General features: G+C 43.0%; 38 protein-coding genes (1 of these 38 running past the window's edge). 17 read left to right on the top strand and 21 right to left on the bottom strand.

From position 1 onward, the window contains the following. The 6 genes from KO473_RS22615 to KO473_RS22590 form a co-directional block, all read left to right on the top strand. Positions 1–417: the 3' portion of a redoxin domain-containing protein gene (locus KO473_RS22615; RefSeq protein ID WP_005822418.1), read on the top strand. The gene continues 819 nt to the left of window position 1, outside the view; the window shows 417 of its 1,236 coding nt (coding positions 820–1,236); its start codon lies beyond the left edge, outside the window; its stop codon occupies positions 415–417. A gap of 271 nt (positions 418–688) precedes the next feature. Next, on the top strand, positions 689–2,749 hold the full coding sequence (locus KO473_RS22610) for an acetate--CoA ligase family protein (protein ID WP_005822417.1): 2,061 nt from the start codon (positions 689–691) through the stop codon (positions 2,747–2,749). Between the two features lie 98 nt (positions 2,750–2,847). Beyond that, entirely contained in the window at positions 2,848–3,336 is a 489-nt protein-coding gene (locus KO473_RS22605; protein WP_005781724.1) for a radical SAM-associated putative lipoprotein, read from the top strand. Beyond that, positions 3,326–4,411, top strand: coding sequence for a TIGR04133 family radical SAM/SPASM protein (locus KO473_RS22600; RefSeq protein WP_005822416.1), 1,086 nt, complete (start codon positions 3,326–3,328; stop codon positions 4,409–4,411). Before KO473_RS22605 ends, KO473_RS22600 begins: the two co-directional genes overlap by 11 nt. A 128-nt stretch (positions 4,412–4,539) precedes the next feature. Then, the gene (locus KO473_RS22595; protein ID WP_232303471.1) at positions 4,540–6,252 is read left to right on the top strand and encodes a hypothetical protein; all 1,713 of its coding nucleotides are present in this window, start codon (positions 4,540–4,542) and stop codon (positions 6,250–6,252) included. 239 nt (positions 6,253–6,491) lie between these two features. After that, positions 6,492–6,875 carry a DUF3244 domain-containing protein gene (locus KO473_RS22590; protein ID WP_005822412.1) on the top strand — a complete coding sequence of 128 codons (384 nt, stop codon included), beginning with the start codon at positions 6,492–6,494 and terminating at the stop codon, positions 6,873–6,875. A 280-nt stretch (positions 6,876–7,155) separates the two neighbouring features. On the opposite strand, the gene KO473_RS22585 is transcribed toward KO473_RS22590, so the two are convergent. The 6 genes from KO473_RS22585 to xerD form a co-directional block, all read right to left on the bottom strand. Continuing rightward, positions 7,156–8,355, bottom strand: a complete 1,200-nt coding sequence (locus tag KO473_RS22585) for a 6-bladed beta-propeller (protein ID WP_005822411.1) — start codon at positions 8,353–8,355, stop codon at positions 7,156–7,158. Between the two features lie 176 nt (positions 8,356–8,531). Continuing rightward, positions 8,532–10,232 carry a hypothetical protein gene (locus tag KO473_RS22580; protein WP_005822410.1) on the bottom strand — a complete coding sequence of 567 codons (1,701 nt, stop codon included), beginning with the start codon at positions 10,230–10,232 and terminating at the stop codon, positions 8,532–8,534. A gap of 4 nt (positions 10,233–10,236) precedes the next feature. Then, positions 10,237–11,775 carry a YifB family Mg chelatase-like AAA ATPase gene (locus tag KO473_RS22575; protein WP_005781730.1) on the bottom strand — a complete coding sequence of 513 codons (1,539 nt, stop codon included), beginning with the start codon at positions 11,773–11,775 and terminating at the stop codon, positions 10,237–10,239. 35 nt (positions 11,776–11,810) lie between these two features. Beyond that, positions 11,811–12,881, bottom strand: a complete 1,071-nt coding sequence (locus KO473_RS22570; RefSeq protein WP_005822408.1) for a TlpA disulfide reductase family protein — start codon at positions 12,879–12,881, stop codon at positions 11,811–11,813. Positions 12,882–12,991: 110 nt separating this feature from the next. After that, on the bottom strand, positions 12,992–14,683 hold the full coding sequence (locus KO473_RS22565; protein WP_005811783.1) for a tetratricopeptide repeat protein: 1,692 nt from the start codon (positions 14,681–14,683) through the stop codon (positions 12,992–12,994). Between the two features lie 203 nt (positions 14,684–14,886). Next, positions 14,887–15,846 carry a site-specific tyrosine recombinase XerD gene (gene xerD / locus KO473_RS22560; RefSeq protein WP_005822405.1) on the bottom strand — a complete coding sequence of 320 codons (960 nt, stop codon included), beginning with the start codon at positions 15,844–15,846 and terminating at the stop codon, positions 14,887–14,889. Positions 15,847–15,919: 73 nt separating this feature from the next. On the opposite strand from xerD, the gene aroQ reads away from it, so the two are divergent. From aroQ to KO473_RS22535, 5 genes are all read left to right on the top strand, one after another. Next, positions 15,920–16,339, top strand: coding sequence for a type II 3-dehydroquinate dehydratase (gene aroQ, locus KO473_RS22555; RefSeq protein ID WP_005781735.1), 420 nt, complete (start codon positions 15,920–15,922; stop codon positions 16,337–16,339). 27 nt (positions 16,340–16,366) lie between these two features. After that, a complete protein-coding gene (pyk, locus tag KO473_RS22550; protein WP_005781737.1) occupies positions 16,367–17,824 on the top strand; it encodes a pyruvate kinase in 1,458 nt (485 codons plus the stop codon). A gap of 6 nt (positions 17,825–17,830) precedes the next feature. After that, positions 17,831–18,469: an O-methyltransferase gene (locus KO473_RS22545; RefSeq protein WP_005781739.1), complete on the top strand. Its 639-nt coding sequence runs from the start codon at positions 17,831–17,833 to the stop codon at positions 18,467–18,469. 164 nt (positions 18,470–18,633) lie between these two features. Then, entirely contained in the window at positions 18,634–18,966 is a 333-nt protein-coding gene (rbfA, locus tag KO473_RS22540) for a 30S ribosome-binding factor RbfA (protein ID WP_005781741.1), read from the top strand. Continuing rightward, positions 18,963–20,201, top strand: coding sequence for an FtsX-like permease family protein (locus KO473_RS22535; RefSeq protein WP_005781743.1), 1,239 nt, complete (start codon positions 18,963–18,965; stop codon positions 20,199–20,201). The genes rbfA and KO473_RS22535 overlap by 4 nt, the downstream gene beginning before the upstream one ends. Positions 20,202–20,444: 243 nt before the next feature. Here the strand turns inward: KO473_RS22535 and KO473_RS22530 are convergent, their stop codons facing one another. Further along, complete coding sequence (locus KO473_RS22530) at positions 20,445–20,996, bottom strand: RNA polymerase sigma-70 factor (protein WP_005781745.1); 552 nt, start codon at positions 20,994–20,996, stop codon at positions 20,445–20,447. Positions 20,997–21,125: 129 nt separating this feature from the next. On the opposite strand from KO473_RS22530, the gene KO473_RS22525 reads away from it, so the two are divergent. The 4 genes from KO473_RS22525 (at position 21,126) to KO473_RS22510 (ending at position 29,314) form a co-directional block, all read left to right on the top strand. After that, positions 21,126–22,106 (top strand): FecR family protein, encoded by a 981-nt coding sequence (locus tag KO473_RS22525; RefSeq protein WP_005822402.1) that lies wholly within the window; start codon positions 21,126–21,128, stop codon positions 22,104–22,106. A 51-nt stretch (positions 22,107–22,157) separates the two neighbouring features. Further along, positions 22,158–25,670 carry a TonB-dependent receptor gene (locus KO473_RS22520; protein WP_005811775.1) on the top strand — a complete coding sequence of 1,171 codons (3,513 nt, stop codon included), beginning with the start codon at positions 22,158–22,160 and terminating at the stop codon, positions 25,668–25,670. Positions 25,671–25,691: 21 nt separating this feature from the next. Continuing rightward, positions 25,692–27,641 carry a RagB/SusD family nutrient uptake outer membrane protein gene (locus tag KO473_RS22515; RefSeq protein WP_005781752.1) on the top strand — a complete coding sequence of 650 codons (1,950 nt, stop codon included), beginning with the start codon at positions 25,692–25,694 and terminating at the stop codon, positions 27,639–27,641. A gap of 131 nt (positions 27,642–27,772) precedes the next feature. Beyond that, positions 27,773–29,314, top strand: coding sequence for an arylsulfatase (locus KO473_RS22510; protein ID WP_005822399.1), 1,542 nt, complete (start codon positions 27,773–27,775; stop codon positions 29,312–29,314). 1,170 nt (positions 29,315–30,484) lie between these two features. Here KO473_RS22510 and KO473_RS22505 read toward each other — a convergent pair. Next, entirely contained in the window at positions 30,485–32,986 is a 2,502-nt protein-coding gene (locus tag KO473_RS22505; protein WP_005822397.1) for a YfhO family protein, read from the bottom strand. A gap of 104 nt (positions 32,987–33,090) precedes the next feature. Then, a complete protein-coding gene (gene ahcY, locus KO473_RS22500; RefSeq protein ID WP_005781763.1) occupies positions 33,091–34,509 on the bottom strand; it encodes an adenosylhomocysteinase in 1,419 nt (472 codons plus the stop codon). Between the two features lie 186 nt (positions 34,510–34,695). On the opposite strand from ahcY, the gene KO473_RS22495 reads away from it, so the two are divergent. Beyond that, on the top strand, positions 34,696–36,264 hold the full coding sequence (locus tag KO473_RS22495; protein ID WP_005822395.1) for a PAS domain-containing protein: 1,569 nt from the start codon (positions 34,696–34,698) through the stop codon (positions 36,262–36,264). Positions 36,265–36,321: 57 nt separating this feature from the next. Here KO473_RS22495 and KO473_RS22490 read toward each other — a convergent pair whose 3' ends face one another. The 3 genes from KO473_RS22490 to rpsO form a co-directional block, all read right to left on the bottom strand. After that, complete coding sequence (locus KO473_RS22490) at positions 36,322–37,971, bottom strand: AMP-binding protein (protein WP_032537620.1); 1,650 nt, start codon at positions 37,969–37,971, stop codon at positions 36,322–36,324. Positions 37,972–38,006: 35 nt separating this feature from the next. Continuing rightward, on the bottom strand, positions 38,007–38,582 hold the full coding sequence (locus KO473_RS22485) for a helix-turn-helix domain-containing protein (RefSeq protein WP_005781772.1): 576 nt from the start codon (positions 38,580–38,582) through the stop codon (positions 38,007–38,009). 158 nt (positions 38,583–38,740) lie between these two features. Beyond that, complete coding sequence (rpsO, locus tag KO473_RS22480) at positions 38,741–39,010, bottom strand: 30S ribosomal protein S15 (protein ID WP_005781774.1); 270 nt, start codon at positions 39,008–39,010, stop codon at positions 38,741–38,743. 155 nt (positions 39,011–39,165) lie between these two features. Here rpsO and typA point away from each other — a divergent pair, with 155 nt between their 5' ends. Next, positions 39,166–40,965: a translational GTPase TypA gene (gene typA / locus KO473_RS22475; protein WP_005811760.1), complete on the top strand. Its 1,800-nt coding sequence runs from the start codon at positions 39,166–39,168 to the stop codon at positions 40,963–40,965. 228 nt (positions 40,966–41,193) lie between these two features. On the opposite strand, the gene KO473_RS22470 is transcribed toward typA, so the two are convergent. The 9 genes from KO473_RS22470 to KO473_RS22430 form a co-directional block, all read right to left on the bottom strand. After that, positions 41,194–43,221, bottom strand: a complete 2,028-nt coding sequence (locus tag KO473_RS22470; protein ID WP_005822391.1) for a RagB/SusD family nutrient uptake outer membrane protein — start codon at positions 43,219–43,221, stop codon at positions 41,194–41,196. A 15-nt stretch (positions 43,222–43,236) separates the two neighbouring features. Then, positions 43,237–46,497, bottom strand: a complete 3,261-nt coding sequence (locus tag KO473_RS22465) for a TonB-dependent receptor (protein WP_032537618.1) — start codon at positions 46,495–46,497, stop codon at positions 43,237–43,239. 1,075 nt (positions 46,498–47,572) lie between these two features. Beyond that, positions 47,573–50,062, bottom strand: coding sequence for a glycoside hydrolase N-terminal domain-containing protein (locus tag KO473_RS22460; protein WP_005822386.1), 2,490 nt, complete (start codon positions 50,060–50,062; stop codon positions 47,573–47,575). 96 nt (positions 50,063–50,158) lie between these two features. Further along, on the bottom strand, positions 50,159–53,206 hold the full coding sequence (locus tag KO473_RS22455) for a glycoside hydrolase domain-containing protein (RefSeq protein ID WP_005822384.1): 3,048 nt from the start codon (positions 53,204–53,206) through the stop codon (positions 50,159–50,161). Positions 53,207–53,852: 646 nt separating this feature from the next. Beyond that, entirely contained in the window at positions 53,853–54,980 is a 1,128-nt protein-coding gene (locus tag KO473_RS22450) for an acyltransferase family protein (RefSeq protein WP_005822383.1), read from the bottom strand. 228 nt (positions 54,981–55,208) lie between these two features. Next, positions 55,209–56,321, bottom strand: coding sequence for a TlpA disulfide reductase family protein (locus KO473_RS22445; RefSeq protein WP_193684071.1), 1,113 nt, complete (start codon positions 56,319–56,321; stop codon positions 55,209–55,211). A gap of 144 nt (positions 56,322–56,465) precedes the next feature. Next, a complete protein-coding gene (locus tag KO473_RS22440) occupies positions 56,466–56,714 on the bottom strand; it encodes a hypothetical protein (RefSeq protein ID WP_122131003.1) in 249 nt (82 codons plus the stop codon). A gap of 82 nt (positions 56,715–56,796) precedes the next feature. Further along, entirely contained in the window at positions 56,797–57,033 is a 237-nt protein-coding gene (locus KO473_RS22435; protein WP_122131004.1) for a thioredoxin domain-containing protein, read from the bottom strand. A gap of 54 nt (positions 57,034–57,087) precedes the next feature. Further along, the coding region (locus tag KO473_RS22430) for a TlpA disulfide reductase family protein (protein ID WP_216035183.1) at positions 57,088–57,671 on the bottom strand (584 nt) is incomplete at its 5' end.

Here is a 57,671-nt window from a genome sequence, read left to right as displayed (position 1 = left end):
AGAATCACTTCTGACGATGCCAGAGGTAAATATCTTCTTCTTTATCATTGGGGGCTGTGTCCCGGTTCTATTTCCGTCGATAAGCGGGTCACTGCCTTCTATGAAAAATATAAGGATCATCTTTCCGTTATTGGAATAACGGATGATATGGAAACTATTTGTGAACTGAATAAAAATGTGGGAGAAGATGACGAGATATTGGGAATGAAACTGAAACCTGTTCTCGAAAATATGGTGGCACATCCATGGCCTGAAGTAGAAAGTAAGGGAGATAATCATAAGATTATAGAAGATTTTGCCTTTGCAGGTCTACCTTATTTTGTTTTTATTTCACCGGATGGGAAAATTATCTCTCGTGACTTTCATAAGGCTTTTGACAAAGCACAGGAGGTGATGAAATCGGAGTTTGGTGATTGAATTTATATTTTGAACTGATAATATATGGAATGAGTTTTATTTGGCGATGCGACTGGTGTCATTTTTACCGGAAGGACAACTTAAAACCGCATTGCAACAAATGACTCCTGAGGATAATCCCATTATTATCCGTTATAGTATTAATTTCCCTGAAACATGAGTGAGTCCGGTTCGGAGATCTTCTTGCTTTGTATCTTTTAGGTAAGATTTGTTTGTCGGTTGTTTCTAAAACGATATATTTGTGAATGAATAATCGTATAATATACAATCTATGATTACAACCCAGTTACTTCATCCCCAAAGCATTGTTGTGGTAGGGGCGTCGAACAATACACATAAGCCGGGCGGTGCTATCTTGAAGAATCTGATAAACGGTGGTTATCAGGGAGAGCTCCGGGCTGTCAACCCCAAAGAAACAGAAGTGCAGGGAGTGCCTTCTTTTGCCGATGCAAAGGAGTTACCCGATACAGATCTCGCTATTCTTGCTATTCCTGCGGCTCTTTGTCCGGAGGTGGTGGAAACACTGGCCGGAGAGAAGCAGACGCGGGCTTTCATAATTCTTTCGGCCGGATTTGGAGAAGAAACGCGGGAAGGCTCTTTATTGGAAGAGCGCATTCTTGAGACTGTTAATAAATACGGTGCTTCACTGATTGGTCCGAATTGTATCGGATTGCTCAATACGTGGCATCACAGTGTGTTTACTCAGCCCATTCCGAACCTGAACCCCCAAGGAGCAGACCTGATCTCCAGTTCCGGGGCTACCGCTGTTTTTATTTTGGAGTCCGCAGTAGCCAAAGGGCTTCAGTTCAATTCTGTTTGGTCAGTAGGAAACGCCAAACAAATTGGAGTAGAGGATGTCCTGCAATACATGGATGAAACTTTCGATCCACAAAAAGACTCAAAAATTAAACTTATCTATATTGAAAGCATTAAGAATCCCGACCGACTGTTGTTCCATGCTTCTTCGTTAATTCGGAAAGGATGTAAAATTGCAGCTATTAAAGCAGGCAGTTCGGAAAGCGGTAGTCGTGCGGCATCTTCACATACCGGAGCTATTGCCAGTTCCGATTCGGCAGTTGAGGCTTTATTTCGTAAAGCCGGCATTGTGCGATGTTATTCACGCGGAGAGTTGACAACGGTTGGTTGTATTTTTACCTTGCCTGAATTGAAGGGACGGAATTTTGCTATTGTTACTCATGCCGGGGGCCCCGGTGTGATGTTGACCGATGCTTTGTCGAAAGGAGGTCTGAACGTTCCGAAATTGGAGGGTCCCCTTGCCGATGAGTTGAAGAGTAAGCTGTTTCCCGGTGCTTCAGTAGGCAATCCAATTGATATTTTGGCAACGGGAACTCCTGAACATTTGGGGATCGCCATTGATTATTGTGAGGAAAAGTTTGAGAATATAGATGCAATTCTTGCTATATTCGGTACGCCGGGACTGGTGACAATGTTTGAGACCTATGAGGTGCTGCACCAGAAAATGCTGACTTGTAAGAAACCTCTTTTTCCGGTTCTTCCTTCAGTACGAACTGCCGGTGAGGAAGTAGCCTTTTTTTTGGAGAAAGGACATGTTAACTTTGCCGATGAGGTGATGTTGGGCACGGCTTTGTCGCGTATCATCAATGCTCCTAAACCGGCTGTGCCGGAGATTGAATTGTTTGGAGTAGATGTACCTCGCATTCGCCGGATTATTGATTCTATTCCGCAGAACGGTTATATTGAACCTCATTGTGTTCAGGCCTTGCTTCATTCTGCCGGTATTCCGGTAGTTGAGGAGTTTGTGTCCGGCAATAAAGATGAAGTTCTTGCTTTTGCCCGACGTTGTGGCTTTCCGGTGGTAGCTAAGGTTGTGGGACCTGTACACAAGTCGGATGTAGGAGGGGTGGTACTTAATATAAAAAGTGAGCAACATTTGGCACTTGAGTTCGACCGTATGATGCAGATATCTGAGGCGCGGGCCATCATGGTGCAACCTATGCTGAAAGGGACTGAGTTGTTTATCGGAGCTAAATACGAGGAGAAGTTCGGGCATGTAGTGCTTTGCGGTTTGGGTGGTATCTTTGTGGAAGTCTTGAAAGATGTCTCTTCCGGCTTGGCACCTTTGTCTTATGAGGAGGCCTATTCGATGATTCATTCGCTTCGGGCTTATAAGATTATCCAGGGAACTCGCGGACAGAAAGGGGTGAACGAAGATAAATTCGCGGAAATTATTGTACGTCTGTCCACGTTACTTCGCTTTGCTACAGAAATAAAAGAAATGGATATGAACCCTCTGCTGGCCACTGATAAGGAGGTTATTGCCGTAGACGCCCGTATCCGGATAGAAAAATAAATGCTGTTTTCAGAATAAAAAAGAAGGAAAGCAGATGCAGTATTACACTTATTCCTGCGTTTACTAAAAAGAGATGGACTTAAACGCGAATTCTATATATGAAAAAGAAAAACGAACAATGGCTGCGATATAGTAATCGGGCACTTTCTGGACTACTTGTGTTGCTTGGATTTATGTCTTGTGACAATGGAGGGGGCGATACGCCCCTCGAATATGGTATGCCTTCTGCCAAATATCGGGTGAAAGGTAAAGTTATCGACGCTGATACACAGGAACCTGTTCCGGGTATTGAAGTAGTTTCCGGAGCCGTACATGAAGGTGACGGCAGAGCATGGCTGAGTTATCCGGATACGTTGATCACTGATAAGGATGGGGCTTTTGCCACTGAAAGGGTAGAGTTTCCGTCTAAGAAATATCGTTTTATCGTCCGTGATGTGGATGGTGATTCCAATGGCAGTTACTCTAAAGATAGCGTAGATGTAGACGCTGGTGGGTTTACAGGTGGAAGCCATTGGTATCGGGGAGAAACAGTTATAGAGAAAACAATTCAAATCAAGAAGGAAACGGTAAAAGACGATGAAAAATAATCCGGGACGATTGTCACTTCGCAAACGCCTGGGATTGGAGATAGCCCTTAAAATGAGAAACAATCTCCGGGAATTGCATCCGTTGCGTCAACTTTTCTGGGAATGTACATTACGGTGTAACTTGGCATGTAAACATTGTGGAAGTGATTGCCGGAAAATGTCGGAACAGAAGGATATGCCTGCAGAGGATTTTCTTCGGGTTATAGATTCGATTACACCGCACGTCAATCCTAATGAGGTTAACATTATTATAACCGGAGGTGAACCGCTGATGCGGAATGACCTTGAGAAAGTGGGGTTAGCTCTTTATCGTAGGGGATATCCATGGGGAATTGTATCCAATGGGCTATATTTAACCCGTGAACGGCTCGATAGTCTGATGGCTGCCGGGCTGCATGCTGTTACAATTAGTCTGGATGGCTTTGCAGAGGAACATAACTGGTTGCGTGGTAATCCGGATAGTTATGAAAAGGCGTTGGAGGCCATTAAGATGTTGGTGCACGAACCCGAACTGACCTGGGATGTTGTTACTTGTGTCAATCGTAAGAATTACTCTCATTTGGGAGAGTTAAAAAGCTATTTGTATACTATAGGAGTGCGTAACTGGCGTATTTTTACTATTTTTCCGGTGGGGCGTGCGGCCAGTCATCCGGAATTTCAGTTGACAAATGAAGAATTTACCGGAGTCCTGGAATTTATCAAGCAGGTACGGAAGGAAGGGCGTGTCCATCTGAGCTATGGTTGTGAGGGCTTTCTTGGTAATTATGAGAGTGAAGTACGTGATCATTTCTATTCGTGTAATGCGGGTATCAGTGTGGCTTCTGTCTTAGCCGACGGCTCTATTTCAGCCTGTCCCAGCATACGCAGTAATTTTCATCAAGGCAATATTTATAAAGATAACTTTATGGAAGTATGGGAGAAGCGCTTTCAGATGTTCCGTGATCGTGAGTGGGCACGTAAGGGTGAATGTGCGGATTGTAGCTTCTTCCGTTATTGTGAAGGTAACGGTATGCATTTGCACAATGACGAAGGGGAGCTCCTCTTTTGTCATCAGAAGAGGATTGTAAAACTTTAGGAGATTATTTGGAGCTATTTTTATAGATTGGGATAATTAGGGACTGATTCATGCTTTATTTAGAGGCTATTATAGTATTTTGATCATATACATGAAGGACTTACCTTTGCAGATACCAAAATCAGACAATGATGAGTGAACACACAAAAAATATTCTATTACTATTATTCACTATGATACTTATAGGATGTGAAAAGCAACACCCATCATTGCCTTTATTACTTAATGCCGAAAGGTTAATCGAAACTTACCCTGACAGTGCCAATATAATTTTAGCTGGAATACCTTCTCCTGACGCTCTAAGTATAGCCGAATTCTCTTTGTGGTGTATGCTGAAAGGAAAAGTTGCTGATAAACTGAACAATAACAATCTGCCTTCTCCCTGTAATCTGGATCGTGCACTGGCATGGTACATGAAACATGGAAGCACCGAAGATCAAGCGAAGATGCAGCTTTATTTGGGACGTTCTTATTATGCCGACGGTGAATATGATAAGGCTATGAGTAACTATGTGGAAGCCTTGCATTCTGCCAAAAACAATGGGTTGTTTAATACTTCAGGCTATATCTGTACGTATATAGCTGATTTATATAACTTGAACGATATGCCACAAATGGCAATGAATCAATATGAAGACTCTAAGATATTGTTTGAGAAAGCGGGAAATAGAAAAAGCCACATCTATGCAATAAGGAATATTGCCCGACAATGGTGTGCTTTGGACTCTTTTGACCGAGCATTGTGTTGTATAAAAGAAGCTGATTCTCTTGCACAAGGTTTAAGTGATAAAAGGATTCAATCAATCATAGAAAATGCTTTTGGGAATATATATCGTGATTTGAAACGGTACGAAGAAGCAGAAGACTATTATATAAAATCGGTTTCCTACGATTCTATTAATACAACTTACAGCTATTTGGGGCTAATCAATCTATATTTAGAAACGGGATTCCCCCAAAAAGCGCGAATGGCATTGAACAAGGTCTCTTCTAAATTCCCTCCGGGAGAATTTTCAATTAGAAAGGCTTACTATAGGATTAATAAAGCAGAGGGTAATTACCAGTCTGCATTAGAGAATCTGGAAGAGTATCAACGTGCTGTTGATTCTATTACTATGGCTCAACATGCATCAAGAGTGTTGGAAATAGAGAAAAAGTATAGTAACTTTAAATTAAGAGAAAAAGTTAATGAGCTGACAATCCAGCAACAACGTTACATCATAATCCTCTGTATTTGCGTCTTCTTTCTGAGTGTTATAATTTTCATGTACTTTCTTTATAAACAAAAGATAAAAAACAAACTGGACAAACAAACGATAGAATTAGCTGCAAAGAAAATCGAATTATTGAATTCAACTATTGAATTGGAAGAAAAGAGGCAGCAGCTGTCCCAGTTAGTTGACCTGAAAGATAAAAATGAAGGTGCAATTAATGAATTGCAAGAAGAAATTGACAATTTAACACAAAAATATCATCAGTTGCAAAGAGTGAAAATTAATAGTTCCCCCATTTATAAAAAACTGTTGGAATTAACCAATCATAAAGCTCCCCGGGAAGAGGGTTTATTGACAGAAAAGCTATGGAACTCCATAGTGGAAGAGAGTATGGATACATTTCCAAATCTCAAATCTCATGTATATAGCCTGTGTCTGGAACTTACGGAACAGGAGTGGAAGTACTGTTGTCTGGTTATGTTTAATTTCGATTCTAATATTGAAGCTGACTTGCTGGGTATTTCTCCAAACTCTGTTTCTAAAAAAAGAGTAAGATTACGCCAACGTCTTGGATTAAACTCTTTACCTAAAACAACTCTTTACGAGCATTTACTTACTAACCTATAACTTAGGTACAGCATAAAATCGGTGTCGGATTTTACTTTTTTTCAATATACTTCCAATTATTCGGTATAAATACAATATTTGCTTGAGAAACAGATAGGCATTATTCCCTTTGTCCATCAAAAAATATATAAATTGCTGATATTCAATATGTGATTGTCCATGCCTAATTGCAGCAAAATGGATGTATTTATTAAATTTGCTATTAATTTTGCTGTGTCTAATCAAAAAAACAGCAAGTTATGAAAAAAGTAAAATTACTATTTATTCTATCATTATTATTTTGTTTGGTTCCAAGAGCCATAACAAAAAATACATCTTTGAACGCAGTACAGGAACGGAACATAAGTCTTTCAGAAAGCTGGGAAGTTGTAAGAGGCTTACCGTCTGTTGAAGCATCGATAAATTATGAAGAGGAGTTATTGTATATAAAATTTAATACAACTTTTGATAATGTAAATATTGAGATTAAGGATGCACATAACACTGTCCTTGTCCATGATCTCGTCCATCCAATCGAGAATATGACTTATACTATCTCGATGAAAGGTTTGCCGCTAAATAAAGGATATAAGTTACATATATATAATCAATACGGAGAAGCAACCGGACTATTTTTCTTATAATTAAGCATATAGAGAGATAATGTATTTATAAAAGGTCCTGCAAATCCAACTGTTTTATTTGTTATTTCGGGTTGTTGGGGCATAGCAGGGGTGATTGATAGATTATTACGTACATTTGGTAAATACAGTCTCGGGAAGAAACAGATTCTATATAGCAGAAATTTATTATAAGATTTTAGAAAATTATTCGCAATGGCTTGACAATAAGGGAGGTGCCGAAGGTTAATTCACCGGGGCACTTCCCTTAAGTTATCAATGGCTACTATTTACAATCACTCTTTTACTTTCTCAATTTGGCGAATAATACGATATTATTGTCGTTTTCATTGAGAGACTTAATTAAGTCTTGTACCTTTTTCTTTCTGTCAGCTGCCAGTCCTTTCTTATTGACTTCTTTCTCAAGCATTTCTTTCAATGCCAGTGGTTCCATATTAGTGACATAATACCCATTACTGAATGAAGGATAGATTGTCGAACTGGGAGTAGTAAGGAAGTCGTTGTAAAGACGCACATAATTGCCGTGCAAAGTTTTCTTGTTAACTATGTAATAAGCCGGTTTAGAACTGGAGAATGTGTTTTCGTCTACTTGTACTGGGAAAGATACATCGCCTATGAAATGATTGGGTATTTCATAATAACCGTGCCAAGGCAGATTATCGTTTGATGGATATTTTACAGTAAAACGCCCTTCCAGTTTGTTTTTTGCGGCATTATAGTGGTATAGAGTATCTACACTTGGTTTAGGCATAATTTTGAGTAGCATGACATCATAAGCAGAGGTATTATTTCCCATCAATACTTCGTTGCTGAAATCCTGTGGCATAGAAAGACTGCCCGGTGCTACAAAGTTTTTACGCTTACCCTTTAAATCTTGAGTCCATACTACTGCAGGCCAGTTGGGGAATGGCAAAACGGTGACTGTGACTTCTGATTTAGCAGTATCTACCCGGAATTTTCCTTTGGGAACTCGCAAACATAGGGGAATAGGGTCTAATGCATTGCCTTTTAAGTCAAATACCAATATCTTGTTGCTTTGCCAGGGTAAAATGTAGATGCGGTTATTTGCTTCGTCCAGTTGTTCGGCATATGTATTGAGGTATTCGTTTGGTCCCTGTCCATACGATCCGATAGTGGCAATAAACTTACCCGAACGATCGAATAGTTTGTAAGGGGTCTGTTTGTTATTGCTTACTAAAATATATTTCTCTCCGACGGTCGTCCGTACCCAGCCACCAATAAGCGCTTCATCCCGATTGTCGAGTTTTACAATTTGTAATTCTTCTGTCAACTGGCTCAATGGGAAATTTACGGTATCTTTCAGTGCTTTTAAGTCGCAACTGATCAACGGGCCATTGGGAGTGTTTGTAAGTTTGGCAACTGTGGGTGATTTTGCGAGTGGATCGTTGTCCCCTGTTGCAAAAGCAAAAGTTGGCAATAAACAGCAGATTGCCAAACTGTGATAAATCATTCTGGTTTTCATAAGCATAAATAATTAGATGAATAATCAAACACGTTTTGTAATAGCAAAATTAGCTATTAGTGGGAGGGAGGACAAAAAAACAGGCGGACAAAAATAGATATCTGTATGTTGTTTAATTTGTTGTTTTTCAGTGTGCTAGTTGTATGTCCCCCTTCTTGTCCGGCGGACAACTATTATCAGAAACTTTGGAGAATGGTGTCTAAACTGAGAGTTTCATCAGAAATATGCATCTTTTCTGTTTTAATTCGGTACTTGCGTTTAGTGATGGCTGCTTTACTGACACAATAAATATCCGATAGGTCTTGTATGTTCACATTGATCTTTACCAGGCAGCAAAAACAAATATCTTTCTCACTGAGTTGCGGATAATTTTCTCGCAGCCGGTCAACGAAATTATTAAATGCATCATTTACCGCTTGTTTTACTTCGCTCCATTCTGCATCATTTACAGTGATTTTCCGGCTGTTTGGACCATCCTCCGGAGAGCTTTCTGTATGGAGGGAAGGAAGCTTCTGGAAGAAAGAGATGTGACGGAATAGGGCTTCACGCATTTCACTTTCTTTATTACGCATGAAAATCTCTTTTTCGCGTAGCGCACTTAGTTCAGCTTCTTTATGCAATAATTCATTCTCGTGTTGCAATCGGCGAGCCTCTTCTTCTGCCTGTTCTGCTTGCAGTTTTCGCTCCGATAGCAATCTTTTCTTCTTTTCCTGATGATAGAAAAATGATATCAGTAGGGCTATGAATAATAGAATAACTGTGATTCCCATCATCCATAATTCTTTCTCTTGCTGAGTGAGACGCAGTTGATACAGTTCATTCTGAAGCTTGGCTTCGTTGTATTTTCTGGTAGTCTCTTCTGTTTTAACGTTTAATGTAAGATTGTCATACAGTATATCTTCATTTTTTGCCAGATAATATGCCTGCTCAGGATATTGTGTCGCATTTATTAACCGGAACAGGCGGGAGGTTGCTTCTGTCGCGATATATGGTGAGGTTGAGATAGCTGCTTGTTTATAATAGTATTGGGCCGAATCCAGTTGGTGCAAGGATTGGAATATTTGTCCGCGGATCAATTGATAGTAAGGTACGTCATAACGATTACGGCGATACGAGCGGAGCTCCAGCATGGATTCCAGTGCTTTGTTGAAATCTTGCTGCTGTAGATGATAATTCACAATATCTTCGGCTATGGAATAGTTTAGATAACGGTATTCTTTTGAAGGGGCAAGCCATTCAAGCATCTTATAATATCCTTCTATTGCTTCGTCTGTCTTTCCCATTTTTTTTAATATTTCCAATCGGCTCCGATGGTCGTAAAATAAAGATAGAGTATCATTAGATGGATTATTCAGTGTCAGTACGCTATTTGCCAGATCAAGGGCCTGCGAATATTTTTTTAGATTAAAGTAGGCAAATTTTTGCATGTTGTAATAATACCTCTGTTGGCTATATGTCATATACTTTTTCTTGTTTTGAAGGGATGAAGCGACATGTAAAACAGAATCCGGCTGGTGCTTGTAAAAGTAACTGTTAGCTTGTTCCAGTTGAGCCTGTAACCATTGGGCTGTATCTCCATATTGTAAAAAAAGTGGGATGCATACTTTAAGTAGAGAATCTTTGGGCTTTTGAGTTTTCCACAATGTGGCTTTGTATAATTGGAAGCAGTATTCAGCCCGCTGTTTATTGGTTAGATGGTTTGGCTCTTGTATTTGTTGAAGATAAAACAGCATACTGTCTGTAGAGATTTTTTCCATTTCTACAGACTTACTAAGCAAAGTTCGTGTAGAGTCTTTGCATCCGGTCATTCCATATGATAACAAGATAAGACAGAGTGTGGTAAGGAGGTTTTCTTTCATTATAACTTTGCTCTTCATAACATTATCCAGCCCAATTCTCTCGATCTAAGTTCCGGTAGCTGATGGCTTCTGCCAAATGCTCTGGTTTTATTTGTTCGCTTCCTTCCAGATCGGCTATCGTACGAGATACTTTCAAGATACGATCATAAGCGCGGGCTGAAAGATTGAGGCGTTCCATGGCATTTTTCAACAGTGACAAACCTTTTGTTTCAGGCTGTGCAAAAGCCGATAGTTGCTTGCTTGTCATTTGAGCATTGCAATAAGTTCCCGGATAACAAGCAAATCTTTCTTCCTGTATCTGTCGGGCCTTGATCACTCTTTGCCTGATGGCTGCACTGGATTCTCCTTGTCGTTGTTCTGAGATCTTTTCAAATGGTACAGGAACTATTTCAATTTGAATATCAATCCGGTCCAGTAGAGGACCAGATATCTTATTCAGGTATTTTTGTACTTGTCCCGGATTACAGACACATGGTTTGGTCGGATGGTTGTAATAGCCACACGGGCACGGGTTCATAGATGCTACCAGCATGAAACTGGCAGGATAGTCAATCGTGCTTTTTACGCGTGAAATGGTGATACGACGGTCTTCAAGAGGCTGACGCAATACTTCGAGCACACTGCGGTTAAACTCCGGTAGCTCGTCCAGAAAGAGGACTCCATTATGTGCCAGGCTGATTTCTCCCGGTTGCGGAAAACTGCCTCCGCCTACCATAGCTACTTGTGAGATGGTGTGGTGTGGATCCCGAAAGGGACGTTGGGATATCAGAGAAGAGTTGCGCCCTAACTTGCCGGCTACTGAATGTATTTTGGTTGTTTCAAGGCTTTCACCTAAGGATAGAGGGGGCAAAATGGAAGGCAGCCTTTTTGCCATCATCGATTTACCGCTGCCCGGCGCTCCTACCATAATGAGGTTGTGGCCTCCTGCAGCCGCCACCTCAAGTGCACGTTTCACATTTTCTTGTCCTTTCACATCTGCAAAATCGTATTCAAAGTCACTTTGGCAGGCATAAAATTCTTCACGGGTCTGGACTGTAGTCGGTGTCAGTTCGTGTTTATCATTGATGAATTCAATAACTTCCTGTATATTACTCACTCCGTATACCGACAAGTGATTGACTACTGCCGCTTCCCGTGCGTTTTGCAAAGGAACGATTAACCCGGTAAATCCTTCTTCCCGTGCTTTGATAGCTATGGGCAAAGCTCCTTTGATGGGTTGGATTGTTCCATCGAGGCTGAGTTCTCCCATTATCATATAGCGAGATAGTTTCTGGGATGAAATAGTCTCGCTGGCAGCCAACATTCCGATAGCCAATGGCAGATCGTAAGATGAGCCCTCCTTGCGGATATCTGCCGGGGCCATGTTGATAACAATATTGCTGGTAGGCATCTTGTACCCGGTTACTTGCAGGGCAGACAGAATACGCTGGTGGCTTTCTTTGACTGCTGAGTCGGGAAGGCCTACCATGTAGAACATGCATCCTCGTGAACTGTTGACTTCTATAGTGATGAGGGTTGCTTCAATGCCTTGTACAGCCGCTCCGAATACTTTTATAAGCACGTGTTTCTAATGATTTTGAGGTTAGTGACTCGATTTTAGCGTTTAGTTCTTCCGGATTTCTTTTCTTCGGTTTTCAGTAATTCTTTTAGTTTATTGGTAAGTGCTTCTCCTTTGATGTCTCTTGCCAGAATTCTGCCGGTTGGCGAGATCAGGATATTGGTTGGTAGCGTCAGTATTGCATATTGCTTCGCTGTTTCTGAGCTTAAACCGGTAAAATCGCATACTTGTTCCCAATTCAGGCTATCTTTACTGATGGCTGTTTCCCATGCTTTCTTATCTATATCAAGCGATATGCCTAATATGGCAAAGTTCTTGTTTCTCTTATATTCCTTATTTAGTTTTTTCAGCTCTGTATTGGCTTCGGATGGTTGGTCACACCACGAAGCCCAGAAATTAAGTAGAAGATATTTGTCTCTGAACTTTTCAGCTGAACGTGATAACTTCTCACCTTTTTTATTGGGTAAACTAAAATAAGGAGCAGATTTACCAACAGTCACTTTTTCCAGTTGATCAATATAGTCGCTGATGTTTTCAATATAAGGACGATCAAGGAGTGCTCCCGTCATGCTTTCGGTTATTTCTTTTATTTTGGTATAATCCGGCTGTGGTATCTGCACAAAATATTTGTCGAGGAGATAAATACTGGCCAGTGAGGAGTTGTGTTGTCGGATAAATGTTTCGGCTTTTTCCTGCATCATTTTATTGGATGCCTGACCCAAACTTTTCTGTTCTTTCATAAAAAGACTCAAGCTTGTGTTCGGTTCATTGCCATCTATGTCCAAATGGCTGAGATCATTGGCATTTCCCTTTATCTTAATTTGGTTTCCTTTGTCCAGGAAGAGCGGATACTCTACATTCCCGTTTATCAGGAGTACAGTTGCTGTGAGCGTATCGATTACTGTCGAATCTACGTTGAGATTGTAGCTAAACTTACCTTCTTGTGCATAAATAGTATCTATGCGATCATATAGAGCGTCTGTTCCATATAAGTAGAGTGTGTCGTTAGTCAGTCCCTTAAGTTCACCTTCCAGACTGATTTGGGTGCTGTTGCTTTTACAGGCAAACAGGCAAAACACGGTAATAAATAGAATCCCTATCTTTCTCATTCTTATTTCTTTTCTGCGAAAGTAAGGGTTTTGTAGATAAAAAAAAAGAATTGCCCGCCATTTATGTGGCGGACAACTCCTTTTTTATATTTTTCTCAATTAAGTCTCGCTTATTTTACGATGTTCATGAAATCAGAATTCGTATAATATTTAGCGAACTCAAGGTCTGTAGCAGCTTTCTTAGCCAAAGCCGGGTTCTTAGCTACAGCGCTCTTCAAGCTGCTTGTCAGCATAGAAGTGTTGTTAGTTCTTGCACCCAGAACAGCCATCAGATAGTCTGTGTAAGCATCCGGAGTTGAGATACCAGCCAAAGTGTTTTTAGCTTTGTTGTAGTCCTTAGCCAGGATCTGTGCCAAAGCAGCACTGTTTGTTTTAGTGTCTCCAAATGCGTTTACTGCTCTTTCGTATTGTCCCTGAGCTACGTACAGGTTACCCAATGTTTCGTTCAGTTCTTTAGCACCGGCAGCTTTACCTAAGTATGACTCAGCAGCAGCTTTGTCACCCTTAGCCAGAGCGATCAAACCTAAGTTCATGTTTACTTCAGGAGCAGCTTTAATGCTTTCTGCTTTTTTCACGTATGATTGAGCCTTGTCCAAATCACCTGCTTGATAAGCCAGTTTACCCAAGTTGTTGAATGCACGGTAGTCATTCGGGAACTGCTGAGAAGCTTTTGTATAGATGTCAGCCTTCTTAGCCGGGTCGTTAGTCAGTGTAGCAGCATACAGGATTTCTTCCAGATTCAACTGTTTCGGATCTGTTGCAGCCAGATTAGCGATTTCTTCATCAGACTTACCGATGATTTCATAGTTCAAAGTCAAACGAGAACGACGCAACTGCGGCAGGATTTCGTCAGCCAAAGTTTTGTATACAGAAGAGATGTTTTTGATTTCTGTCTCTCTTTGTTCCGGATCCTGATACATAGACAGAACACGAAGAATCAGTTCTTTATCCTGAATGTTTGATTTAGAAACCAGTTCCTGGAAACCTTCCCAGTCCTGAGCAGTATATTTAGCATCAACCGGAACTTCGATTTTAGCTTTCTTCAGGTCTTTATTGATCAGTTTAGTTGTGTTACCTTCACGGTTCTCAGCCAAACCTGTGTTCAGTTTCACACCACCATCAGGAGAAGCATAAGCCGAAATTTCGATATTGCTGATCTTTTTGTTTTCTGCATCGTTTACGTTAGCAACTTCCTTGTTGAATTCCTTAGCGGTTTTCAATTCGCTTGAACGGATGTTAGCCTGTTGGATAAGGAACATGATGTTAGCGTTGTGTGCTTCTTTGATGATACGTTGGAAAGCGTCGTCACCCAAAGCCGGATTAGCGCTGCTCAAAGTATTGTTAATCAATTCAGAAGTAGAGATCACACCGTCTGCGATCTTCACTGCAGGGATAGCGATTGTTTTTTTTCCAACTTTTGCGTTGAATTCAAGGTACAGTTCAGACTTGGCCATTTCAGGAACATAGTCGAATGTAGTTTTCATCGTGTAATTACCACCCATCTTGTAAGAGATAGTCTGGTCGTTACCTTCTACCTTTTCACCCTGGAATACAGCAGGCTGTCCTTTCACTTGTCCACCTTCCCATTTCAGGACCGGAGTTACTTCAACAACTGCGTTCTTTTTGAAATACTTTTCAGGGAACTTTCCGTTGATAGTCACAGGAACTTTACCACCTACAGCTTCCAGTACCTGAGGAGTCGTAGTGAAGTAATCAGATGACAGTGCACCCATTTTGTTGCTACATGATGACAATGCAACAACCAATGCCATAAGTAAAGGCAAATACAACTTCTTGATCATTTTAGGTATAAATTAAATGTTTGTAATTGAAATTTTGTCTATTCAATACGCATCTGTGGATTGCCCATAAATGCCACGCAAAGATATTAATTCTTATACATTTAGGCAAATACACCCTTAATTTTATTATAATTTAATGAAAACTGTCGCATTCCTGAGCTGTTCAGCACTATTTCTCTCTCTAAATAACGCCAAACCAGACTTTATTGTTTATTGAAATGCCTTTTTTCTTGCCGATATTTGATGTTGCGCGGATGGTGTTCTATGATTTCACTTCGCAGCATATTACGGTCGATATGTGTGTAAATCTCGGTGGTCGAAATTGATTCATGTCCGAGCATGCATTGAATAGCTCTCAGGTTGGCGCCTCCTTCAAGAAGGTGTGTTGCGAAAGAATGCCGGAATGTGTGTGGACTGATGTTTTTGGTGATACCTGCCATATCGGCCAGTTCTTTGATAAGATGAAAGATCATGATACGTGATAGGTGTGTTCCCCGTCTGCTTAAAAACAGATAATCCTCATAATCTTTTTTTATGTTAATCCGGTTTCGATCCATGAAATAGTATTTTATTTCCTGAATGGCTCTGGGGGAGATGGGCACCAATCGTTGTTTACTACCTTTTCCTTCTACTTTAATGAATCCTTCATTAAAATAAAGATCTGATAGTTTTAAGTTGGTTAATTCCGAAACCCGTAAACCACAGCTATAGAGTGTTTCCAATATTGCCCGATTTCGCTGTCCCTCATTTTTGCTCAGATCTACTGTTGAGATAATACGGTCTATTTCCTCTACAGTCAATACTTCCGGTAGTTTAAAACCAATCTTGGGACCTTCCAGTAATTCACTCGGATCAGCTTCTATATAATCGGCCATTATCAGAAAATGGAAGAAAGACTTGATGCCGGAAATGATGCGTGCCTGTGACCGGGCATGGATACCGATATCATGCAGTCCGGCTGCAAAACGCTGAAGGTCTTTCAGGCTGATTTCCAGTATATCCACACCTTCGGCCGATAAAAAGTTCAATAGCTTGTCCAAATCCGTCAAATAAGCATCCAATGTGTTTTTGGATAATGACTTTTCCAGTTTCAGATACTGTTGGTACTTTTTGATAATCAACCCTTGCACATCCTTCTTTTTTGTTTTTTCGTCTAATTTCATTTCTTTTTTCTACCTTTGCATCTTGAAATATTGTTCTCGAAGACAAAGGTATTAAAAATAGCAGGATTGTGTTATGAGGATACAAATTATTAATGGTCCCAATATTAATCTTTTGGGCAAGCGTGAACCTTCTATATATGGAAGCGTTACATTTGAAGAGTATTTGGGTGAGCTTCGTAAAAAATATCCCGATGTGGAGTTGGGTTATTTCCAGTCGAACGTTGAAGGAGAAATGATAGATAAAATTCAGCAGACCGGTTTCGATGTGGATGGAATCATTTTGAATGCAGGAGCTTATACGCACACTTCCATTGCTTTGCAGGATGCCATCCGTTCCGTTCCCTCTCCTGTGATTGAGGTTCATATTTCCAATGTTCATGCCCGCGAGTCGTTCCGTCATGTTTCTATGATTGCTTGTGCCTGTAAAGGTGTGATTTGTGGATTTGGATTGAACTCATATCGTCTGGCACTTGAGGCTTTATTAGATAAATAGGTATAAATATAAATAGGTAGATAGATTATGTTGCTGAAACAGACTAAAATCGTAGCTTCCATCTCAGACAGACGTTGCGATGTAGATTTTATAAAAGAGTTGTTTGATGCAGGGATGAATGTGGTTCGTATGAACACAGCTCACGCCAGTCGTGAAGGGTTTGAAGCGTTGATTGCCAATGTTCGTACCGTGTCCAATCGCATCGCTATCCTTATGGATACTAAAGGCCCGGAGGTACGTACCACTGCCAATGCGGAACCAATACTTTATCAGATTGGCGAGAAGGTTAAAATTGTGGGGGATCCCGAACGTGAGACTACCCGTGAATGTATTGCCGTTTCTTATCCGAACTTCGTACACGATTTGAATATAGGTGGGACTATTTTGATTGACGATGGTGATCTTGAGTTGCGGGTTATTGATAAAACGTCCGAATATTTGCTTTGTGAGGTACAGAATGAAGCAACTTTGGGGAGCCGTAAGAGTGTAAATGTTCCCGGGGTCCGCATCAACCTGCCTTCTCTGACTGAAAAAGATCGTAATAACATTCTTTATGCGATAGAAAAAGATATCGATTTCATAGCACATTCTTTTGTACGTAACCGTCAGGATGTGCTTGATATTCGTGAAATTCTGGATGCACACAACAGCGATATCCGTATTATTGCTAAGATAGAGAATCAAGAAGGTGTAGATAATATAGATGAGATTCTGGAAGTTGCTGATGGAGTGATGGTAGCTCGCGGTGACTTGGGTATTGAAGTTCCACAGGAACGCATTCCGGGAATTCAGCGTACATTGATACGTAAATGTATTCTTGCCAAGAAGCCGGTAATCGTAGCTACACAGATGTTACATACGATGATAAATAATCCGCGTCCGACTCGTGCTGAAGTAACCGATATTGCGAATGCTATCTATTATCGTACGGATGCTCTGATGTTGAGTGGTGAAACCGCGTATGGTAAATATCCGGTGGAGGCTGTGAAAACCATGACTAAGATTGCTGCGCAGGCTGAAAAAGACAAATTGGAAGAAAATGATATCCGTATTCCTCTGGATGAGAATAGTAATGACGTGACTGCTTTCCTTGCCAAACAGGCTGTGAAAGCAACTACTAAACTAAAAATACGCGCTATCATTACTGATAGCTATCAAGGGCGCACTGCACGTAATCTGGCTGCTTTCCGTGGTAAATATCCGGTGCTTGCCATTTGTTATAAGGAGAAAACGATGCGTCACCTGGCACTCTCTTATGGAGTGGAGGCGATCTACATGCCTGAGTTGGCCAACGGACAGGAGTATTATTTTGCCGCTCTGCGTCGTTTATTGAAAGAAGGACGTTTACATCCTACTGATATGGTGGGTTATCTGAGTAGCGGTAAAGCCGGGACACAAACCTCTTTCCTTGAGATCAATGTCGTGGAAGATGCTTTGAAGCATGCCGGTGACAGTGTATTGCCTAACAGCAACCGTTATCTGTAGGATGAGATGAAAGAGACCGATCTTTTAGACGAATATATCCTAAAGCATATCGATGAAGAAGGTGAATACCTGAAAGCTCTTTATCGGGATACGCATGTCAAGCTTCTGCGTCCCCGTATGGCTTCCGGTCATCTGCAGGGGCGTATGTTGAAGATGTTTGTTCGTATGATACGGCCTCGTCAGATATTAGAAATAGGAACTTATAGTGGCTATTCCGCCCTTTGCTTGGCCGAAGGACTTGAGGAGGGTGGAATGCTCCACACATTTGAGATAAATGACGAACAGGAAGACTTTACCCGTCCCTGGCTCGAGAATTCAGTTTATGCTGATAAAATTAAATTCTACATTGGAGATGCTCTCCAATTGATACCTGCATTGGGAGTTACGTTTGACCTTGCTTTTGTGGATGGTGATAAACGTAAGTATATTGAATATTATGAGATGACTCTTGCGCATCTTTCTCCCGGAGGATATATCATAGCCGATAACACTTTATGGGATGGTCATGTGCTGGAAGAGCCACATAACAACGACTATCAGACCATCGGTATTAAGGCTTTCAACGAATTGGTGGCACATGATGAACGAGTGGAGAAAGTAATCCTCCCTTTGCGTGATGGACTGACCATTATTCGTAAAAAGTGAGATGTGTATTAGTTGATTACTCTTTAGCATTGGAAGAATAATTCAATAATGAAGATTAAAAATAGTACATATTTTATCTGTCAAACGATATATTTCTCTAATTTTGTGTTCTATTGTAACAAGTGCTAATTGCTTGTTTGATAAAATAATTACGTAGAAAGTTTATGGAAACAACGAGACAGAATAAGATAGCCCGTTTGTTACAGAAAGAACTCAGTGAGATTTTTCTGTTGCAGACCAAGGCCATGCCCGGTGTGTTGGTATCTGTCAGTGCTGTACGTATCAGCCCTGATATGAGCATTGCCCGCGTATATTTAAGTGTCTTCCCTTCTGATAAAAGCGAAGAAATGGTAAAGAATATCAATAATAATATGAAGTCCATCCGTTTCGAACTCGGTACCCGTGTTCGTCATCAGTTGCGCATTATCCCCGAATTGAAATTTTTTGTGGACGATTCGCTGGACTACATTGAAAAGATAGATGCCTTGTTGAAGTGAATCTTCCCTTCTACATAGCCCGGCGATATCTTTTCTCAAAGAAGAAACACAATGCCATTAATATCATTTCGGCTATTTCCGTGTGTGGAGTAGCATTGGCTACGATGGCAATGGTGTGTACACTTTCCGTATTCAATGGTTTTCAGGATACAGTAGCCGATCTGTTTACTGTGTTTGATCCGGAACTGAAAGTGACGATTGCCGAAGGGAAAGTTTTCGATGCACAGGACCCGCGTATTCAGGCTATCCGGCAGATGCCGGAAGTAGATGTGTTGACTGAAACACTTGAAGAGAATGCGATGGTGCAATACAAGGATCGTCAAACAATGGCTGTTATAAAGGGGGTACAAGATAATTTTGAGCAGTTGACTGCGATAGATAGTATCCTTTATGGAGCAGGCGAGTTTTTGTTGAACGATTCTGTTGTGGATTATGGAGTGATGGGGATTGAGCTTGTCTCTACGTTGGGGACCGGAATCAGGTTTGTCGATCCTTTGCAGGTATATATTCCTAAAAGGAATGGAAAGGTTAATCTTGCAAATCCGGCTGCTTCCTTTAATATGGATTATTTGTATTCGCCCGGTGTAGTGTTTGTAGTCAATCAGCAGAAGTATGACGGACAGTATATTCTCACTTCGTTGGATTTTGCCCGGCGTTTGCTTGATTATACTACCGAAGTGTCTGCAATAGAACTGAAACTAAAGCCGGGATCTAATATTTCTGTAGTGAAAGAAAAGATCGGGAAGGCGTTAGGAGATGGTTTTGTTATTCGTAACCGTTACGAGCAGCAGGAGGATGTGTTTCGCATCATGGAGATAGAGAAATTGGTTTCGTATTTGTTTCTTACCTTTATTCTCGTGATCGCCTGTTTCAATGTGATAGGTTCGCTGTCGATGCTTATTCTGGATAAAAAGGAAGATGTGAATACACTTCGTAAATTGGGAGCTGACGATCGGCTTGTTTCGCGTATTTTCCTTTTCGAAGGATGTATGATTTCCTTTTATGGAGCTATAATCGGGATTATACTCGGCTTAGTTCTATGTTGGGTTCAGATGGCCTACGGGATAGTTTCATTGGGTGGAGGTAATGCTGCAGGTAATTTTGTAGTTGATTCCTATCCGGTCAGTGTTCATTTGGGGGATGTCATCGTGATATTTATTACCGTATTTACTGTCGGATTTTTATCTGTCTGGTATCCGGTAAGGTATTTGAGTAAACGTTTACTGAAAATGTAGAGAACATTTTGATCGATTAAATTGTTCTATTAGTCGATTTCCATTTCTTATTTTTATAGAAATGTTTATTTTTGATTTATTAATGAAAATCATCATGTTTATATATAGTGTTAATAGTATCTCTGTGAAGAGAGAATTGTTATGTAAGTGTAATACCTCTCTATGAAAGAAAGTTTCGTTTTTCATAAAAAACTGATGATCGGCGCTGTTCTGTCCCAACGGGGAAGAGCAGCGCTACTTCATTTATAATGAAAGGAATAATGTGTAAAGCTTGATGTTTTTTCTTAGAAACTTCAAAGCATCGGATATGTGGTGTTCCACTGTTCTTTCCGATATTTGCAGTTTCTCTGCAATTTCACGATAAGAAAGTTCTTCGTCCCTGCTCAGACGGAATACTTCCTGTTGCCGGGGTGGTAACATTGAAATAAGTGATTCGATATGTGTCCGTAGATTGGCTGCATCCAGTTCTTCTTCTATATCATATGACTCTTCTACTGCTTCTATCACTGACAGTTGGTAGAAAGCCTCGTTCAGATTCTTGCGGGAGCGGTTAAAAACAAGGTTACGCATGGTGATGAACAGATATCCTGCAAAATTTTGCTCTTCATCCAAAGACTCTCTGCTCTCCCAGATTTTAATAAAAACCTCTTGAACGATTTCTTCCACATCAACCAAAGAAGTGACATAAAGTCGCGTAAAGTTGTAAACCTTAGCCCAATAAGAGTGGTACAGGAATGCAAAGGCAGCTTTATCATTGCGGGTCTTCAGTTTAATAATTGCTTCTTTTTCGTTCATTAAGAGTTACGTTTGGATTACAAATATAGCATACTCAATTTATAAAACAGAAAAAAAGCGGAAAACATATAGGGGGGAATTTTATAAATTGTGTATTTATGAATAGATTTATAAATATAGCTTGGGCTTTTGGAAAGAAATATAAAGAATATGAAGATTTCTAATAAATACGATCGGCTTGTCCGCAAATTGATTGCCGGTAAGTCTTCTCCGGGAGAAGTAGAAGAACTGGCGCACTGGAATGTTGTGGAGACAAAGATGAAAAAACAATTTGATGCTGCAAGGAATATAGTGGATGATGCTGCTGTTGAAAGTAGGATTTGGAATAAGATTGATTCTAAATGTCAGACTCCTTTTGAGCGTAAGCAACGGCTCCAGCTCAGGTACTTGAAGATTGCTCTCGCTGCATGTATTACAGTGTTATTGGTTGTTGGGGGAAGTATCTTCTTTTTTAATGAGGAGCCTGTCACTTCGCAACATATCATTGAGTATACTGAGATTGTTTCTTCAAATAGTCGGTTGTACGTGCTCCCCGACAGTTCAAGGGTTTGGATGCAAGCCGGAAGTCGAATCCGTTTTTCACAGGACTTTATGGATAAACGGGAAGTATGGTTGGAGGGAGAGTCTACTTTTGAGGTAACCAAACGTAAGGGACGTAATTTTAAGGTATATATTGATCAGGCATTTGTAGAAGTCAAAGGGACGGTTTTTCGTGTTCAGTCCACCCGGCAGTATGGTGCGGAAGTGACTCTTTTCAGTGGAAAGGTTGATTTCAACGCTAAGGCTTCGCAGAGGAAGATTGAAATGAAACCTTTGCAACAGGTTATTTTTCATCCCGAAAAGGATGAAGTGATATTAAAGAATATAGGTAATATCAGTTGGGATGAGGGACGTTACAAATTTGTCGACATGCGTATGGATGATTTGATAGAAGCCATTCATGATATTTACCATATTCCGGTAGAGCTCGACGAGAAAGTATCCCGAAATGACTTGTTCACAGGCTATATGCGTTATGATGACCCCGCATCTAAAGTTATCGAAAAGATTTGTATCAATATGAATTTGAAATTTAGAAAAGAAACACAGAGAATCATTATTTATAAATAATCGCTTTTTTATCAATCACTAATTAATCGTATAATCAAAAAAATGAAAGACATGAGACAATGTTTTAGCGTCTGTAACAGGCGTTTTCTGGCAGGCGTAATTATGTTTATGCTCCTGTATCCTATGTCCGTTTTTGCCGTGCAGGGACAGATAGCCGTGCAGGGAAAGGCAATGAGCATTAAACAGGCCATCCAGGTTATTGAAAAGAACAGTAAATATACGTTCTTTTACAAGGCAGCCGATTTGGGCAATGCAAAGATCCGTGACATCAATTGTGAAGGCTCCATAGAGGAGGTACTGAATGTGCTGTTTAAGGACAGTGGTATCAGCTATGTCATCAAGGGCAATGAAGTTATTCTGAAGAGTGCTCCGGAGGTAGTTTCCACACCACAGCAGAGTAATAAGATCGTTGTAAAAGGTAATATCAGGGATAACCTGGGAGAATCGATTATTGGTGCTACCATTATGGAAAAAAACAATGCCCAGAATGGTACGATCAGTAATGTAGAGGGAAATTTCTCTTTGTCGGTAAATCCGGGTGCTGTTATCGTTATCTCTTATATCGGTTATGTAACACAAGAAGTGAAAGCCGTGGCCGGTGTTCCTTTGAAGATAGTGCTGAAAGATGACTCTCGTACCTTAGACGAAGTAGTGGTAGTCGGTTTCGGTTCACAAAAGAAAGCAAACCTGACAGGTGCTGTTTCATCTATCAAAATGGATGAGATTATCGGGGACCGTCCTATTATGACAGCTTCCGATGCATTGCAAGGTACGGTTCCGGGACTGCTGGTATCTAATAGCGGGAATGCACCGGGTAGCGGAAAGTCATTCCAACTGCGTGGTGCCTATTCAGTAGGTATCAAGAATAGCGACGGAAGCTATGGTGCCAATGTCGCGCCTCTTATCTTGATTGATAACGTAGAGGGTAGCCTCGACATGTTGAATCCGGAAGATATCGAAACGGTGACGGTACTGAAAGATGCTGCTTCGGCAGCTATTTATGGTGCTCGTGCGGCCGGTGGTGTGGTTCTGGTGACTACTAAGCGTCCGAAAGAAGCTACGGCTTTCCGCCTGAACTATAACAATAATTTCGGTTTTGCTACTGCAATGAATCTGCCGAAGCAAGCATCGTTAATGGATTACCTGCAGGCTTATCAGGATGGAGGATATTCTGATGCTTATTGGTCTTATGGTTCACCCAGTGTTTCAAAATGGAAGGAATACCTGACACAGTACAGGCAGGATCCTTCATCTATCAAAACTGTAGGTGATGGTATTTTTGCCGATACGGACGGAGCCTTGTATTATCTGAACGAACATGATCCATATAAGAATTTTATGGAGACCAGTTTCCAGATGAATCATAATCTTTCTGTATCCGGCGGTACAGATAAGTTGCGTTACCGTATGTCAGCCGGATATGTATCTACGGACGGTGTTTTGATTACCGATAAAGATACGTATGAACGTCTGAATATCAACTCTTATATTTCTGCTGATATTACCAAATGGTTTACTCAGGAGCTGACAATGAGCTATGCGCGTACCAATCAGTCACAACCGAGTTCCGGCCTGGGAAGCATGTTCGGTAGTAATCAGGTTTCTTATCAACCGGAAGGTAATATGCCTGCGGACGTTTGTTCTACAATCTCTCAGGATTTGCCTTTCAATACACCGCGCAATCAGGTGTTGTTGGCGAATAAATGGAAAAAGTCGTATGACAATCCGCGTGTTTTCGTGAAATCTATTTTGAAGCCATTCAAAGGCTTTGAAGGGGTATTTGAATACACGTTTGACAAAAACATGTATGACTATAATTTCTATACCGGAAAAACTCAGTATACAGACATACAGGGAGGTAACAACATCTGGAATGCTGCAAAAGACTATTTGCAGAAAGAAAAACAGTTCACCGATTACAATGCCTTCAATATTTATGGTACATATAAGTTTGATATTAAGAAAGACCACCATTTTAGCGTAATGGCCGGTTTCAACCAGGAGTCTAAATATACGGAAGGAGTAAATGTGCTGTCTTACAATCAAGCTGTTATCGAAGTGCCGGCCTTAGGCTCAGGTACTGGTGACCTGAAAGCGACAGACAGCTATAATGAATATTCTGTTCGTGGCGGATTCTTCCGGGTTAATTATAACTACATGGATAAATATTTGCTGGAGGTGAACGGGCGTTATGACGGATCATCCAAATTCCCGAAAGATTCCCGTTTCGGTTTCTTCCCGTCTGTATCTTTGGGATGGAACGTGGCTCAGGAAAAGTTTATGGAGGTTACACGCAATTATATTGATGGTCTGAAGATTCGTGCATCTTATGGTGTGATCGGCAACCAGAATGTAGTGAACTATGCATATTTCCCGACTATGAGTGTCAGTAACAAGTACAACGGCTGGTTGTCAGGCGGTGATTATGTAACTGCCATTAACTCTTTGCCGAATCTGGTAAGTACAAGCTTTACCTGGGAGAAAGTAGCGACTACTGATATCGGTTTGGATCTGAACATGTTTGGCAATCGTCTGAATGCTGTGTTCGATTGGTATCAGCGTGACACAAAAGGAATGTTGGCACCGGGTATGCAGCTTCCTGCTGTTGTGGGTGCAAGTTCTCCTTTCCAGAATACAGCTGATATGCGTACCCGTGGTTGGGAACTGGCTGTGAACTGGAGAGACCGCATCGGTAAATTCAACTACCGTGTCGGATTCAATCTTTCTGACAGCTACTCTGAAATCACTAAGTACGATGATAATGCTGCTTCTAAATTGCTGAGTAATTTCTATCCGGGACAAAGACTGGGTGAGATCTGGGGATATGAAGTAGACGGATTCTATACAGTAGATGATTTTGTAGATACCAACAGCTGGAAACTTAAAGACGGGGTAGCCTCTATTAAAGGTGTCAGCCCGCGTCCCGGTGACTTGAAATTCAAGAATCTCCGTGATGACGATAAGAGTACGAACCAGATCGACAGCGGAGACGGTACATTGGATAACCCCGGTGACCAGAAAGTAATAGGTAATAGCCTGCCTAAATACCTGTATGGTATTACTCTCGGTGCCAATTATAAAGGTTTCGACCTGAATATTATGATGCAGGGTACCGGTCAACGTGATGCATGGATTGCCAACAACCTGGTATTCCCGATGTACATTTACTCAGTGAATGATATCAAGTACCAACCGTTATTTGACGGTCTGACCGACTACTGGAAACCGGTAGATGCCGCCAATGGAGATTATACTGCTGTAAATCCGAATGCAAAATATCCACGTATGTACGGACAGAATCCGACAGTCGGCTCCAACTATGGACGTAAGACAGACAGATACTTATCTAACGCCGCTTACTTCCGCATCAAGAACGTTACTTTGTCGTATACTGTTCCTAAAACATGGATATCCCGAATCGGCTTGAATCAGTTGAAGGGTTTTGTCAGTGTAGAGAATCTGGCAACTTTCTCTTCATTGCCTTCAGGTATCGATCCTGAAACCTTGAGCTGGAACTATCCGGCATTCCGTACTGTTTCGTTCGGTATCAACTTTACATTATAAACGCATAACCAAGAATTAAAAATGAAAAAGATATATCTATCATTGGCTATTTTAGCCGGAATCGGACTGGCCGGATGTAATGACAGCTTTTTGGAGCATGCGCCTGTCACCAGTCTGACAGAGAATAATGCTTTTAAATCTTACGATAACTTTAAGTCGTTTGCATGGCCCTGCTATGAGATATTCAAAGACAATAATATAGCCAATACTATCAACGGAACCGGGCAAGGATCTTGTTACGCAGGTGATATGAATGCCGGATACTTGGAGAGTCGTGCCAATGAGTCAGGTAATGACTATGCTTTCGGAAGGGTGCAGAGTGTGGCTTCGGGCAATGGCTGGGGATTTTCCGGCACATTCCGTCGTGCTAACATCTTGCTTGCCAATATCGATAAGTCAGAAATGACTGATGCTGAAAAAGACCATTGGCGTGCGGTGGGATATTTCTTCCACTCATATTGGTACATGGAGCTTATCAACCGTTTCGGGGCAGTGCCTTGGGTCAATACGGTTCTTAACGAAAGTTCTCCCGAAGCTTACGGCCCCCGTGTTGACCGTGAGATTGTAGCAGACTCCGTATTGAATCGTTTGAAATGGGCTGAAGCGAATATCGGGGATTTTGAGAAACAAGACGGTGCGAATACCATCAATCGTGATTGTATTCGTGCAGCTATCTCACGATTTACGTTGCGTGAAGCCACTTGGCGCAAATATCACGGAATGGAGGGTGCCCAGAAGTTCTTTGACGAATGTATCCGGGTGTCTCGCCTGTTGATGAATGATTATCCTACTCTTTACTACGGAACAGACGGTCAGCCTGCAGCCGGATATGGGGAGATGTGGACTACAGAAGATTTGGGCAAAGTGCCGGGAGTCATCCTGTACATGGAGTTTGTTCAGGACATCAAGATGGCCAACTTCAGTGCATTGGAACACATGGATAGCCATAATGTGGAGATGAACCAGCATACAGTTGATCTTTATCTGTGTAAGGACGGTAAGCCGATTGCTACTTCTGAGAACTATCATGGAGACAAAACGCCATATGCTACTTTCCGCGACCGTGACCCGCGTTTATATCACGTGGTGATGCCTCCGTATAAAGTAAAAGCGAAGGCTAAGACGAAAGATGATCCCAGAACATGGGATTATACCGATGATCCTGCCGACCGTGAATACATTGACATAATGGGACCTAACGAATCGTGTGATAACCCCGGTATCGGCATGAAACGTCTGCCCGGACAGAACTGGGCAGCCTCACTGGTTCCTTCTTCACCCAACTTTATGGGGGGTATCGGAGCTACAGGTTTCGTGAGAAGCCGTTCGGGATATTACTTCTGGAAGAACTGGAGCAACTGGGAAACGAACCGAAATGGAGGTATCACTCTGAACACATCGGATAAACCTATCTTCAAAATCGAAGAGGTATTGCTGAATTATGCTGAGGCCATGTGCGAGACAGGACAGTTCACTCAGGCAGTGGCCGACGAGTCTATTAATAAACTGCGTAAACGTGCCGGTGTGGCAGATATGAAGGTTGCCGAGATCAACGATAGCTTTGACCCGAATCGTGGCCGCTATTACCCGAAAGGTAATGAACAAGGTGTTCTGGTAGATCCTGTTTTGTGGGAAGTCCGTCGTGAACGTATTATCGAGTTAATGGGTGAAGGCTTCGGATTCTATGATATCCGTCGTTGGAGAATGGCTCCCTGGTTCCTCAATCGTCAACTCAAAGGAATGTGGATGACGAAAGATAAGTTCAGGCATGGTGCCCAGTTCTTGCTGGATGAAACGACCGGCGGACCGGATCCTGCCGACGGAGCCATGACAGAAGGATATATCTATCTGCAACCCGACCCTATCAAAGCAGGCGAAGGCTGGCAGGAGAGATATTATCTTTATGAAGTTCCCAGCCAGGAGATTATTCTGAATCCTGCACTTGCACCTAACAATCCGGGATGGGAATAACTGAAGCGGAATATAAATGAACCAAACTCACCACAGATTACACAGATTATTTAACTTAGCTCTCAGTGAAATAAATTATTAATCTGTGAAAATCCGTGTAATCTGTGGTGAAATCGAAATAAACCCAACGAATGAACCAGAAAATCATTTATAGCAGTGCATTGCTTGTCGGGCTGGGTGGCTCGCAAGCATTTGCCCATAAAGAGAAGGCACATGACCCTCAAAAACCGAATATCATCTTTATCATGTGCGATGATATGGGGTATGGAGATTTGGGTTGTTACGGACAGCCATACATCAGTACGCCCAACATCGACAACATGGCCCGTGAAGGTATGCGCTTTACGCAAGCCTATGCCGGAAGTCCGGTGAGCGCACCTTCGCGTGCGTCGTTGATGACCGGACAGCATACCGGACATTGTGAAGTACGTGGCAATAAAGAGTATTGGACTCAAGCATCTACGGTGATGTATGGCGATAATAAAGAATTCTCGGTTGTCGGACAACACCCTTATGATCCGGAACATATCATTCTGCCTGAGATCATGAAAGATAACGGATATACTACCGGCATGTTTGGCAAATGGGCAGGGGGGTACGAAGGTTCTGTGTCCACTCCCGATAAAAGGGGGATCGATGAATATTATGGATATATCTGTCAATTTCAGGCCCACCTCTATTATCCCAATTTCCTGAACCGTTATAGCCCGTCGTTGGGCGATACGGGTGTCGTACGTGTTGTGATGGAAGAGAATATCAAATATCCGATGTACGGTCCCGATTATCATAAACGTACTCAATACTCAGCCGATTTGATTCATCAGAAAGCGATGGAATGGATCGATAAACAGAATGAAGATCAACCTTTTTTCGGTGTTTTCACCTATACTTTGCCTCACGCAGAACTGGTGCAGCCGGAAGACTCTATTCTGAACCATTACAAGACACAGTTTACTGATGATAAAGTTTTTGGTGGTCAGAAGGGGTCCCGATATAACGCTATCACCCATGTACATGCACAGTTTGCAGGTATGATCACCCGTTTGGACCATTATGTGGGTGAGGTCCTGAAGAAGTTAGAAGAGAAAGGATTGGATAAAAATACGATTGTCATCTTTACCAGTGATAATGGTCCTCACGAGGAAGGCGGAGCCGATCCCACTTTCTTCGGACGTGACGGGAAGTTGCGTGGCTTGAAACGCCAGTGTTACGAGGGCGGTATCCGTGTTCCGTTTATTGTTCGTTGGCCCGGTCAGGTTGCTGCCGGAACAGTGAATGATCACCAATGTGCTTTTTACGATGTCATGCCTACCTTGTGTGATTTGACGGGTGTGAAGAATTTCCCGAAAAAATATGTGAATAAGAAGAAAGAATCCGATTATTTTGATGGCATTTCTTTTGCCCGGACTCTGTTGGGTAAGAAGAACCAGAAGAAACATGATTTTCTTTATTGGGAATTTAATGAAACGAACCAGATAGGCGTACGCATGGGAGATTGGAAAATGGTTGTTAAGAAAGGTATTCCTTTCCTTTATAATTTGGCAACAGATATCCATGAAGACCATAATGTAGCTGCCGAGAATCCGGATATTGTGAAGAAAATGGTTGGAATTATCCACCGGCAACATACGGAAAATCCGAATTTCAAGGTAACGTTACCTGCTGCTATGTAAGAAGGTGCTTAGTAAGAAGTTATATCAAGCGCCATCCTTTATCCTCTATTCAGAGGAAGGATGGCGCTTTTAATTTGATGGTTTAAAATGTGGTTTGGTATCAAAATGTTTGATATTCTACTTATTTGCTGACATCCACTTTGGCGAAATGTAGCGAAATAGAGGAGGAATCATCGGATATTTCTTTTTAGATCACTTGTTACCGGGAAATAATGTGAGAGGTGCCGGCACGAAGTTAACTTCCTGCCGGCAAATAACTAACTTCCTGTCGGCAGAGAATTAATTTCCTGAGAGTAGGAAGTTAACTTCTTATTAATAATAAGTTTGTTTTCTGATGAAAAACGCACTTTTTTTCTTGGAAAAGCCTTTAATTCAGGGGAAGAAAGTGGCTTTTTTTTCTATAATAAAGTTTTAGAGGCCTCTTTTTTTAATATCATTCTGAACGTTCATTTGTTATCTGGCTTTCTTGTGAATAGTAAATGGGATCGGCTAATTATCTTTCTTATAGTATTTCACTGTATTTGGTGGCTATGTGATTTTTAGAACAACGCTATTTCTGAGTTTTTTTATTCTTTCTTTGTTATGGTGTGCAAAAAAACGACTCTAAAGGGTGTTTAGAATACATTTAGACAAAATGACAAAAAGCTATCGCGGATTTATTTACTTGAATATATTTTTATTGCAACCTTTTTGTATTGGTTGATGTTTAATCTCTAAGATAGAACAAGATGTCAGAATGTTTTTTCTATAACCTTGTGTCGTCCATTGAATAGTTCTGTAGCTGATTCTACGATTTATTCAAAGAATTTAGGGGCAATGAATCGGTTGAATATAGATGAATGGCATAAGAGGTATGGCACATTTGATACAGGCTGTTCTTATGATCGCATTGCTGAATTTACAGAATAGCTTCCTAAGCGATATTGAAGGTCTTGATTTAAGTGTTGGGTAAAAATAATGTGTTTTAATAACTCAAGCGGTGTATATGAATCCGGAATTTATCACTTTCGATGAGGCTACTCTTTTTTAGATGCCATCAATGAAAAAGAAATTATAGAGAGTATGAAAGAATTAATAATAAATTACGTATAGAATAAAACACAAACTCCTCAGACTACTTCTGTCTGAGGAGTTCGTGTTTGTAAATGATGAACCGGTCTCTGTAGACGGTTATTTTTTTATGCTTTCTCCATATTTTTTCCGGTTGATCCATACCAGAATAATTACTCCTATCAGCAATAATGCCATCGCTCCATATGCAATACCTTCTGTGACGTGCAGGCTTTGCGGATCAAAACGCATTTCGATGGTATGCTTACCCGCCGGTACGTTCATAGCACGTAAGATGTAATCTGCACGGGCAATATCGGCAGGTTTGCCATCAATGGTTGCCGTCCATCCCGGATAATATATTTCCGAGAATACAACTACACCGTCTTTGGGCGAGGAAGTCTCGTATATTAATTGGTTGGGTTCATAGCCGGTCAACCGGATGGTGGACAGTGAGTCTTTGTAGCCCTCGTTCACCCCTTTCAAGGCCTCTTTAAACTTAGAGTCTACTATAGCGGTTTGTTGGAGGTCGACTTGCCCGATGGCATCGATTTCTTCGTTCGCATTGTTCACGTACTGTACTTTATCTACGAACCACGCATTGCCGAAAGCATATGGGTTTTCAATGGGGACTGTTTGGCCTTGTTGCCCGGCAGGGAATATGAAGTACTTTGTATTCAGCATATTCAGTACAGGGAATTTAGCTGCGTTCACACTGTCCATTTGACCGCCTGCTGTTGCTACTTCCTGATAGGCTGCCTGCATTTCTTTGGCAATATGATGGTCTATCATTTCCTGATAACGGCGGAGTTTGGCAGCATGGTAGCCACCTACGCTCTTGTGCCAATAAGAAGTATTGTTTTCTTCGAATGTATTGCCTGCGAAGTTCAATACACGGTAATCCGGTGATTGATCTTGCAGGATCAGTTCATCTGTCTGACTCTTCCGGAACGTTGCAGCCTGTTCGGATTTCGGGACGAACTGTTCGTCGTACAAGTAGCGTTTGTTTACGCTCCACATGTCTCCCAGGCATAGCAGGGCAATAGCGGCAACAGTCCAGGTCGCTTTCAGTTTTTTTGCGTTGTAAGCCAGTAAGAGCAGGGTACCGATAGTAACGATAAAGAAACTGCGCCAAGCGTCAGAAGTGAAAAGGTGCACACGCATCTCTTCAAGATTAGCCACTATAGGCGATAACTGATCGGCGGGCAGAGCATTCTGCAGGGCTGCCATCTCGTTAGCAGGAATATAAGTCGGGAAGAATAGGCGGGGAGCAATGGCAAAAAGTAGCGCAAGTCCCCCGGTCAGTCCGAAACTGATATAGATATATTTCAGTTTCTCTTTCAGCAGCTCCGGCTTGCTAAGTATCTCTTTCAGGGTGAGAATCGCGAGCAGGGGAATGGTAAACTCGGCAATTACCAGAATGGAAGATACGGCGCGGAACTTATTATACATCGGGATGTAATCGATAAAGAAGTCTGTCAGCCCCATAAAATTTTTACCCCACGAAAGCAGGATAGAGAAAATGGTGGCTCCTAACAGTGCCCATTTCATGGGACCTTTTACAATGAAACAGCCCAGAATGAAAAGCATTAGTACAAAAGCACCTACGTAGACAGGACCGCTTGTCATGGGTTGGTCGCCGAAGTACTGGGTCAGTTGTGAGTAGAGGCTGCTGTACATCGGATTGGCTTTTTCCATTGCCTTTTCACTTCGTGACAATGGCACCGAGGCGCCTCCCTTGACATTGGGGACCAGTAATGAGAATGTTTCGCCGATGCCATAGCTCCATTGGGTGATATAGTCACGATTGAGCCCGCTGCTTGTCTGCTTTGCGGCAGCTCCTTCATATTTCAACTCACTTTTGCCACGCATCGTTTCTTTGCTATACTCGTAAGTGTGGTATAGGCTCGAAAGATTGATGGATACACCGATTAATCCGGCGATAATCAGCACACCGGTAGCTTTGAAGAACTGGGGAAGTTCTTTTTTGCGCCAGGCATCTTCGAAGAATGCACCTACCATGAAGAGAATGACAAACAGGAAATAGTAGGTCATTTGCACATGGTTGGACAGAATCTGCATGGCCATGAACAAAGCAGTGACAATCCCTCCTAACAAATATTTTTTCCGGTAGGCAAGTACAATCCCTGCTATTGTAGGTGGTATATAGGCAAGGGTGATGAATTTCCAGATATGTCCGGCAGCAATTAAAATGAAGAAGTAGGACGAAAAGGCCCAGATAATTCCTCCCAACCCCGAGAGCCATGCCGGTATGCCGAATGCCCTTAGCAGGATATAGAATCCGAGCATCATGATAAATGTGAGCCATACGTAGTTCGGGAGAAAAAGATGATATACTTTTTGTACGAATGTCAGCGGCTCGGTGGAGTCGTAACTTGGGGACATCTGGTAGGTGGGCATTCCTCCGAAAAGGGCGTTTGTCCAACGTGTGCGTTCACCTGTTTTTTCATAGTACTCTTTAGCTTCCTGTCCGGCTCCGGCTCCGGCTACGGTGTCGTGCTGGAAGAGAATCCGGTCTTCAGTGATCGCCGGGAAGAAATAGATGAAAGAGATGACTATGAATGCCAGAATGGCAATAAGGTCTGGAAGAAACTTTTTCATTTACGATTAGACGATTTACAATTTATGATTGAGGTTTGACTGTAGGATTAGACGATTTACAATCCGGCTTAACCGTGATTCGTAAATCGTCCAATCGTAACTTTTTAATATCTGTAGTGGTCGGCTTTATATGGGCCGTCAACCGAAACTCCGATATAGGCAGCCTGCTCAGGAGTCAGTTTGGTCAGCTTTACGCCGATCTTTTCAAGATGCAGTCGGGCTACTTCTTCATCCAGGTGTTTCGGCAAGCGATATACGTTGATGTCGTATTTCTTGTTGAACAGCTCGATCTGTGCCAGTGTCTGGTTAGTGAAAGAGTTGCTCATCACGAAAGAGGGATGTCCTGTGGCGCAGCCCAGGTTTACCAAACGGCCGTCTGCCAGCAGAATGATGCTGTGTCCGTCAGGGAAATAATAACGGTCTACCTGTGGTTTGATATTGACACGTTTGATACCCGGGTAATGTTTCAGGGCATCTACCTGAATTTCATTGTCAAAGTGACCGATGTTGCAAACAATGGCCTGATCTTTCATCTGTTCCATGTGATCGATACGGATGATGTCGATGTTACCGGTTGTGGTAACAAAGATGTTACCTTCTTTGCAGGCGTCCTCCATGGTCACTACCTCAAAACCTTCCATAGCGGCCTGAAGTGCACAGATAGGATCGACTTCTGTCACTAACACGCGGGCCCCATAAGAGCGCATGGAGTGTGAGCAGCCTTTACCTACATCTCCATAACCGCATACTACAACTACTTTACCGGCAATCATTACGTCTGTGGCACGTTTAATGCCGTCTGCCAGTGATTCGCGGCAACCATACAGGTTGTCGAATTTAGATTTGGTAACCGAGTCGTTTACGTTGAAGGCAGGGAACAACAACTTGCCTTCTTCCTGCATCTGGTATAGGCGATGCACGCCGGTCGTTGTCTCTTCCGAAACTCCGCGCACTTCAGCCGCTACCCGGTGCCAGCGTTCTTTGTCTTCTGCCAGCACTTTTTTCAGTATGGCGTTCAGTTCTATTTCATCTTCGGCATGTACCTCTTTGTCCAATACGGCAGCATTATTTTCTGCTTCATAGCCCACATGGATCATCATTGTGGCATCCCCGCCATCGTCGACAATCACTGTCGGCCCTTTACCTCCTTCGAAGTTCAGAGCCTGCAAGGTACACCACCAATAGTCTGCCAAAGTTTCACCTTTCCAGGCAAATACAGCAACACCTGAAGCTGCAATGGCTGCTGCTGCATGATCTTGTGTCGAATATATGTTGCAAGAGCACCAACGGACTTCAGCTCCCAAAGCCACCAGCGTTTCAATCAGGACAGCAGTCTGGATTGTCATGTGCAGCGAACCCATGATACGAGCACCTTTCAACGGTTTGGATTCTCCATATTTTTCGCGAAGAGCCATAAGGCCGGGCATTTCTTTTTCTGCCAAGTCGATTTCCTTGCGACCAAAGTCGGCAAGTGTGATGTCTGCCACTTTGTAGGGCAGGGTAGAGAATAATTCTGTGGACATAAATGTAAATTGTTTAAAATATAAAGTGGTGCAAAGATAGAACATTCTGAATAGTAGGGCAAAAGCTATCGGATTTTTTAATCAATAATAACTTCGGTTTGTAGGATATTTTTCAGATTTATGTATTATATTTGCAAGTAATCAAATGCTATATACAACAATATAGATTTAAACAGACTGAAATCCATGGGATACTACGAGCATAAAACAAAAGAAGAACTACTGGAGATTGTAGAGAAATTGGAGAAAAAAGTAGAGGGGCTCTCTTCTGAACTCGACTCTCTTAAAAAAGGACGGTTTCGCGAGCGGTACAGTACCCGGATTTTGGATGCTTTGCCCGATATGCTTACTGTTTTTGACCATAATGCCAATATAGTAGAGTTAGCTTCATCACCTACTACGAATCATGTTGAAGGTACGACAGCCGAGAGTATTATAAATTCAAATGTAAGAGATATTGTTCCTGAGGAAGCTTATGAAAGTGTTCGTCAGAACATGGATAAGGTGATTCGTACCGGAAAGAGTTCGATAGCCGAACATTCGTTAACGTTGGACGGTGTTCTTCACCATTATGAAAATCGTATTTTTCCGTTGGATGATCAATATTTGTTGTGTATGTGCCGTGATGTATCACAAGAGACTGAAATGGCAAGAACCAACGAGGCTCAGCGAAGTGAGATCGTACGTCTCAATTCGTTGATGAATGATATTCTGAATAATATTCCTGTCTATTTGTTTGTGAAAGATACAGGGAACGACTTTCGTTATCTTTATTGGAATAAAGCTTTTGCCGAATATTCGGGTATCTCTGTCGAGAGGGCCGTGGGGAGTACAGATGCGGAGATATTTCCGGATAAAAAGGATGCGGAGCGTCTCCGGCAAGATGATTTGAAAGCGATGGAGCTGGGGCGCATTGAGTATCTGGAAACTTATACCACTATGAGTGGTGAAGCCCGTACAGTGACCACCATGAAAACAGTGGTTCCTTCAGGAGGACGGTATCCTTATATCATTGGAGTGTCATGGGATGTGACCGAAACAAAGAAGACGGAAAAAGAATTGATAGCGGCCCGGATCAAGGCCGAAGAGGCCGACCGGATGAAATCTTCGTTTTTGGCAAATATGAGCCACGAAATACGCACTCCGCTAAATGCGATTGTAGGTTTCTCCAAACTGATTATCGAGGCGGACGATGAGTACGAAAAGCGGCAATATGCCGATATCGTAGAGCACAATTCGTCTGTCCTGTTGAATCTCTTCAATGATATTCTCGATCTTTCTGCACTTGAGGCCGGTTCCTTGGAACTTTCTTATCATCCTGTGAAGTTGAAAGATATCTGTCTGCAATTGCATGAATTGTATGTGAAATCGGTTAAACCGGAAGTTCGACTTATGTTGGACGAAGTAGATCCGCAGCTATGCATACAAGGAGATTGGGAGCGCATTTCGCAGATTTTGGTCAATCTGATCACCAATGCCATTAAGTTTACTTCTGCCGGAGAAATTCATTTCGGATTTCAGGAAAAGGCCGATATGGTGCAGTTTTATGTATCGGATACAGGGAAAGGAATCCCTGCAGAAAGGGTGGCTACGATCTTCCAGCGTTTCGGAAAGATAGATGATTTTGTGCAAGGCACAGGGTTGGGACTGACTATTTGCCGTATGCTTGTCGAAAAAATGGGCGGACGAATCTGGGTACGTTCCAAACAGGGCAAAGGAACTGTCTTTTATTTTACTTTACCTGTGAAGCGATAATGATAAGTGATTAACGTTTGGAATTTCTCTCCGGTTAATCACTTGTCATGTCTGTTTTTATATAATCTGGATACCTTGTTCTTCGCAGAGTTTCAATCCTAAATCCTTCAGTTTGAATTTTTGTATCTTTCCGCTTCCGGTCATAGGGAACTCATCAATAAAGAAAATATATTTGGGTATTTTGTAGCGGGAGATTTTATTACGGCAGAAGTCCTGCACGTCTGATGCCTGCATGGTTACCCCTTCGTGCAGAATGATGAAGGCGCCTACTGCTTCTCCATACTTTTTAGACGGAATGCCTGATACCTGCACGTCTTTTACTCCTTCAAGCTTATAGAGGAATTCTTCGATTTCACGCGGATAGATATTCTCCCCTCCACGTATGATCATATCTTTGATGCGCCCCGTGATGCGATAGTTTCCATTTTCGTCCTTGATTCCCAAGTCTCCTGAGTGCAGGAAGTTGTTTTTATCTATCACTTCAGCTGTAGCTTGTGGGTTCTTATAATATCCTTTCATGGTGTTATATCCGCGATTGCACATTTCTCCCTGTACGCCGATCGGGCATTCTTCACCTGTTTCCGGATCAAGCACTTTTACTTCTGTGAACTCAAAGTCACGTCCTACAGTGTTGCAGCGTACGTCAAATGGATCGTCAATGCGGGTGGCAGTCATCCCCGGAGCTGCTTCAGTCAGCCCGTATACGCTGGTCACCTTCATATACATTTTTTCTTCCACCTGTTTCATCAACTCTACCGGGCAGAGTGAGCCGGCCATGATGCCTGTACGAAGACTCGACATGTCGAACATATCGAACATCGGATGATTTAGTTCGGCGATAAACATGGTAGGTACTCCATAGAGTGCGGTACATCTTTCTTTATGGATGGATGCCAGTACGATGAGTGGGTCAAAGCGCTCAACCATCACCTGGGTACAGCCGTGAGTCAGGCAGTTCATGGTGGCTAACACTACGCCGAAGCAATGGAACAGAGGTACGCAGCAACATAGTTTATCGTCGGCTGTGAATTTCATATGCTCGCCGGTCAGGAAACCATTATTGCTTATATTGTAATGTGTCAGCATGACCCCTTTGGGAAAACCGGTTGTTCCAGAGGTATATTGCATATTTACCACGTCGTGACAGTCGACGCAGGCTTTGAGTCCATTGAGTCTGGTGTCTTCTATATTATCGCCTAATAACAGGATTTCCTGTGTATTGTACATCCCGCGGTGCTTCTCTTGTCCTACATAGATCACATTTTTCATATAGGGGAAACGTTCGCTCTTCAGATGTCCGCGTTCACAAGTTTTCAGTTCCGGAAGCATATTGTAGGTCATCTGAACAAAGTCGCTGTCTTTCTCTCCATTAACAATGCAGAGTGTATGCATGTCCGAGTTCTCGCACAAGTATTCCAGTTCAGCTTGTTTATAGTTGGTGTTTACTGTCACGTAGACTGCACCGATTTTTGCACAGGCATATAGCAGAGTCAGCCAGTCCGGAACGTTTGCCGCCCAGATGCCTACATGGGTACCTCTTTCCACTCCGATGGCAATCAATCCTTTCGCCATGTCGTCCACCCGTTTGTTGAATTGCTTCCAGGTGAAACGCAGGTTACGGTCGGAGTATACAATGTATTCTTTGTCGGGTGTTGTTTCGGCCCAATGTTCAAGCCACTGGCCGAGTGTTCTTTCGTATAGTTGCATGTTTTTAGTATGTGTGGAGCGATAATCGTTGATCATTAAATCGGTGTATAGATCACTGCCAGAATTTTGGCAGCCTGTCCTTCGTAGGCATGAACGTGATGAGGTACGATGGAGTCATAATAGATACTATCGCCTTCCTCAAGCAAGTAGGTGCTCTTTCCGTAACTGATTTCCATAACTCCCTCCATGACCATGATGAATTCCTCTCCTTCATGGGAAGATAGCACGAAATCACTGTCTTGTGTAGGGGCTACATCGATAATGAACGGTTCCATGTGGCGGTCGGCTTTTGACTTGGACAGTGAATGGTACTGCATGTGTTTACGCGAATGGATGGCGTTGTTTGAAAAGCTGATAGTGTCTGTTGCTTCCATTTTGCGCGAAACAACCGGACCTGTTTCATCCTGGTCGTCGAGGAAAGTCCCCAGACGTACGCCCAATACACGGGCTATTTTGATAAGCGGTGCCAATGACGGCAGGTCAATATTGTTTTCGATACGTTCTATCTGTTCGATAGCCAGTCCCGAGCGTTCGGCAAGTTCTTCTATTGAGATTCCTTTGTTCTCACGGAGTGATTTTATCTTTTCTCCTACGATTTTACTTGTATCCATAATGTTTGAATGTATTTTTCTGGTAAAAGGTTATAATTTAATTCGTTTTGCTGCAAAATTAATGAAATTTTATATCCAAGCAAGGGGAAGGGTAAAAAATAAAAGCCGTTTCTTCCCGATGGAAGAAACGGCTTTTAAATTTTGTTCGCGGTAAGTGATTACTTACGCAAGCCAAGCTCTTTGATGATATCACGATATCTGGTGATATCTTTTGCTTTCAGGTAGTCGAGCAAAGCACGACGTTTACCTACTAACATAGTCAAAGCTCTTTCTGTACTATAATCTTTTCTGTTGAGCTTCATGTGCTCAGTCAGGTGAGTAATACGGTATGAAAACAAAGCTATCTGGGCTTCAGCTGAGCCAGTATCAGTGTTAGACTTTCCGTACTTACCGAAGATTTCTTGCTTTTTAGCAGCGTCTAAATACATAATTAATAAAATTATTGATCTATAAAATGTTTCTTTGAGCGTGCAAAGATAGGCATTATCTTTTATCCCACAATGAATTGCAGGAAATATTTTCTATACTATCCCTTTTTTCTAATCCAATTTTTGTACCTTTGTCGCCAAATAATAGGTATTCTATGCAAAATATTCGAAACATTGCAATTATTGCCCATGTTGACCATGGGAAAACGACTCTCGTCGATAAAATGCTTTTAGCCGGAAACTTGTTTCGCGGCAACCAAACAAGCGGTGAATTAATTCTGGATAACAACGACTTGGAGCGTGAACGAGGGATAACGATTCTCTCTAAAAACGTTTCTATCAATTACAACGGAACTAAGATTAATATTATTGATACTCCGGGACACAGCGACTTCGGTGGTGAAGTAGAGCGTGTGCTCAACATGGCCGATGGATGTATTCTGTTGGTTGATGCTTTTGAAGGTCCGATGCCGCAAACGCGCTTCGTATTACAGAAAGCTTTGGAAATCGGATTGAAACCGATTGTTGTTATTAATAAGGTGGATAAGCCGAACTGCCGTCCGGACGAAGTACACGAGATGGTGTTCGATCTGATGTTCAGCCTCGATGCTACTGAAGAGCAGCTTGACTTCCCGACAATCTATGGTTCGGCTAAGAACAACTGGATGAGTACGGACTGGAAAGAGCAGACAGACAGCATTGTGCCTTTGCTGGATTGTATTGTAGAGAACATTCCTGCTCCGGAACAATTGGAAGGTACTCCGCAGATGTTGATCACTTCACTCGATTATTCTTCATATACAGGCCGTATCGCTGTAGGACGTGTTCACCGCGGTACGCTCAAGGAGGGTATGAATGTATCCTTGGCTAAGCGCGATGGTAGTATTGTAAAATCTAAAATAAAGGAAGTTCATGTTTTTGAAGGGCTGGGCCGTGTGAAAACGACTGAGGTTTCTTCAGGAGATATTTGTGCTTTGGTGGGTATTGACGGATTTGAGATTGGAGATACGATCTGCGATTATGAAAATCCGGAAGCATTGCCGCCTATCGCTATTGATGAACCGACTATGAGCATGCTGTTTGCCATCAACGATTCTCCGTTCTATGGTAAGGATGGTAAATTTGTAACTTCACGTCATATCCATGATCGTTTGACCAAGGAGTTGGATAAGAACCTCGCATTGCGCGTGCGTAAGAGTGAAGAAGACGGTAAATGGGTAGTATCGGGTCGTGGTGTGCTTCACCTTTCTGTTTTAATCGAAACGATGCGTCGTGAAGGTTACGAGTTACAGGTTGGACAGCCGCAAGTAATTTATAAAGAAATAGATGGAGTGAAGTGTGAACCGATCGAGGAACTTACAATCAACGTACCGGAAGAGTATTCAAGTAAAATCATCGATATGGTGACTCGCCGTAAGGGTGAGATGACCATGATGGAGAATACCGGTGAGCGTATTAACCTTGAGTTTGACATGCCTTCACGCGGTATCATCGGTCTTCGTACGAACGTTCTGACTGCTTCGGCAGGTGAAGCCATTATGGCTCACCGTTTTAAAGAATATCAACCGTTCAAAGGTGATATCGAACGTCGTACCAATGGTTCGATTATCGCTATGGAAAGTGGTACTGCATTTGCTTATGCAATCGATAAACTGCAGGATCGTGGTAAATTCTTTATTTTCCCTCAGGAAGAGGTATACGCTGGCCAGGTAGTGGGTGAACATGCTCACGAAAAAGACCTGGTTGTAAATGTGACTAAGTCGAAGAAACTGACTAACATGCGTGCTTCCGGTTCTGATGAGAAAGCCCGTTTGATTCCTCCTGTACAGTTCTCTCTTGAAGAGGCATTAGAGTACATCAAGGAAGACGAATATGTAGAGGTTACTCCGAAGGCTATGCGTATGCGTAAAGTGCTTTTGGATGAAAACGAACGTAAACGCGCTAACAAGAGCTGATATTTCCGGATATTTATATAATGAAAGGCTGTGCAATTTGCGCGGCCTTTTTGTTTATATATACCGTTCTTCTAATATGTAATATAAAAAAGGACATCCTCACGGACGCCCTTTTTCCAATTTTCCTTTTTTAAATTTGTGTAGTTGCTATAAATCTCTTACCACAACAACTTTATTATATACTAAAAATCAATACTTTTTTATATTTTGATTCCTATTGGAAAACTATTATTCGATAGCAGGCTCGCTTGTTTTGTTTGGCCAGTATGGGTTCTGGTAAAGTACAGAACTGTTGACTGAACGGTCCGGAGACAGTAGCTCCATCTGCCGTATCGGCACCGGATACAAGTAGTATGCCTTAGCGAATGTGTAACCGTCGAATACAGCGTTATTTGCTTTTACGATTGAGTATGGACGTACATATTTACCTAATTCTTTTGCTGACATATTGGCTGTTGAACTACCGTCTGATACAATCTTATATTTAGGCTCGCCTTTGTCGTTTTTCATTGCCACATAGTCATCATAAGCTTCATCCCAGAAGTTGAATCCTTCCGGAACATATTTGGTTGTGAGCAATTGGTCCATAGCTCTCCAACGCATCAGGTCATCCCAACGCATACCTTCACCGATGAATTCGCAACGACGTTCACGGCGGATATTGAATAAAGTTGCGTCTACCAATGTAGAACCGGAGTATTTAGCCCAGTCTACTTCTTTGCTCATATCTGTATTGCGGATGGTTTTTTCGTAATCTGTGTCCACCCCACCACGTTTGCGGATGGCGGTCCAGTATTGGGCTGCTTTTCCATCTACCTTGCCATTTCTCAGATAATATGCTTCCAGATAGTTGAGGTAAGCTTCCACACCACGATAGATGATGCATCCTGTGGTCGACTGGTCGGAACCGGAGATAATCTGATCCTTTTTATAAGTCAGGCATTTACGGATGCGATATCCTGTCAAATCTCTTACTTCTTGCAGCTCAAAGAGAGCAGGTTCGCCGAACTCGGGCATAGTGCCGTCACCATCGGCTCTCGGAGCCTGCTTGTCTTTCTCACCGAATAAGAAAAGTTGCAAGCGCTGGTCACGTCCTTCTTTTTCTTCTTGAATTCTGCTGTCACCTTTAAATCCGCTGTTGTCGGCATACCAGGGCAATCCGTTCTCCATCAGGAAAGTCTGTACATAGCTTCTCAACATTCCATTGTTTCCACCTGAATAAATATAATTGGGAGCACCGTGGCTGATGTTGATACTTCCCGAACGAAGATAATCTTTCCAGAAAAGAACCTCGGAATAACCACTCATGTCTTCAGCAGAGAACATTTCAAAGTAAGGATTCCAACCGGAATATTCACTGTCGCTAAGCGGATTGAATATCCCTGTATTTTCGGTCAGTGTGATAGCGTCCGCTACTTGTGAAGCTGCATCCATACACTGGTCGAGGAAGAAGTTGATTTCGGCTGATACATCGAGTGAGAAATTCGGATGTACGCTCTTTCCCGGCCATGTTTCGTCACCCGGCACGCGGCCTGTTCCCTGATGATATTTCTCAAATGTAGCTTCGTATAATGCCACACGTGATTTGATCAGCAAAGCACACTGTTTGTTCAGGCGATTGTTGTTCATGAAGCCTTGGTTTTTCATTAACCCGATGGCTTTGTCGAGATCTTCGAGAATGAAGCGGGCCACTTTATTACGTGGCTGACGTACACTCTTTTCAATCAGTATCGCTTCATCATCCGGAAGCACCTCAGTGATGATAGGGTAATCTCCGTATTTGCGTAGCTGGTTGTAATATACCAATGCACGCATAAAATACATTTCACCGATGTAGTGTTTGAGGTCATCTTCTGATCCCGAGATCTTTCCGGCTTCGTATTTAGGCAATACCTGTTCGAAGAAGTAGTTGCAATAACGGGCCAGTGACAATCCGTTGGACCAGTTGTCATTGTTTGAAGGTACTTTCCAGATCCCTTTTTCATAGTAGGTAGAGTTATAACCACCCACTACCATGTTGTCTGTACCGCCATCATTGTTTACCGTACCGGCATTCCATCCGCTATGTGTTGAGAACATAGAGTTGTATTTTGAAATAGTATATGCTGCCAGATGGTCTGCAGTTTGGAAATACTCTTGCGGAGTGACTTGATCCAGCGGCTCTCTGTCCAGAAAGTCGTTGCACGAAGTCAGAGCCATGGATGCTCCCGCTACGAGGCAAGCTTGCGCCACGATATATTTCATTTTAATTTTCATATTCTTGGTGTTTTTTTAGAAGTTAACATTTAAACCGACTGAAATGACTCTCTGCAACGGATACAGTTTACCGTTGTTCGCATCATATGTACTTCCGATTGCTTCCGGGTCGAAGATGCCTGTGATATCGGAGAAAGTAAGCAAGTTGTCTCCGGATACATAGACACGTACAGACGACATACCTGCTTTTTCTGTCCATGTTTTAGGCAAAGTATAACCTATCTGGATATTTTTCAGACGGCAATAAGCTGCGTTTTGCAAATAACGGCTTTGTACATTCGTATTCTTACCGCCGTTTCTTGCTACACGTGGGTAGTAAGCGTTGGTGTTTGCTCCCAGAGGGTCACCTTCCGGACGCCAGAAATCCCAATGTTCCTTGAAGCCGGCAGCCTGCCATTGTCCAAGGCCGGTTGATCCCCAGAAGTACGGGCCCTGCAGCCAATAGTCACGTTTGCCAATGCCCTGGAAGAATGCGCGGAAGTCAATTCCTTTCCAGCTTGCATCGATAGTCAGACCGTAGTTAAAGCGCGGAGTACTGTTACCCAAGATAACGCGGTCACCTGTATCTCCCAGTTTATTGCTTCCTGTGCTGATCTTGCCATCACCGTCGAGGTCGGCATACATGATGTCGCCTGCTCCCCATTTACTACCCAAGGCCGATTGGTCTACTTTTGCCAGATGGGCGTCCATTTCTTCCTGGCTTTGTGCGATACCGATTGTCTTGTATCCCCAGATATTATTGAGTTTCTGACCTTTGTAATAAGTACCGATGTTGTAGTCTTCATTCGGATATTTCAGGATTTTCTGCTGAGAATCAGACAGAACGAATTTCACGCCATAAGAGAAATCCTGGATACGGTCTCTCCAACCCAGTTCAAGTTCAAAACCGTAGGACTTCATATCCGCATTATTGATCTTTGGCACTCCTGTACCTAAAGATGCAGCCAATTCGGGAGCCGGACCGATCATATCGTAAGTATAACGAACGAAGTAGTCGAACGAACCGGTCAAACGGTTGTTAAACAATCCCCAATCTAAACCGACATCCCATGTTTCGATGGTTTCCCATGTTTTCTTCATGCTGACAATGCCCGGATTGTTGGCGTAGTTAGGTAATGCACCGTTCAGTAACCAACCATAATTGGAGCCTGTAGGCATAGTCTGATAGAAAGGATACCATGCGTCTTTGGTATCTGTATTACCTAATTGTCCCCAAGAAGCACGGAGTTTCAATGTACCGATGCTGCATTTTTCGGCGATTCTTTCAAAGAATGGTTCTTGTGCAACGTTCCATCCGGCAGAGAATGAAGGGAAGAATCCCCAACGTTTGTCACCTATGAAACGTGACGAACCGTCGTAACGTCCGTTAGCTTCCACCATGTATCGGTCTTTATAATTGTAGTTGATGCGTCCAAAGAAACCGGCTACGGCATTGTGGGCATATCCTCCCCATGCTTTCGGGTCTTCAGTGGCTGTGTTGATGGTAGGCACTGAACTTGAAATCAGTGTACTCTTTTGAGCCTGGACATAACGGGTTTTATAAAGCTCACTGTTGAAACCGGCCATAACTTTGAAGTAGTGTCCGCTGTCAAACTGTTTAAAGTAGTCCGAATAGATGTTGGTCGTGTAGTAGTTTTCTTTATATGAATACTCGTTTACCTGAGAGAGGCCGAGTGCGCCGCCGTTCCATGAAATCAGGTACGGTTCGTTATCTGCGTTGTATGCATACACCGGCAATACATCCCAGTGTTCATTCGTGTTCGTTGTGCGTAAACTACCTTCCACGTTGATTCTCCAGTTTTTGATGGGTTCGAAAATGAACTGTAGCTGTTGGGTGTTCAGGTCTTTTTGGTTGATCTGTTTTCCACCGTTTTCCAACTGTTCGATTTCCATGCCGTCTACCGGATGTCCGTTCGGGTCGTAAGCTGGGTTAGTCGGCCAGCGGCGGGCGATGTTGTGGAAGAAGAGACCTGTCAGATATGACGGGCGGTCAAAGTCTTCGCGTGTCCATTTGGTTGAGTAAGTGACAGTGAACCAGTCAGCAATCTGGCTTGTGATTTTACCGTTCATCGTATAGCGTTGGAAATTATCGCTACCATGACGAAGCAGACCATTTTGGTCGAGGAAGCTTCCGCTGATAGTATATTGTGTCTTTTCTGTACCTCCGCTGATACTCAGGCTGTGTTCTTGTGACGGAACCCAGTCATTATAGAATTCCTTGAACCAGTCGGTATTGGCATTAGCACCGCCATAAGCCTGCCATTTACGGGTTTGTTCGTTCATGGTCATTGTCTCTTTCAGGGTTCCGGCTTGGTAGGCAAGGATACGGTCGAGTGCTTCTTGGCTGAATGGACCTGAGTCACCGGCATTTTCGGCTGCACGGTTGAAGTATTGTGCGAATTGATAAGAGTCCATCATTTCCGGTACACAGAGTGCGTCAGAGAAACGTACGTTACCGTTATAGCTGACCCTTGCTTTGCCGCTTTTACCACTCTTGGTTGTAACGAGGATTACACCGAATGCAGCGCGGGCACCATAGATAGAGGCAGAAGCTGCATCTTTCAGTACAGATACATTTTCGATGTCGTTCGGGTTAACTGAGTTCAGGTCGCCTTCAATGCCATCGATCAAAATAAGAGGAGAAGAACCTGAACCATCACCAATAGTACCGGCACCACGGATATTGATACTCATCGAGCTGTCCAGTGCACCTCCGGAGTTGCCAACCGAGAGGTTCAGACCTGGGACTACACCTTGCAAAGCCTGCGATACGTTTTGTACCGGTCGGGCTTCAAGTACGTCGGAGCTGACCATGCCGACGGCACCGGTCACGTTCACTTTCTTTTGTGAACCATAGCCCACAATAACGACTTCATCCAATACCTCTGCATCTTCTTTCATCCTAATGTTGAGGACTGTACCTTCTGCCTTGACAGTTACGGTTTTGTAGCCGATGTAAGAAATTTCAAGTGTAGCGCCTTTAGGTACGTCAAAAGAGAATTTACCATTCAGGTCGGTGATAGTTCCCATGGTGGCATTGTCTTTCACTTTGACGGATACACCAATCATAGCTTCCCCATTTTGATCTACCACGGTACCGGTAGCTTTTACTTTTTGCTGTTGTACAGTGGTGATTTCGTGTTTTTCGTAAGTATCGGCTGCCGCTTGCTGAGGTGTTGCACACCATAGCATGATAGAAGCAGCGATTGCCATTTTCAGGCGATTTGTTTCTCGAAACCGGATTAGGTTCGGAAACAGGTTAGTTTTTTCTGTCATACACTAAATTGTTCGGTTAAACATTAATTTGATAGTTTGTTTTAGGATTCCGGATTTTATTTTGTTTCCGGAATAAGGTTTGTAAAGGGTTCGTTTTTTCTACTTCATAAGCATAATTATTAGAGGTTAATGTATGTATGTCATTTTTTTCTTGCTCCTTTCTGAACCATGCTGACTTGTTTATTAAATTGTTCGTTCAAAAGTGATTAAGTTCTCACGGAACTTGGAAAAAAATAATAAATCGGCTTTTGTATATTCTAAATTGTCTGATTCGTTCCTTTTCTTTATTGTTTTACTTGCAATTGTAATTGCATAGCCCCGAAAAGCTAATTATATTAAATGATACAGGAACTGCTCTGTCCCGACGATAGATCTTATGCAAATAGAAAGAAGCGTCTTTTTTCTACCACCTTCCTCTGAGGCGGCATATTTTATTTATTGTCTGCTACTTTTTAATAAAATAATGATGTGCAAAACATAGATAAAGAAAATTATTATTATAAATTCTTGCATATTATTAAAAGTTATCGCATCTTTGCCAAGAGATATTGTGATTTTATAAACACAAGTTAGCCTAAGTTAACAAAAAATATTAATACAAGAACAGGTCAAAGGTTAAGGTACATTTACAGAAACACTTTAATGGCGATAAGTTCCGTGAGAACTAAATTCTTCTTATACTCCGTTCATAATGCACAGGTGAGCATTATTTAATATTAATCATGAAAATCTTTTTCTTTAGCGGAATTTTCTGTTTTTTGTTTTGAGACTTTATATTTAATTTTTGTCTTTTTCTTTCCGTTTCCTATCCGATTTTGTTTAATAGTGTTTATATTTAGGACTGTTGGATTAAGAAATACTAAAGTGTTAAATATGATACTTTTTGAGTTCTTTAATAAGGATAGTAGAACAGTAGTAGTAAGATGCGGATGGTGGTAAGATTAGGTTTGGACATCTCTATATGATGGATCTGTTTCTCTGGGTAAATCAGTGTCTGTGTAATAAAGCAAAAACATCCCCGGAAAAAAACTATTCTTCCGGGGATGTTTTTATTTAATAGGATTATACTAAAGTATTATTTGATGATCAGTCGGTCTCCATCTAAAGCCAATTTATAAACTATTCCTTTACTTGTTTTGAAAGAGAGAACCTTATCTCCATATCTTACCGTACAAGGCTCACCTGCTTTCGAAAAGATGGTTGCTTCTGCAAGCTGTCCGTCTTTCCATGACAAGTCTACCTCAAAGTTCCCTTTGGCGCAGATTCCACTAATACTTCCGTTTTTCCAGGCATCCGGAAGTGCGGGTAATAGTTGAATGAAGCCCATGTGACTCTGAAGCAGCATCTCTGTGATACCGGCGGTACCTCCAAAGTTCCCGTCGATCTGGAAAGGCGGGTGAGTATCCCACAGATTGTCCAATGTACCGTTTTTCAGCAAATTGCCGAAAAGTTTGTATGCGTGGTTACCGTCTTGCAGACGTGCCCATTGGTTAAGTTTCCATCCCATACTCCATCCGGTTGCTCCGTCGCCGCGATGCTCAAGTACCACTCTGGCGGCTTTGGCGAGATCGGGCGTGGTGATGGGTGAGAGAGTATGTCCCGGGTGTAGTCCGAAAAGATGGTTGACGTGACGGTGTTCGTCTTTCGGGTCGTCTATATCTTTCGACCATTCCATCAACTGACCGTAGCGACCTACTTTATAAGGAGCCAGATGTGCCAGCACTTCTTGCCATTGTTTACGTTCCTTGCTGTCCACTCCGAGCACTTTACTTGCTTCGATAGCATCCAGTAAGATTTCGCGGATTACGGCATGCACAAAGGTGGTTCCTTCGTCAATCGGTCCGTGTTCGGGCGAAGTGGAAGGAGCTGCGGTGTAAGTTCCATCCGGCTTGCGCCACAAAAAGTCAGTGGCAAACTGAGCACTGCTCTTAATCAAATCGTATCCGGTTTCTTTCAAGAATTTCTTGTCACGGGTATAATCATAATATTCCCAGATGTGTGTTGCCAGCCAGGGACCGGCCATCGGATTGAAGTTCCACGACATATCTTCGCTTTCGAGTGGAGCGGTAAATCCGAAAATATTGGCCGAAATGGATGCGGTCCATCCTCTTGTTCCGAAATAAGCTTGTGCTGTTTTCTGTCCCGGTTTTACCAATGTACGGATAAAGTCCACCAACGGGAGTGTACATTCATTGAGGTTGGTCGAGCAAGCCGGCCAGTAGTTCATTTGTATGTTGATGTTGTTATGGTAGTCTACTCTCCACGGACCGTCTACGTTGTTGTGCCAGATGCCTTGCAGGTTGGCAGGCATGTTGCCCGGTCTTGAGCTGGTGATAAGCAGGTAGCGTCCGAACTGATAGTAGAGTTCTTCGAGATAAAAGTCCGGTTGTCCTTTGCGATAGTTTTGCAAACGCTTGGCTGTAGGCAGGCTGGGGCTTTGCTGATCGGGATTCAACTGTAACTTCACTCGGTTGAACAAGGCGGCGTAGTCGTCATAGTGTTGTTTGAACAGCACATCATATCCCATGGTTACCGCATTGTCCATCCATTGACGAGTGGTTTCGGCAGGGTTTACTCCTACGTATGTTTTAGGGTCCTTGAAGTCCGGATCAAAGTTTATTTTATAATCCGTATCCGCAGTGACGAGGAATACTACTTCGTCGGCATCCTTTATGGTAATTTTTCCGTCTGCGTTTGACAATGTTCCGCCTTTGGCAGTGGCATGGATGCGTACGACGTACTGCATACCGTTGTTGTCGAGGTGGGCAGTGTATGCAAGGCCGTTGGCACCGTCTGCCGACATACTTCCTGTCGATACGGGATTGGGGGCGTAACTGAAAGTAAGGTTCTGCTTGCCCGGCCGGTCGGCTTTGAAGCGGATTGCCATCACGTTGGCAGGATAGGAAATGAAGTAGTCGCGTTCGTAGGCTACATCGTCTTTCTTGAATTGCACCACGGCCAATGCCGAATCCAAAGAGAGAATACGTTTATAGTCACTCATATTCACAGCACTCAGTCCGGTTTCTATATAAAACTCTCCCATTGTGGTGAAGTTACCAAAACGGAAAGGCTTTTCGCGGCTCGACTCATAAGGCACTTCGCTATTGAAGTTCTTGCGCGTCAGCATTTCGGCTTTTTTCTGGTCTCCGTCGGTAAAGGCCTGGCGTATTTCTTTCAGTACGTGTGCCGATTGTTTGTTTACATTCCAGTAGGCATCGGCTCCTCTCGAAGTGTTAGGTCCTCCTCTCCAGAGAGTTTTCTCGTTGAAGGTGATGCGTTCCGCCTCTATCGAGCCCATGATGTTGGCTCCGATGCTTCCGTTTCCAATGGGCAATGATTGCGACTCCCAGTTGGCATCCGGGTTCCGGGCAGTGTCTCCTGCACTTTCCGGTTTACTTTCTCCTTTCCAGAGGTCGGGACGGCTGCCATACCAGATGGCTCTGCCCTGTAGCGTATTCGGTGTGTCGAACCAGATGGAGAGCCCTTGCGTGTAGTCGGTGCCGCCGGCGTGTGCTGCCGGAAGAGCGAACAGGGCACTGAGGAGAAATGAATAAAGTTTCTTCATGTTTTGGGTGTTATTTTAGGGGTTAGTTATATTGGTTTGTCATAGTCTGCGCAAAAATAATAAAAACTATTGATTTTCACGCAGACTGCTTCGGGTTTACTTCGGAGCGATGTAGATTAGCCATCCTTTTCTGGGTGCTGTACTTATCGGGTCGTCAATATTCCATTCGTCCGCCTCCTGCATATCCTGAATCTCAGGTGCTACCAACTTCACTTGTTGCGGGTCGAGTCCTAACTGTTCCCAGTTTATGCTCAGTTTCACGCTCTTCACTTCATCCGAATAGTTGCCGATGGATAGCAGGGTCTTTCCCGGTTTGCGATAGGCAGTGACTTTGACAGCCTCGTCGGATGTGGAGACGGCCGGATGTTCCTCCCAGAACCCGAGCATGGTGGCGTCCGCAATGCCGAATGAATCCCATACCTTCCATACCTGTCGCGGATCGCAGTTGACTCCTTCGGTGTACCATGGATAGCGGACAGTCATTCCGTATTGCATCCCTAACCATGCATTGCCTCCTCTGTACAGCATATCGCCTGTTAGTCCGAACGGAATGCCTGACGATTCTACCAACCAGTTGGCCGGTGTCATTTTATCGTAAAGGAAGCTTTCACCGAACCACAGTTTGTCTACATACGGGAAGAACTCCGTATATTGATTGGCAGGTCCCCTCGAGAATCCTGTATTCGAATGCAGATCGATCAGGCATCCCGGCTTTACGTTTTCCATGGCGCGGCGCATCCGTTTCAGGATACGGCGGTCAAAGGAAACGTCATCCAGATAGATACCGTCGATGTCCATGTTCTGCACCATCCAGCGTAATCCTTCTATATAGTAGTTGTACCACCGGGAGTCTCCTTCCGCTGTCAGTACGGAGGCATCGGCCGTGATGCCCTGTGCGTTGGCATAGTCAAAGTGTTCGTACCACTGTGGCGTGTAGTCCGCCACGAAGTGTTCGCGACACCATGGGAAGCCTCCGCCGTTGCCGCCTCTCAGTATCTCGTGTCCCAGGCTGCGGATGGCCCAGATTTCGGATGTGGCGTTGCTTAGTTCACGTAGTGTGTAGTATATTTTCACCTTACACCCTTTGGCATGCCACTCTTTGGTGAACTCCTTCATCTTGTCTACTGTGAGGAACGGATAGTTGATAAACGGATTGTAGTTATTCCCCTGATGAACGTTGATGATGCGCACGCCTGCTTCGATATCAGCCTGAGTCGGTGTCGGTTTAGGGCCGTTGTGGTAATAACGGTCTGTAAACTGGCTTTTCATATTCAATGGCTTCATCGGAGTGATGATCGTGGCAAAGTCGAATGTGATGGGCTTACCCGCTTCGAGTATGCGTTCTCCGCTGTATGCCACAGCTTTCACTCCGTCTGCCTCTTTCCGTATGGCGAATCCGCCCTTACCCCCGTTGAACCAGCTTTCCGGATAGGCCGGACGATACAGATTCAATAGCGGACCGCTGTAGGTGCTTCCCCTGAATTCGCAGTGGATACCCGCATGTTCGTTTCCGATCCAGAAGCTGTCGAACGGCCATAGCCATTGTTGCTCTTTCGATGTAGGAATCGATACTCCGAAGTTGTTCACCGTTTTCTCCGGTGCGTCCCATTTACCGTCGTATTGTTGAGGCGTGGCTTGCCCCGGAAGGCCCATCCCCAGGAAGTAAGTTCCTACTTTGTTCGTGACCGGCAATACCAAGCGGATATCTTTCACCTCTATCCGCTTCTTAGGTGTGATGGTGTATACGTAGTTCATCCATCCGTCGAACTCCATGATTGCTTTGCAGCTTACGGTCATCTCTTCGTCCTCAGCCTTCCAGCTTCCGGTCACATGGCCTTCGGTATGTTCCGTCAGTTCGGGGATGGCTTTCAGCTCTTTCACCCCGGCGGCGGTTTGTATCATAAACCGCATGGGGCTGCTCAGCACGTCGTTGTTCCATGAACGAATCTGTGCGGGTAGCCCTGTGGTTTCGTCCACCGTAACGGTGCGTCCCAGACATCCGATCCGGTTCTCATCTACCGTCATCGCCGTATAGGGTGCGGTAGGTGTATCGGCTATGCCCAGTGTCGAGTTCAGCCATCTCAGGCGGCTGTATCTCCACAACTCGTTGTCGCCTCTGTCGGCCAGCGGCTCTCCCGCTATTCGTATGCTTACGGGGACTACGCCTTGCGCTCCGTTAGCGTCACTGATGGTGATGGTGCCTGTATAGACTCCTTCTTTCTGCCCGTCGGGTATATCTACTCCGAACCAGAGAGCCTGTACCTTTCCTTTGGGTACGTTTACTTCTTTTTTGAACGCTTTTCCGTAAGGATCGGTTCCTTCGACATTAAAACAGGTAATGGCTGTTGCCGATATTATTTCCCGGCCACACTTCAGGGAAGAAGCCCGGTAAGTAATCTTGTCTGCTTGGTTCACGGCTGCCCAAAGCCCGATCTGGAAGGTATAGTATTCATTGGGGGCTGCTTCTCCCCGAAACAGTTTTCCCTGTTTGTCTGTCAGCCATTTGGTGGGGAGGTTGTTGCGCATCCGGATGGGGAACCTGCGATCTTCGGCAAAGAGGTAGAGGGAGGCTTTGTTCCGGTTGATGTAGTTCTCTTTCTCCCGGGCTGTTGCGACAACTTCCATCGGATAAAAACTGTCGAAAGCCTGTCGCGACTCTACTTTGACCACTTTGGCCTGAGGGCTTTTGCGGGTTGCTTCGGCCTCGGACAGCCAGGTTGCGTCCGGTGCGCTTTCTTTCGGAATGTATCCGCCACTGTAGAATCCATATCCATTTTGCACCCGATAGGGCAGGTAGTAGAAGTAGTACGTGCCTTTCTCCTTGACCGGGCCGAATTGCAGGCGGCAGTGTTCATTGTTCACTTCTATCCGCCGGATGTTGCGGATGGTGTCTCCGGTGGCCGCATGGATAACCAGGAACCGCCTGTCGTCTACATCCTTGTCCGGACGTCGCCATTCAAAGTCGAGCGCCACCACCTTTGCCGGTTTCTCTATTTGCAGTATAGCCCGGTGATTGCCAAAAGACTCCTCCCACGGGCTGGAAGGAACCTCGTACAGATAGCTCTGTGATTTCTGGGCTTTTAACGCCCCCATGCTTCCTGCTATAAGCAGCAGGAATGCGAATGATAGTACATGCTTTCTCATACTCATAAGAATTGTTTGTTGAAAACTCTGTTTATCGGTAGGCAACGCTGCTTCCGGTGTGTCTCCGTAAGCAGAATGTCACTTTGATAATCCGACCGCTTCAGAATCGTTTCTTTCGGACGGATGGACTGCCTGAACGAAAAGAACGCCTTCTGCGCGATTCTCTTAATTTCATATATCTTCTCTTTTCCGGTCTTTGTGTCCAATCAGAAAGAGAAGAGGCTTTGCTTGTGCGAAAAGGATATTCAATGAAACCTTTCGTCGCTTTTTTGTCAGTAAGCAAAGCGCCCCTTGCAGTTGTCAGTTAGAAGAAAAAGCCGCTCCATCGGAGGCTGTTTCGGATAACAATAGGAGATATCTCCGAAAACAATAGGAGATATTCTGAAAACATAAGGACTTTTTCCGAAAATGCTTACTCCTTTCGGGTGAAATGCTTACTCCTTTTCACCCAAATGCTTCCTTCTTTTCCGGAAAAGCCCGGCTCCTCGGCCGAAAAGCTCGGCTATCCGCTTCCGCCAACCTCCATTTGCCCTTCTTTTTCTTCCGGAGCGTCGGACACGAAGAAAGCCTCTGTTAGCCAAAAGAAGCGTTTGGTTTCTTTTTGTTCAACTATTCTCCGGATGGCTGACACGTGTGATACCTGCGATCAGATCTTCAGGAATATCTTCCGTCTATACATCGTCCACAGAATCAGGAATACAATCAGGTAGTTGGCAAAGCTTAACCATACCGGGTAATAACTACCCAGATATTGCTCTAACCCATAACTGACCGATGCGGCTATGCAGCGGAAGTTGACCACTTCGCCTAAAATATAGGCCGTGATGGAGTTCATTCCATATATTTTCAGCCAGTTCAGGCCACGGCTATGCCCTTTGTAATCGATCCAGTAGTAGAAGGTGCCCATCAGCAGAAAGCAAAGTCCTCCCGAGAAAAGCGTCATGCTACTTGTCCACAGCCGTTTGATGATCGGCATTTGCAGGCTCCATATCAGCGCAAAGGCCACCAGTGAGATACCGGTGATCAGTAATGTCCGCACCACTTGCCGGCGGTTATCCTTTCCGGCTTTCATAATCTTTCCGGCAAAGGCTCCCAACATCACAGTGGCCCCGAAGGTGAGGCTGCTCCAAATCCAGGTGTAGTTGTAGTGCGGAGAGAAGCTCCAGCTGCCATCCTCGTTCCAGTACACCCCGTCGCGAAAGCGTCCCAGTATCAGCCTGTCCACTTTTTCGGCAAAGTTTCTTTCGGGAGTAAAATCGCCCAGGAAGGTCATCGGTGCCCAATAGATGAGCAATAACAGGACGGTGACGATCAGTTGCCAACGAAAGCTGCAATGCAATTGGATAATGGCTGCGATCAGATAGCCCGTAGCAATGGCTTGCAGCGTATTGGAGTATAGGTACAGATACTTGGGATTGAGACCCAACAGATTGCCCTGCACAATCATGCCGAAGATGAACAGCAGGATAAAACGCTTGAGTATCTTGCGGTAAATGGGGCCTTTGTCCGGGTCGTCTTTAAACTTAGAGAACGAAAAGGGCATCGAGGCTCCCGTCATAAAGAGGAAAAGTGGCATCACCAGATCCCAGAAGCGGAATCCTTCCCACACCTCGTGGTCAAACTGAAAGAGGATGCTATTCAGCCACGGGAGGTTGAGCTGGTGTGCCAGTGCCCATAGCACGGGTTGGAAGAAAACCAGTAGAAAGAGGTCGAAGCCACGCAGAATATCCAGCGAGGCCAGGCGGGGCGAGGGGGATGATAAAGGTTTGTTCATGGATAAAGTGTATTATTTAATGGTTGATTTCAGATCGTTTCTCTTCATGTTCTCCGTTTTCACGTTTTGGCCAGGTACATTTCCTTCAAATACAGTGTTTTCTATCACTGCGTCTTTGCAGCCGTTCAGATTGACGGAATGAGTTGCTGATATTCTTTTAGCATCTAAAGATAGATGATTTTCCTGATTTATACGAAATCTATGTTGGCAACTAAGCCTTACGGTCAATTATTCTAAACTTTTCAAATCCTCTTCGGTGGGAAGATTGTGGATGGTTCGTATTCTTCCCTCTTTGTCGAGTAATATGAAATAAGGAATACCATAAACTCCATATTTCTTGGCGAATGCTTTAAAGGTCTCCCCATCTTTCATTCTGAAATTCTGCCAGGGAATCTCTTTTTTGTGTATCGCGTGCATCCAACTTTTAATATTATCATCCAAAGAGATTCCTATTACTTTCAGATGATTGTTTTTCCCAAATTCATGGATTGCTTTTAGTACGGGAATATATGTCATGCAAGGATGGCACCAGGAAGCCCATAAGTCGATCAGTACAGCCTCTCCTTTACCAACCATATCAAGTAAATGAATATCGTTTCCCAAGGTATCACAGAGGACGGCATCCTCCATCTTTTTGCCGAGTGTATTGAGCTGTATTCTTTCCAGTTCTCTGTCTTTATCACGCCTTTTGATATATTTTAGGACCTCCGGGGATTCTTTCACTTCTTGCCGGCATTGTTCATATAATATATTGAAAGAACTGTCTGTGTGATGGTCCCAGATTCTTTCATACATTCTGAATTTTCTCAATTCATTTTTAAAAACAGCTTCTCCTACGGGATTATGTATGTTTTTTCTTTTAAAGTCCATGGTGAATACTCCCCACTGTCGGTAGACTGCTTCCAGGACCCCTCCCGGTATTATGTTAAGTCCGGTTTCGGTGCGACTTCCTCCCTCCTTTCGTTTGTACATATCGACTGTTTTTTGAATGTAATAGGCTGAAGAGTCCTGGTATATCTGGTATAGATCATTTAGTGGGGTGCCTTGAACCTGATAACCTAATCTATTATAAGTCGGGTCTATTTTGAGGTCAATAGTCCCTTGCTCCAGGAAGAGGTTTATTTTTCTACCGGAATCCGCTGAAAAATAAGAGTCAATCACTATTTCGGTCAATGGTTTCTCTCTACGTTCTTTACCTTCGAAATAGAATGTCCCGTTCTTTATAAAGGTAGAATCAATGTTTGTTGCTTTTCCATCTATAGGAACGATTAAAGTAACTTTTCTATTATCATATAGGGGATCGATCACTCCTTTTATTCTATAAATAGAGTCTTGGCCCATATTACTTTGCAAGCAGATGAAAATGCAGTAAAATAAAAGATAAATTCTGGTCATAATCTGTGGGATGCTTTTTATTACTCTTGTATGGTTTATTAATTGTTAGTTAACAAACCGTACAAGAATAATATGTTAGTAATTGCTGATTTAATCAATGCCTACGATGCATGTACAGTCTGGCTTTGAACCTATTAAGTTACTTCCGTGGAAACGGCATTCTCCGGCAACTGCAATTCCTAATACCTTAGTTAAGCATATTGCGTTCTCTTCAGCACATGCATCTCCATCTTTGTTTAGATCACAGGTTGTGTAAGCTGTACCTCCGGTAATCATTTTCATTTCATACTCGTTCAATTCTTGTTCTTCTTTAAGAACGAATCTCTTTAATGCTTTCATAATTTCTTTTTTTAATTGTTGATAATTTGTTTACTAAATGAAATCTACTGTTATAGTTCTCTTTTTGATTGTTCAGGTAGGATTAGTGAATATCTATATCTGTAAAAGATACCAGATCCTCAATCTTATATTTATCAGACAGCTGATAGCCATTTATTAAGATAGTAGGGGTTGCTGTCAAATGATTCTCTGTTTTCCATTTCTTATGTTCTTCTGTCTCAGCATTTATATCTGTTGCATTCAATTCGAATTCCGCTTTCTCAAACACTTCTTTCGATTTATACTTATTTTTTTCGAACCAGTCATCGTAAATCTTCATTGCTGCCTTTTCGCCACTACGCAGTTAAGTACCAACCAAAAAGCAACTGCTGTCTTATAAATTATATTCTAAACTTTTCAAATCCTCTTCGGTGGGAAGATTGTGGATGGTTCGTATTCTTCCCTCTTTGTCGAGTAATATGAAATAAGGAATACCATAAACTCCATATTTCTTGGCGAATGCTTTAAAGGTCTCCCCATCTTTCATTCTGAAATTCTGCCAGGGAATCTCTTTTTTGTGTATCGCGTGCATCCAACTTTTAATATTATCATCCAAAGAGATTCCTATTACTTTCAGATGATTGTTTTTCCCAAATTCATGGATTGCTTTTAGTACGGGAATATATGTCATGCAAGGATGGCACCAGGAAGCCCATAAGTCGATCAGTACAGCCTCTCCTTTACCAACCATATCAAGTAAATGAATATCGTTTCCCAAGGTATCACAGAGGACGGCATCCTCCATCTTTTTGCCGAGTGTATTGAGCTGTATTCTTTCCAGTTCTCTGTCTTTATCACGCCTTTTGATATATTTTAGGACCTCCGGGGATTCTTTCACTTCTTGCCGGCATTGTTCATATAATATATTGAAAGAACTGTCTGTGTGATGGTCCCAGATTCTTTCATACATTCTGAATT

Source organism: Bacteroides sp. HF-4919, assembly GCF_018860125.1.
Note: the sequence above shows the minus strand (reverse complement) of the source record. Positions and strands in the feature narration are given on the sequence as shown.

Coding starts and splice junctions, on each gene's coding strand:
- KO473_RS22610 (WP_005822417.1), top strand. CDS start 689: ATGATTACAACCCAGTTACTTCATCCCCAAAGCATTGTTGTGGTAGGG.
- KO473_RS22605 (WP_005781724.1), top strand. CDS start 2,848: ATGAAAAAGAAAAACGAACAATGGCTGCGATATAGTAATCGGGCACTT.
- KO473_RS22600 (WP_005822416.1), top strand. CDS start 3,326: ATGAAAAATAATCCGGGACGATTGTCACTTCGCAAACGCCTGGGATTG.
- KO473_RS22595 (WP_232303471.1), top strand. CDS start 4,540: ATGATGAGTGAACACACAAAAAATATTCTATTACTATTATTCACTATG.
- KO473_RS22590 (WP_005822412.1), top strand. CDS start 6,492: ATGAAAAAAGTAAAATTACTATTTATTCTATCATTATTATTTTGTTTG.
- KO473_RS22585 (WP_005822411.1), bottom strand. CDS start 8,355: ATGAAAACCAGAATGATTTATCACAGTTTGGCAATCTGCTGTTTATTG.
- KO473_RS22580 (WP_005822410.1), bottom strand. CDS start 10,232: ATGAAGAGCAAAGTTATAATGAAAGAAAACCTCCTTACCACACTCTGT.
- KO473_RS22570 (WP_005822408.1), bottom strand. CDS start 12,881: ATGAGAAAGATAGGGATTCTATTTATTACCGTGTTTTGCCTGTTTGCC.
- KO473_RS22565 (WP_005811783.1), bottom strand. CDS start 14,683: ATGATCAAGAAGTTGTATTTGCCTTTACTTATGGCATTGGTTGTTGCA.
- xerD (WP_005822405.1), bottom strand. CDS start 15,846: ATGAAATTAGACGAAAAAACAAAAAAGAAGGATGTGCAAGGGTTGATT.
- aroQ (WP_005781735.1), top strand. CDS start 15,920: ATGAGGATACAAATTATTAATGGTCCCAATATTAATCTTTTGGGCAAG.
- pyk (WP_005781737.1), top strand. CDS start 16,367: ATGTTGCTGAAACAGACTAAAATCGTAGCTTCCATCTCAGACAGACGT.
- KO473_RS22545 (WP_005781739.1), top strand. CDS start 17,831: ATGAAAGAGACCGATCTTTTAGACGAATATATCCTAAAGCATATCGAT.
- rbfA (WP_005781741.1), top strand. CDS start 18,634: ATGGAAACAACGAGACAGAATAAGATAGCCCGTTTGTTACAGAAAGAA.
- KO473_RS22530 (WP_005781745.1), bottom strand. CDS start 20,996: ATGAACGAAAAAGAAGCAATTATTAAACTGAAGACCCGCAATGATAAA.
- KO473_RS22520 (WP_005811775.1), top strand. CDS start 22,158: ATGAGACAATGTTTTAGCGTCTGTAACAGGCGTTTTCTGGCAGGCGTA.
- KO473_RS22515 (WP_005781752.1), top strand. CDS start 25,692: ATGAAAAAGATATATCTATCATTGGCTATTTTAGCCGGAATCGGACTG.
- KO473_RS22510 (WP_005822399.1), top strand. CDS start 27,773: ATGAACCAGAAAATCATTTATAGCAGTGCATTGCTTGTCGGGCTGGGT.
- KO473_RS22505 (WP_005822397.1), bottom strand. CDS start 32,986: ATGAAAAAGTTTCTTCCAGACCTTATTGCCATTCTGGCATTCATAGTC.
- ahcY (WP_005781763.1), bottom strand. CDS start 34,509: ATGTCCACAGAATTATTCTCTACCCTGCCCTACAAAGTGGCAGACATC.
- KO473_RS22495 (WP_005822395.1), top strand. CDS start 34,696: ATGGGATACTACGAGCATAAAACAAAAGAAGAACTACTGGAGATTGTA.
- KO473_RS22490 (WP_032537620.1), bottom strand. CDS start 37,971: ATGCAACTATACGAAAGAACACTCGGCCAGTGGCTTGAACATTGGGCC.
- KO473_RS22485 (WP_005781772.1), bottom strand. CDS start 38,582: ATGGATACAAGTAAAATCGTAGGAGAAAAGATAAAATCACTCCGTGAG.
- rpsO (WP_005781774.1), bottom strand. CDS start 39,010: ATGTATTTAGACGCTGCTAAAAAGCAAGAAATCTTCGGTAAGTACGGA.
- typA (WP_005811760.1), top strand. CDS start 39,166: ATGCAAAATATTCGAAACATTGCAATTATTGCCCATGTTGACCATGGG.
- KO473_RS22470 (WP_005822391.1), bottom strand. CDS start 43,221: ATGAAAATTAAAATGAAATATATCGTGGCGCAAGCTTGCCTCGTAGCG.
- KO473_RS22465 (WP_032537618.1), bottom strand. CDS start 46,497: ATGACAGAAAAAACTAACCTGTTTCCGAACCTAATCCGGTTTCGAGAA.
- KO473_RS22460 (WP_005822386.1), bottom strand. CDS start 50,062: ATGAAGAAACTTTATTCATTTCTCCTCAGTGCCCTGTTCGCTCTTCCG.
- KO473_RS22455 (WP_005822384.1), bottom strand. CDS start 53,206: ATGAGAAAGCATGTACTATCATTCGCATTCCTGCTGCTTATAGCAGGA.
- KO473_RS22450 (WP_005822383.1), bottom strand. CDS start 54,980: ATGAACAAACCTTTATCATCCCCCTCGCCCCGCCTGGCCTCGCTGGAT.
- KO473_RS22445 (WP_193684071.1), bottom strand. CDS start 56,321: ATGGGCCAAGACTCTATTTATAGAATAAAAGGAGTGATCGATCCCCTA.
- KO473_RS22440 (WP_122131003.1), bottom strand. CDS start 56,714: ATGAAAGCATTAAAGAGATTCGTTCTTAAAGAAGAACAAGAATTGAAC.
- KO473_RS22435 (WP_122131004.1), bottom strand. CDS start 57,033: ATGAAGATTTACGATGACTGGTTCGAAAAAAATAAGTATAAATCGAAA.